The sequence below is a fragment of the Vibrio sp. KUL70 genome, assembly GCF_059725515.1.
Genome location: NZ_AP045835.1, coordinates 1,268,094 through 1,325,764, shown reverse-complemented (window position 1 = coordinate 1,325,764; position 57,671 = coordinate 1,268,094). Strand labels below are relative to the sequence as shown.

The 57,671-nt window shown below is 44.2% G+C and carries 47 protein-coding genes and 2 tRNA genes (2 of these 49 cut by a window edge); 26 read left to right on the top strand and 23 right to left on the bottom strand.

The window, feature by feature from the left end; all coding sequences use genetic code 11:
- Positions 1 to 1,384, bottom strand: the 5' portion of a protein-coding gene (locus AC6I7V_RS19850; protein ID WP_498011995.1) for a bifunctional metallophosphatase/5'-nucleotidase. 362 nt of this gene lie to the left of the window's left edge; the window shows 1,384 of its 1,746 coding nt (coding positions 1-1,384); the start codon lies at positions 1,382 to 1,384; its stop codon lies beyond the left edge, outside the window.
- 236 nt (positions 1,385 to 1,620) lie between these two features.
- Between AC6I7V_RS19850 and AC6I7V_RS19845 the strand changes: the two genes are divergently transcribed.
- On the top strand, positions 1,621 to 3,261 hold the full coding sequence (locus tag AC6I7V_RS19845; RefSeq protein WP_498011994.1) for a DUF2813 domain-containing protein: 1,641 nt from the start codon (positions 1,621 to 1,623) through the stop codon (positions 3,259 to 3,261).
- A gap of 212 nt (positions 3,262 to 3,473) precedes the next feature.
- Here the strand turns inward: AC6I7V_RS19845 and AC6I7V_RS19840 are convergent, their stop codons facing one another.
- Together AC6I7V_RS19840 and AC6I7V_RS19835 are read right to left on the bottom strand one after the other, a co-directional pair.
- Positions 3,474 to 3,968 carry a DUF1097 domain-containing protein gene (locus tag AC6I7V_RS19840; RefSeq protein WP_255231866.1) on the bottom strand — a complete coding sequence of 165 codons (495 nt, stop codon included), beginning with the start codon at positions 3,966 to 3,968 and terminating at the stop codon, positions 3,474 to 3,476.
- Between the two features lie 204 nt (positions 3,969 to 4,172).
- Positions 4,173 to 5,078: a LysR substrate-binding domain-containing protein gene (locus AC6I7V_RS19835; protein ID WP_255231867.1), complete on the bottom strand. Its 906-nt coding sequence runs from the start codon at positions 5,076 to 5,078 to the stop codon at positions 4,173 to 4,175.
- Between the two features lie 259 nt (positions 5,079 to 5,337).
- On the opposite strand from AC6I7V_RS19835, the gene focA reads away from it, so the two are divergent.
- Complete coding sequence (gene focA / locus AC6I7V_RS19830) at positions 5,338 to 6,789, top strand: formate transporter FocA (protein WP_498011993.1); 1,452 nt, start codon at positions 5,338 to 5,340, stop codon at positions 6,787 to 6,789.
- Between the two features lie 195 nt (positions 6,790 to 6,984).
- On the opposite strand, the gene AC6I7V_RS19825 is transcribed toward focA, so the two are convergent.
- The 3 genes from AC6I7V_RS19825 to AC6I7V_RS19815 all read right to left on the bottom strand — a co-directional run bounded on the left by AC6I7V_RS19825 (position 6,985) and on the right by AC6I7V_RS19815 (position 8,484).
- Positions 6,985 to 7,554: a YceI family protein gene (locus tag AC6I7V_RS19825; protein ID WP_372067050.1), complete on the bottom strand. Its 570-nt coding sequence runs from the start codon at positions 7,552 to 7,554 to the stop codon at positions 6,985 to 6,987.
- Complete coding sequence (locus AC6I7V_RS19820; RefSeq protein WP_372067048.1) at positions 7,551 to 8,090, bottom strand: cytochrome b; 540 nt, start codon at positions 8,088 to 8,090, stop codon at positions 7,551 to 7,553. The genes AC6I7V_RS19825 and AC6I7V_RS19820 overlap by 4 nt, the downstream gene beginning before the upstream one ends.
- A gap of 148 nt (positions 8,091 to 8,238) precedes the next feature.
- A complete protein-coding gene (locus tag AC6I7V_RS19815) occupies positions 8,239 to 8,484 on the bottom strand; it encodes a DUF2164 domain-containing protein (protein ID WP_255231871.1) in 246 nt (81 codons plus the stop codon).
- 196 nt (positions 8,485 to 8,680) lie between these two features.
- Between AC6I7V_RS19815 and AC6I7V_RS19810 the strand changes: the two genes are divergently transcribed.
- Together AC6I7V_RS19810 and AC6I7V_RS19805 are read left to right on the top strand one after the other, a co-directional pair.
- Positions 8,681 to 9,316, top strand: a complete 636-nt coding sequence (locus AC6I7V_RS19810; RefSeq protein ID WP_498011992.1) for a hypothetical protein — start codon at positions 8,681 to 8,683, stop codon at positions 9,314 to 9,316.
- 532 nt (positions 9,317 to 9,848) lie between these two features.
- Positions 9,849 to 10,586, top strand: coding sequence for an EAL domain-containing protein (locus tag AC6I7V_RS19805; RefSeq protein WP_261883672.1), 738 nt, complete (start codon positions 9,849 to 9,851; stop codon positions 10,584 to 10,586).
- A gap of 121 nt (positions 10,587 to 10,707) precedes the next feature.
- Here the strand turns inward: AC6I7V_RS19805 and AC6I7V_RS19800 are convergent, their stop codons facing one another.
- The 3 genes from AC6I7V_RS19800 to AC6I7V_RS19790 are packed head-to-tail and all read right to left on the bottom strand — an operon-like array spanning position 10,708 to position 15,907.
- The gene (locus AC6I7V_RS19800) at positions 10,708 to 13,767 is read right to left on the bottom strand and encodes an efflux RND transporter permease subunit (RefSeq protein WP_498011991.1); all 3,060 of its coding nucleotides are present in this window, start codon (positions 13,765 to 13,767) and stop codon (positions 10,708 to 10,710) included.
- On the bottom strand, positions 13,764 to 14,819 hold the full coding sequence (locus AC6I7V_RS19795) for an efflux RND transporter periplasmic adaptor subunit (protein WP_498011990.1): 1,056 nt from the start codon (positions 14,817 to 14,819) through the stop codon (positions 13,764 to 13,766). Before AC6I7V_RS19795 ends, AC6I7V_RS19800 begins: the two co-directional genes overlap by 4 nt.
- Positions 14,819 to 15,907 carry an efflux RND transporter periplasmic adaptor subunit gene (locus AC6I7V_RS19790; RefSeq protein WP_498011989.1) on the bottom strand — a complete coding sequence of 363 codons (1,089 nt, stop codon included), beginning with the start codon at positions 15,905 to 15,907 and terminating at the stop codon, positions 14,819 to 14,821. Before AC6I7V_RS19790 ends, AC6I7V_RS19795 begins: the two co-directional genes overlap by 1 nt.
- A gap of 174 nt (positions 15,908 to 16,081) precedes the next feature.
- On the opposite strand from AC6I7V_RS19790, the gene AC6I7V_RS19785 reads away from it, so the two are divergent.
- A complete protein-coding gene (locus tag AC6I7V_RS19785; RefSeq protein WP_498012382.1) occupies positions 16,082 to 16,828 on the top strand; it encodes a TetR/AcrR family transcriptional regulator in 747 nt (248 codons plus the stop codon).
- A 233-nt stretch (positions 16,829 to 17,061) separates the two neighbouring features.
- Here AC6I7V_RS19785 and AC6I7V_RS19780 read toward each other — a convergent pair whose 3' ends face one another.
- The 3 genes from AC6I7V_RS19780 to AC6I7V_RS19770 form a co-directional block, all read right to left on the bottom strand.
- Positions 17,062 to 18,336 carry a DEAD/DEAH box helicase gene (locus tag AC6I7V_RS19780; protein ID WP_498011988.1) on the bottom strand — a complete coding sequence of 425 codons (1,275 nt, stop codon included), beginning with the start codon at positions 18,334 to 18,336 and terminating at the stop codon, positions 17,062 to 17,064.
- A gap of 66 nt (positions 18,337 to 18,402) precedes the next feature.
- A complete protein-coding gene (locus AC6I7V_RS19775) occupies positions 18,403 to 19,017 on the bottom strand; it encodes an acyl carrier protein phosphodiesterase (protein WP_255231878.1) in 615 nt (204 codons plus the stop codon).
- A gap of 80 nt (positions 19,018 to 19,097) precedes the next feature.
- Positions 19,098 to 19,226, bottom strand: coding sequence for a hypothetical protein (locus tag AC6I7V_RS19770; RefSeq protein WP_255231879.1), 129 nt, complete (start codon positions 19,224 to 19,226; stop codon positions 19,098 to 19,100).
- Positions 19,227 to 19,700: 474 nt separating this feature from the next.
- On the opposite strand from AC6I7V_RS19770, the gene AC6I7V_RS19765 reads away from it, so the two are divergent.
- Positions 19,701 to 20,939: an aromatic amino acid transporter gene (locus AC6I7V_RS19765; protein WP_498011987.1), complete on the top strand. Its 1,239-nt coding sequence runs from the start codon at positions 19,701 to 19,703 to the stop codon at positions 20,937 to 20,939.
- A 147-nt stretch (positions 20,940 to 21,086) separates the two neighbouring features.
- Positions 21,087 to 22,514 (top strand): methyl-accepting chemotaxis protein, encoded by a 1,428-nt coding sequence (locus AC6I7V_RS19760; RefSeq protein ID WP_498011986.1) that lies wholly within the window; start codon positions 21,087 to 21,089, stop codon positions 22,512 to 22,514.
- Between the two features lie 419 nt (positions 22,515 to 22,933).
- Here AC6I7V_RS19760 and AC6I7V_RS19755 read toward each other — a convergent pair whose 3' ends face one another.
- Entirely contained in the window at positions 22,934 to 23,659 is a 726-nt protein-coding gene (locus AC6I7V_RS19755; RefSeq protein WP_255231882.1) for an HAD-IA family hydrolase, read from the bottom strand.
- 313 nt (positions 23,660 to 23,972) lie between these two features.
- Complete coding sequence (locus AC6I7V_RS19750; protein WP_498011985.1) at positions 23,973 to 24,467, bottom strand: hypothetical protein; 495 nt, start codon at positions 24,465 to 24,467, stop codon at positions 23,973 to 23,975.
- Positions 24,468 to 24,717: 250 nt separating this feature from the next.
- On the opposite strand from AC6I7V_RS19750, the gene AC6I7V_RS19745 reads away from it, so the two are divergent.
- The 4 genes from AC6I7V_RS19745 to AC6I7V_RS19730 all read left to right on the top strand — a co-directional run bounded on the left by AC6I7V_RS19745 (position 24,718) and on the right by AC6I7V_RS19730 (position 30,733).
- Complete coding sequence (locus AC6I7V_RS19745; protein ID WP_255231884.1) at positions 24,718 to 25,191, top strand: CreA family protein; 474 nt, start codon at positions 24,718 to 24,720, stop codon at positions 25,189 to 25,191.
- Between the two features lie 135 nt (positions 25,192 to 25,326).
- Positions 25,327 to 26,631 (top strand): inosine/guanosine kinase, encoded by a 1,305-nt coding sequence (locus tag AC6I7V_RS19740; RefSeq protein ID WP_498011984.1) that lies wholly within the window; start codon positions 25,327 to 25,329, stop codon positions 26,629 to 26,631.
- A gap of 252 nt (positions 26,632 to 26,883) precedes the next feature.
- Positions 26,884 to 28,632, top strand: coding sequence for a formate--tetrahydrofolate ligase (locus AC6I7V_RS19735; RefSeq protein WP_498011983.1), 1,749 nt, complete (start codon positions 26,884 to 26,886; stop codon positions 28,630 to 28,632).
- 196 nt (positions 28,633 to 28,828) lie between these two features.
- Positions 28,829 to 30,733 carry a sensor domain-containing diguanylate cyclase gene (locus tag AC6I7V_RS19730; protein WP_255231887.1) on the top strand — a complete coding sequence of 635 codons (1,905 nt, stop codon included), beginning with the start codon at positions 28,829 to 28,831 and terminating at the stop codon, positions 30,731 to 30,733.
- A gap of 128 nt (positions 30,734 to 30,861) precedes the next feature.
- Here AC6I7V_RS19730 and AC6I7V_RS19725 read toward each other — a convergent pair whose 3' ends face one another.
- On the bottom strand, positions 30,862 to 31,467 hold the full coding sequence (locus tag AC6I7V_RS19725; RefSeq protein WP_498011982.1) for a beta-phosphoglucomutase family hydrolase: 606 nt from the start codon (positions 31,465 to 31,467) through the stop codon (positions 30,862 to 30,864).
- 102 nt (positions 31,468 to 31,569) lie between these two features.
- On the opposite strand from AC6I7V_RS19725, the gene arfB reads away from it, so the two are divergent.
- Positions 31,570 to 31,980 carry an alternative ribosome rescue aminoacyl-tRNA hydrolase ArfB gene (gene arfB / locus AC6I7V_RS19720; protein ID WP_255231889.1) on the top strand — a complete coding sequence of 137 codons (411 nt, stop codon included), beginning with the start codon at positions 31,570 to 31,572 and terminating at the stop codon, positions 31,978 to 31,980.
- 38 nt (positions 31,981 to 32,018) lie between these two features.
- On the opposite strand, the gene AC6I7V_RS19715 is transcribed toward arfB, so the two are convergent.
- Positions 32,019 to 32,336 (bottom strand): helix-turn-helix domain-containing protein, encoded by a 318-nt coding sequence (locus AC6I7V_RS19715; protein WP_255231890.1) that lies wholly within the window; start codon positions 32,334 to 32,336, stop codon positions 32,019 to 32,021.
- A gap of 199 nt (positions 32,337 to 32,535) precedes the next feature.
- Here AC6I7V_RS19715 and AC6I7V_RS19710 point away from each other — a divergent pair, with 199 nt between their 5' ends.
- Entirely contained in the window at positions 32,536 to 32,847 is a 312-nt protein-coding gene (locus AC6I7V_RS19710; protein WP_498011981.1) for a hypothetical protein, read from the top strand.
- On the opposite strand, the gene AC6I7V_RS19705 is transcribed toward AC6I7V_RS19710, so the two are convergent.
- From AC6I7V_RS19705 to AC6I7V_RS19695, 3 genes are all read right to left on the bottom strand, one after another.
- Positions 32,827 to 33,936 (bottom strand): S1 family peptidase, encoded by a 1,110-nt coding sequence (locus tag AC6I7V_RS19705; RefSeq protein WP_498011980.1) that lies wholly within the window; start codon positions 33,934 to 33,936, stop codon positions 32,827 to 32,829. The genes AC6I7V_RS19710 and AC6I7V_RS19705 overlap by 21 nt on opposite strands.
- Before the next feature lie 211 nt (positions 33,937 to 34,147).
- Positions 34,148 to 35,281 carry a glycine cleavage system aminomethyltransferase GcvT gene (gene gcvT / locus AC6I7V_RS19700; RefSeq protein WP_255231893.1) on the bottom strand — a complete coding sequence of 378 codons (1,134 nt, stop codon included), beginning with the start codon at positions 35,279 to 35,281 and terminating at the stop codon, positions 34,148 to 34,150.
- 465 nt (positions 35,282 to 35,746) lie between these two features.
- Positions 35,747 to 36,370 carry a helix-turn-helix domain-containing protein gene (locus AC6I7V_RS19695; protein WP_255231894.1) on the bottom strand — a complete coding sequence of 208 codons (624 nt, stop codon included), beginning with the start codon at positions 36,368 to 36,370 and terminating at the stop codon, positions 35,747 to 35,749.
- Between the two features lie 420 nt (positions 36,371 to 36,790).
- Here AC6I7V_RS19695 and AC6I7V_RS19690 point away from each other — a divergent pair, with 420 nt between their 5' ends.
- The 3 genes from AC6I7V_RS19690 to gcvP all read left to right on the top strand — a co-directional run bounded on the left by AC6I7V_RS19690 (position 36,791) and on the right by gcvP (position 41,494).
- The gene (locus tag AC6I7V_RS19690; RefSeq protein ID WP_255231895.1) at positions 36,791 to 38,086 is read left to right on the top strand and encodes a serine hydroxymethyltransferase; all 1,296 of its coding nucleotides are present in this window, start codon (positions 36,791 to 36,793) and stop codon (positions 38,084 to 38,086) included.
- 55 nt (positions 38,087 to 38,141) lie between these two features.
- Positions 38,142 to 38,522, top strand: coding sequence for a glycine cleavage system protein GcvH (gene gcvH, locus AC6I7V_RS19685; protein WP_498011979.1), 381 nt, complete (start codon positions 38,142 to 38,144; stop codon positions 38,520 to 38,522).
- A 92-nt stretch (positions 38,523 to 38,614) separates the two neighbouring features.
- Positions 38,615 to 41,494, top strand: coding sequence for an aminomethyl-transferring glycine dehydrogenase (gcvP, locus tag AC6I7V_RS19680; protein ID WP_255231896.1), 2,880 nt, complete (start codon positions 38,615 to 38,617; stop codon positions 41,492 to 41,494).
- A 152-nt stretch (positions 41,495 to 41,646) separates the two neighbouring features.
- On the opposite strand, the gene AC6I7V_RS19675 is transcribed toward gcvP, so the two are convergent.
- Both AC6I7V_RS19675 and AC6I7V_RS19670 read right to left on the bottom strand, forming a co-directional pair.
- A tRNA-Cys gene (locus AC6I7V_RS19675) sits at positions 41,647 to 41,720 on the bottom strand.
- A gap of 52 nt (positions 41,721 to 41,772) precedes the next feature.
- Positions 41,773 to 41,859, bottom strand: a tRNA-Leu gene (locus AC6I7V_RS19670).
- Positions 41,860 to 42,207: 348 nt separating this feature from the next.
- Between AC6I7V_RS19670 and AC6I7V_RS19665 the strand changes: the two genes are divergently transcribed.
- The 10 genes from AC6I7V_RS19665 (at position 42,208) to AC6I7V_RS19620 (ending at position 54,702) form a co-directional block, all read left to right on the top strand.
- Positions 42,208 to 42,723, top strand: a complete 516-nt coding sequence (locus tag AC6I7V_RS19665) for a sigma-70 family RNA polymerase sigma factor (RefSeq protein ID WP_498011978.1) — start codon at positions 42,208 to 42,210, stop codon at positions 42,721 to 42,723.
- Position 42,724: 1 nt separating this feature from the next.
- Positions 42,725 to 43,660 (top strand): FecR domain-containing protein, encoded by a 936-nt coding sequence (locus AC6I7V_RS19660; RefSeq protein WP_498011977.1) that lies wholly within the window; start codon positions 42,725 to 42,727, stop codon positions 43,658 to 43,660.
- Positions 43,661 to 43,734: 74 nt separating this feature from the next.
- Positions 43,735 to 46,857, top strand: coding sequence for a TonB-dependent receptor (locus AC6I7V_RS19655; RefSeq protein WP_498011976.1), 3,123 nt, complete (start codon positions 43,735 to 43,737; stop codon positions 46,855 to 46,857).
- A 188-nt stretch (positions 46,858 to 47,045) separates the two neighbouring features.
- A complete protein-coding gene (locus AC6I7V_RS19650) occupies positions 47,046 to 48,368 on the top strand; it encodes a PKD domain-containing protein (protein ID WP_498011975.1) in 1,323 nt (440 codons plus the stop codon).
- A gap of 191 nt (positions 48,369 to 48,559) precedes the next feature.
- Entirely contained in the window at positions 48,560 to 49,939 is a 1,380-nt protein-coding gene (locus AC6I7V_RS19645) for a PKD domain-containing protein (protein WP_498011974.1), read from the top strand.
- A 144-nt stretch (positions 49,940 to 50,083) separates the two neighbouring features.
- A complete protein-coding gene (locus tag AC6I7V_RS19640; RefSeq protein WP_498011973.1) occupies positions 50,084 to 50,812 on the top strand; it encodes a Slam-dependent surface lipoprotein in 729 nt (242 codons plus the stop codon).
- 54 nt (positions 50,813 to 50,866) lie between these two features.
- Positions 50,867 to 52,348, top strand: coding sequence for a surface lipoprotein assembly modifier (locus AC6I7V_RS19635; protein ID WP_498011972.1), 1,482 nt, complete (start codon positions 50,867 to 50,869; stop codon positions 52,346 to 52,348).
- Positions 52,349 to 52,455: 107 nt separating this feature from the next.
- Positions 52,456 to 53,301 carry a tonB-system energizer ExbB gene (gene exbB / locus AC6I7V_RS19630; protein ID WP_498011971.1) on the top strand — a complete coding sequence of 282 codons (846 nt, stop codon included), beginning with the start codon at positions 52,456 to 52,458 and terminating at the stop codon, positions 53,299 to 53,301.
- Between the two features lies 1 nt (position 53,302).
- Positions 53,303 to 53,725, top strand: a complete 423-nt coding sequence (locus tag AC6I7V_RS19625) for a biopolymer transporter ExbD (protein WP_498011970.1) — start codon at positions 53,303 to 53,305, stop codon at positions 53,723 to 53,725.
- Positions 53,726 to 53,730: 5 nt separating this feature from the next.
- Positions 53,731 to 54,702, top strand: coding sequence for an energy transducer TonB family protein (locus AC6I7V_RS19620; RefSeq protein ID WP_498011969.1), 972 nt, complete (start codon positions 53,731 to 53,733; stop codon positions 54,700 to 54,702).
- Between the two features lie 151 nt (positions 54,703 to 54,853).
- Here AC6I7V_RS19620 and dld read toward each other — a convergent pair whose 3' ends face one another.
- Positions 54,854 to 56,560: a D-lactate dehydrogenase gene (gene dld / locus AC6I7V_RS19615; RefSeq protein WP_498011968.1), complete on the bottom strand. Its 1,707-nt coding sequence runs from the start codon at positions 56,558 to 56,560 to the stop codon at positions 54,854 to 54,856.
- A 458-nt stretch (positions 56,561 to 57,018) separates the two neighbouring features.
- A protein-coding gene (locus AC6I7V_RS19610; RefSeq protein WP_261883642.1) for a LysR family transcriptional regulator crosses the window boundary here: on the bottom strand, positions 57,019 to 57,671 show its 3' portion. The gene runs 250 nt beyond the window's last position; only the last 653 of its 903 coding nucleotides appear in the window; its start codon lies beyond the right edge, outside the window — the gene reads right to left on this strand; it ends in the stop codon at positions 57,019 to 57,021.

Here is a 57,671-nt window from a genome sequence, read left to right as displayed (position 1 = left end):
TTGCGCCCTCTAATGTAGCGGCAATCGTCTCGCCATTAATTTGATATGTGCCGATCGGTACGGCAAATGGCAGTAGCTTTCCGGCAATATCCGCCACCGATACATCACCAGCATTTAAAGAGTTACGAACACCACCAGCATTATGAATCGCAAAATCCACATTCAAACCTCGTTGATTCATCGCATAATGGAACGACTGAGCCACAAGTGGTGCTAGCTCACTTGGCCCTTCTTCATCGGGCACTCGAACATGTCGTAGTTTATCCGTTGCTGTAGCGATAATTTGTTGCTGCAACTGACGCACTCGCGGCAGGTACTTGTCTGTTAAAATGTACTGAATATCTTGGTCTTTTTTACATACGGATATAAGTGGATGATTATTGAGGTATTCACAAGCAACGTCATGAGCATCATCCTGACCGACTTCACTGAGTTTTGCATCGATGAACAGACGACGACCAAGAAGCAGTTCATTTCGACCATTAAAATTGACCACTTTGCCAGTTTCGTCAAACTCAATCTCACAGTGCCCCAAAGACATGGAATGGAATCCAGCTTGAACGACATAAGTATCGTTGACTTTCACCCCATATTCATCATCTTTAACCAGCCCGACATCGGAGAAGTCACCCTGTAACCTATGACTATGGCCGCCTACAATCAGCCCAATACCCTCAACCTGACGTGCCAAGTCTAAATCACCTTCATAACCTAAATGGCTGAGTAAAATGATTTTATTGATACCCTCTTTTTGAATTTGAGCGATGGTTGCTCTTGCAGTCGAAACGGCGTTCTCAAACGGAGTGTCAACATCGGGATTTGCGATCAGATCCATCTGATCGATACTAAGGCCAAAGATTGCGACAGGCTCGCCATCAAATTCTTTGGTGATGTAGCTAGCACTCTGAGTTTCAGGAAGGAAAGCTTTAACTTGGCTATTGTCCGCTAAGGTATGAGTTTTATTGATATCCTCATTCGACAAATTCCAGTTCCCCGCCAGTAGTGGAAACTCGATGCGCTTGGCAAACTCTGCAACAGGTTCATTGCCCATATCGAGTTCGTGATTACCGAGCGTCATCGCATCGATGTTTAAGGCATTCAATAAGTCAGCATTGGCTTTCCCCTTAAACAGAGAAAAGTACAACGTCCCTTGGAAGCAGTCGCCGGCGTGCAAAAACAGCGTATCTTTACCTTGTCGAGTGGCATCTTCTTTGAGCTGCTTGAATCGAGTTGCTATTCGAGCAAAACCACCAGCACTGACATAAGGCTCTATGATTTGCTCATTCACTTTTAATGATAGTTGTAATGACGTTGGTTCAAAGTATGAGTGGGTGTCATTAATATGCGCCAGTACCAGTTTCGCTGGCTTATTCTTTTTAGTCATATGTTCTCTCTCTTCTTCCCTTCATACTAAGTTGGGAATCATGACAGAATCGTGAATTTTATGAAACAGCACTGCAAAAAAATAGACGTGATTGGTCAAGCAATCACATTCGGTTGGTTAAACTTTAGATTCTGTTTTGTGACCGTAAAACACACCTAACACAAAAATATCGATTATGATTATAGATATCTGTTTGCTTTCAAAGTATTAGCAGATCTTTTGTTAGGAGTGAGCCTATGCAGTTAGAACGAATCGAGATTTCTGGATTCAGGGGTATCAAACGAATGTCATTGGCATTCGATGAACTCACAACGTTAATCGGTGAGAATACTTGGGGTAAGTCCTCACTGCTTGATGCTTTGTCCGTTGTCCTTCCCGCCGATGGTGTGCCTTATCAATTCGAGATGACGGACTTTCACGTAGACTATTCCGTCTCACACCCACAGTCGCAACATCTTCAGATTGTGCTTTCGCTCAAGGCGAACGACAGGTCAGAACTGAATGCAGGGCGTTATCGAAAACTCAAACCAGTATGGGTTCAAGATGAGTATGGTCATCATCGAATCTATTACAGAATCAGTGCAACACTTGAACAGTACGAAACGACAACCCACTACGCGTTTCTCGATACAGATGGTAATCCACTTAAACTGCACCATTCTGAGAAACTTGCTCAAGAATTAATGACTCTCCACCCCGTTATCCGCCTTCGAGATGCACGTCATTTTGATCGTCCATTTAATGGCAATGGGAATGGCAACGGCCATCAAACTCGGATTGAAAAGCGTATCGATAACACCTGCCGTCGACTTATGGCAATACCGGGGCATGTTAACAAAGGCGAGATGCGTAGTAGTTTAGACTCGATGCAGAGCCTAATTGAGCACTATTTCTCATTTAAGAGCGTGTCACGTAAAAACCCGCGTAAACCACGCGATGGATTGATGTATTCAACGAGCATTCAAGAGAAGAGCATTCATGAACTCGTTGAACAGACCAGTAATAATCAGACACGTCTACTATTTATGGGCCTACTCAATGCTTATCTGCATGCCAAAGGGCCGAATGATCTAAGGCGTTGTGCTCGGCCACTTTTGATCCTAGAAGATCCTGAAGGTCGCTTACACCCGACACATCTTGCGAGAGCCTGGAGCTTGTTGCAAAAACTGCCGATGCAAAAAATCTTAACCACCAATAGTGGTGAGTTGTTGGCGTTCGTGCCGTTGCACTCTATTCGTCGTTTGGTTCGTCAGTCAGACAAAACCATCGCTAACCAGCTAAACATCTCCCACTTTAGTAAAGATGAATTACGTCGTATCGGTTTTCATATTCGTTTTCACCGCTCAGGGGCCTTATTCGCTCGGTGCTGGCTATTAGTAGAAGGAGAAACGGAGGTATGGCTGTTCAATGAGCTGGCGAACCAATGCGGTTACAATTTGGCTGCAGAAGGTGTACAGATCATAGAGTTCGCCCAATCTGGACTGAAGGCACTGATTAAAGTGGCCAAAGAGTTTGGTATCGACTGGCATGTTGTGACTGATGGCGATGCAGCCGGCAAAAAGTACGCTGCAACTGTGCTCGCTAAACTCGATAACGACCAACCACGGCATCGTCTCACAGAGCTACCAGAAAAAGATATCGAACATTACCTTTATATGAATGGTTTTGAGGATTTCTTTAGAGATATGGTGAAGATCCCATCTGATCACCCTATTCCACCCAAAAAGGTCGTTGCACGTGTATTGAAGAAGCACGCAAAACCCGATTTGGCGCTCGCGATTGTCTCACACTGTGAGAAGCGTGGTCTTGAATGCATCCCTTTACTGCTTCGTTGGACTCTTAAACGTGTGATAACGATGGCAAACGGCAATACCTAGTTGCTTGGTTATGATGCTCTGCTTTTGACTCATCATTGCCAGACAGAATGGATAGTAGAAACTGCGCATCCTACGCCTTTGAAAGAAAAAAGGCACACCGAAGATGGTGTGCCTGTATAAAGAATCTATACAAATTAATTGGGGGTTATCTTTCACAGGGACATATCCAATCTGCCACACTATTGAAATTTAAAATTATCTATTTCAATAACTTATGCTTCAACACGGTTGGCATGTTGTTCTGTCTTTTGAGAAGATTGAGATGATTTTTCGTGAAGCCATACGCCACTGGTTTTCATCAAGTAACCAAACACACCACCTAGCAGTAGTGAAGGCACCACAAGTTGCCAATCACCAGCAGCGGCAAACGTTGCACAAGAACCAATGAAGGTCCCTGGAATGTAAGCTAACCAGGTTTGCTTTGCTTGAATACACATAAAGAAAGCAACAATAGCAGTGATTACGTAGCCTAGGATCTCTAATCCAGCAAAGGTAGAGCCATGAATGATTACCATTGCCCAAAAGACACCTGTCATGTTAGTGAGTAAGCTGCTAAGCAGCCCTTTCACACCATCGGTAGGTGATGCGAAATAACTGGTGCACCCCAAAAAGCCCGCCCATGAGAGCAAACCAAAAGAGATAGCAATCCAGCCCCAAAGACCTGACAAAATACCGGTTGTTAACGAAATCGCGACTAATGTACTCATACTATTTCTGAACGCATAGTGCCCATGTAGCACCACGATGTTCAGCCTCACTTGAAATCAAGTAGGCATAGTATGGTAAGTCGCAGCGGAATCTGGAGATCTAGATCACAATAATAATGTATGAGGGTTATGAATTATCACAATATAGAGACCGATATCGCTTATTCAACAGATATCGGTATCAAGGAAATGGTGGATTAACGATTATAGAATGGAAGGACGACTCTTCATCATCCGCTTTCCTTCACGCTTAATACACTCAGCTAACGGGTTTTCGGCCATATCTGCACGCCAAATAAATGAGAGTGTTCTCTCCATCTCCAATTCAGGTACATTTAAAGTAACTAACTGACCCGATTCGATAAAGCGTTCAACATCCAGGTAAGGCAAACAAGTAAGATAAGGGCCATTTGCCACCAGACTTCTCAGTACAGGTACGTGTTCGTACTCTCGCCAAACGTCCAGATCGGCAATTAAATGATGAATAGAGCTATCAAAAACTTTGCGAGTACCTGAACCATGCTCACGAAGCACCCATTTCGCTTGCTCAAGTTGAGCCAAACTCACTCTTTCACGCTTAGCAAATGGGTGATGTGCCGAGGCAACAACGGTGAGATGGTCTGTACACCACACTTCTTGGTGAATCCGATTGTCATCACAGCGACCTTCAATAACTCCTAAGTCATATTGATAATCGAGAACGCCTTCAATAACCGACTGTGTACTTTGCACACCAAGTGAAATGCGCATTTCCGGAAAGTCGTTATCAATAATACTGATGAGATCAGGAACCAGGTGTTCCGCTGGAGTTTGACTCGCACCAAGACGCAGCTCGCCACTGAGAAGATGCTGCTCGTAGAAACCCATTTCTATCTGTTGCGCATCTTGGAGAAGGCGTTTCGCTTTCGGTCTCAACCACATACCCCAATGGGTTAACGCCATCTGCTTCCCCTGCCTTTCAAACAAGGGTCTGCCTAGCATTTTTTCAAGTTGCGCGAGTGACATACTGGTAGCCGACTGAGTCAGTGCAAGCTTATCCGCCGCTTGGCTTACACTTCCGGAATCTGCAACGGCGTCAAAGACGGCGAGTTGCTTTAATGAATAACGCAAATTTCTTCCTTAATTTCTTGTAATTATCTCTATTCCGACGCTCTTTTTTTATAAAGTCTGTGAGCAATCGGTTTCATTGTACCCTGTCATTTTCCTATATCAATATTTCTGATGTGGTTTTTAAATATTATCAATTTTACCTCTACCCCCAGCACTCGTAATCTGAATGGGCAGCAATGATTTAATGGCTGCAACATTCACCATTCACTTAGGTATTAACACTAGGAATCACATATGACGGATTGTTCAAGGAGGGGGTATGGCGACCAGCACTTCTGATAATCACCAACTGTTTTCGCCGACAGAAATGATGGCCGAAGCAGAAAAATTTGCACTCAGTAAAGCGAGTAAAACCAGCAGTATGACTCTGAGTCTTGCGATTATGGCTGGTGCATTTATCGGGCTCGCTTTCCTGTTTTACATCACAGTCACGACCGGCAGTGCCGACGCTGGATGGGGTTTGAGCCGCTTAGCTGGTGGACTCGCCTTCAGTATGGGGCTTATCTTAATCGTCATCTGTGGCGGTGAGTTGTTTACTAGTTCGGTGCTATCTAGCATCTCTTGGGCAAACAAACAGATCACCTTTGGCAAGATGCTGTCGATTTGGGGAAAAGTATATGTGGGCAACTTTATTGGCGCGATGTTTCTACTCGCTCTTGTGAGTGCGGCTGGCCTCTACCAGTTAGACAGTGGTCAATGGGGACTCAACGCATTAAACATTGCACAACACAAACTCCATCACAGTCCGATTCAAGCATTTGCTTTAGGTGTGCTTTGTAACCTGCTAGTTTGTTTAGCAATTTGGTTGACCTTCAGCTCTGCCAATGCAATGACAAAAGCAATGATGACTGTGCTACCCGTTGCCATGTTCGTCAGCACAGGCTTTGAGCACTGCGTGGCAAACATGTTCATGGTGCCACTGGGTATTGTGATTCAAAACTTTGCACCACAGAGTTTTTGGACACAAATCGGAATGACACCTACCGCGTACGCCGATCTCAACGTCATGCAGTTCGTCACGGCAAACCTACTGCCAGTGACACTTGGAAATATCGTAGGTGGCTCTGTACTCGTTGGCTTAGCGAATTGGAGTATCTACCGCAGACCGCAACTAAAAGCGGCAAAAATAACAGCAATAACGCAAACAACTCAAATTACGTCAGTTAAGGAACAAACTATGAACACCAATACAATCATCAAAACCATTATGAACACGAACCCAACCACTCTATCTGTTGAAATGCCGACTGCGGTTGCTATCGACACTCTGTTAGATGCACAACAAGTCAGTGCACCAGTGTGTGATTTAGAAAGTCGCTTAGTAGGTGTGTTCTCAATTCACGACGTGATGGTCGACCTTTGGTGCCAAGATTACATTCCAACAGCGGGTCAGAAGGTTGTCGATTTGATGAGCCGTGATGTTGTCGCGATTGATGCAAACGACAAACTTGTTGATGTGGCTGAGTTCCTATGCATCGACAAAGAGCAGTTGTATCCAACATCTAGCATGGGCATTGCAACTCGCTTTACAACACTTTCATTAGAAGAGCGCGCGAAAGCGATGAAAGTGAGTCAACCACACATGCTTCCAGTTCTTGAAAATGGCGCAATGGTAGGTGTTCTAACTCGTACTGAAGTGATGCAAGCACTTCGCCCTATCTATGGCGACCGCTTAAACGTGGTAAAAGAAGCAGGACTTGAGACAGCGTAATTCTAAGAGTAACCCGAACACGTGATAACAACGTGTGGCTAAATAAGATGTCTTGGTAATAGTGATACAATTTGGATAACGTCATTCAAGACACAATCACAACCAATCTAAAAGACTCATGGCTTAATAAAAAAGGCGCGAAGCATCTGCTTTGCGCCTTTCTGTATTTGTGAGACAGAGGTTAGTCTATTCGACTTACTTCTTGATGCCTTCTACGTGAAGTTCCATGTCAACGTAGCTAGAAGCGCCCATGACTTTAATATCAAAATCAGCCAGCTCTAGACGAGTAGTACCGATGAAACCTGCTCGCTCACCACCCCACGGGTCTTGACCAGCACCGACAAATTCAGCATCGATAGTAATAGGTTTAGTTACACCGTGTAGCGTTAAGTCACCCATTACAGCCAGTTTACCGTCACCGTTATCAACCACTTTTGTGCTGTTGAATGTCGCTTCAGAGAATTTTCCCGCATCGATAAAATCGCTGCTACGGATGTGCTTGTCACGTTCCGCATGGTTTGAGTCAAGGCTAGTAGTGTCAACCACAACGTTCACTTTAGACGCTTCTACGTTGCTTTCATCAAATGAGAAATCACCAGAAAATGTGTTGAAACGTCCTTTAATAAAGCTGTAACCAAGGTGGCTCACTTTGAAGTTAACAGACGCGTGTGCGCCTTTTGTATCAATCACGTAATCAGCAGCGTTCGCAGCGAAAGGCATTGCCATAGCAAAGGCTAGTCCTGTAGCGATAATTGATTTTTTCATTTTGATGCTCCTATCATTTTTCGTAGCGTATCGTCTTTGTCGATAATGTGGTGTTTAATCGCAGCCAATGCGTGAACTGATGCTAGTACAATCAGTACCCAAGCTGCATAGTAGTGTACAGTTCCTGCCAAGTCGGATTGATTTGCAAATAGCTCTCCCATACTTGGAACCGTGAACCAGTTGAAAACATCTATGCCACGACCGTCTGATGTCGAAATCAAATAGCCAGACACGAATAAAGCCAACAGATTTAGATACATAAAGCCGTGAGCCGCCTTCGCTGCAATCACTTCGTAGCTCTTACCCTCAACGCTTGGTGACGCAGTCACTGTTTTCCAGAAGAGTCGGAAAAGAGTCACGGCAGCCAAAATAATACCGATAGATCGGTGCCAGTCAGGGGCCGTCTTGTACCACTCACTGTAGTAAGAGAGGTCAACCATCCATAGGCCAACCCCGAATAAACCAACAATGGTCAAGGCTGATGCCCAGTGCAACAGTCTAGCTATTGGATTATAGTTCTTTACATTATTGCTCATGTGTCATTCCAAATGGTTGCAGTTGGTATAGTTTGAAGAGCGTACATTACTCTGTATTGTTGCAACATATTATTTACTTAGCTTTACATAAATGACATCACTAAAACTCAAACAAGTTGTTCGAATAATTTGAATAAGATGAATTTACCTATAACTCAACGACCTGCTCGATCTCGTACAGTTCATCGCCGATGTCAAGCATCTTACGTTCCATCACCTTTTGCGCATCCTCAATTCCCTTGTTGTAGTAGACCGCACCGAACTTTTTACTGATAAAATCAACAAGAAAATCCGCATCAAATTGGCCTATCTCGACATCAAGCTCATCTTGCAAATAGCGTTGCAATGATTCTGTCATTCTCGCCTTTTGTTTACTGTCTAACTCTATGGTCATCGCTCCCTCATAAGTCTGTCTAACTATTACTAATTCATAAATGGTAAACGCCATTGGCGCGCTTACAACATAAAAATCGACAGATACCTTAATTTTGATAATGCGATCAAGAACTGAACCATTGTTGTTGGCAAATTACACAGTCATTACCTTACTATTCAAATACCAACATTGTAGCCATGTATAAGGACAGTCATTGTTATTAGATCTCGTGATACAGAGCATCAACCTTTTTCAAGAAGATTGCTTGAAGTTGTGCGAACATCACTACCCTACCGTTCATAATCAAGGAATCAGTGAGCATCACCTCGGCAAAGCATTTTCACGACGTATGCAACACACACTGATTAGTTTTGATCACGAGAGTATGATTCATCCGCTTGATATGCTGCCACTTAATGAAACGGCGCGACATTTCCGCGTCTCGTCTGAAATTGGTACGGTATGGGTTATCAGTCATCATATGGTGAGCGCAGGCAAAACCTGTCGAAAGAAACTTCTGGTCGATGTTTATCACTGGCTTGGCGAATATGGCTACGCCATCCAGCCAAATGACTTACTTATTATTGTTTCGGATCATTGGATAAGTCGTAGCAAACACAGTCGCGAACTGCTGCATTGGTGGATGGGTGATCTACCCGATGAAATTACCGAATACAGTCAACAAGGTATTACCTTACAAGAAAGTGATTCGCAATTTGCCTCAGACTTGAACACAAACTTCGGCATATCCCCTTGCTTCATCAAATTTGGACACCCGCTAAAACGCTCAAATAGTCAACAACTGGTGCGCAAGTACATCCAACTTTACGCAGTTATACAGTGGGTTTAATTTAAGCTTCAGGATTAAATTCTCACCTCTATTCGTTAAGCAATGAAATACGCCGCTCAAAAGAAAAACACTGGTTGTTTAGTTTTTATTTATTAAATATATCGTTGATTTATTTCACATTTAATTTCTATGGTAACTCACCTTTAGATATGAGCTACTTCATTCAATTTCTATAAATTTGATGTTGAGCCAAAATCAAACCTATATTTTGATTATTATCACGATATACGGTTGAAATACGCGAAACGTAACTCTAGCACTGCGATACACAACACATTAGTTAGATAGCGATTACACCATAAATCACACAATCCAAACCCCCAACGAAAAAAATATACTTTTCAACAATTTATAAAGTAATAATTTATATTTATAACGTGTTAATAGTTCTTTTATTAATTGACAATCTACCTACTCATGTCCAGTATTGTGAAACAAGGAATTTATCATCCCTTAAATGGACTATCTTTAATTAAGTATGATTTTATCTGACCGTAGTCAATTCGTTAAGTGCATCTCTGTTGATGATCGGATGCAATTTATTGCTAAGTACAAAAACCTAACTTTAAGAAGCGTTTATCAATCCATCTTTAACGCAGAAATGGAACCCATTGGTGTTGAAGCCTTAGTTCGAATCACCGACGAAAACGAGCAAGCTATTAGGCCTGATCATTACTTACACTCTGACGAAACATCCATCGATGACAAAATCAATGTCGAGCGTTTGAGCCGCGTAATCCACGTCCGAAACTTTGCTCAGTCAACCTCTCGCCACCTTCAACTCTTCCTTAATGTTCTGCCTAATGTTGGCGAACTGTTTGCCAACTCTAATGTCAGTGATAGCTTGCTGGTTAAACGCTTGGTCGAACTTAACCTATCGCCAGAACAGATTGTTATGGAATTGGTCGAACTGACCGCAGATAGCGAAGAGAGACTAAAAGATGCGGCCGCTTCACTGGCAGAAAATGGTTTTAAAGTCGCTGTTGATGACTACGGTACTCAAGCTTCAAATGAGGGAAGAGTTCGTCATATCACCCCTCACATAATAAAAGTTGATCGTTCATTAATGCTGGAATTTGAGCAAGGAAACGCAAAACCGATACATGATGTTCTTGCACTGGCTAAATCGATCAATGCTCAGACTGTAATCGAAGGTATCGAAACCCATAAACAGCTAGAACTAATGAAAACAATGGGGTTCGATATGTATCAGGGTTACTTTCTTGCAATGCCAGCTCCCATTGAATTAGATGTTCAAGTCGCAATCTGAGTTCAAAAACGTATCTAATTAACCTTCATCACATCTGTTGCTCATCAAGTTTATTAAGATCAAAAAAAGCCCAACCTATTTGAGGCTGGGCTTGGCTAAAACGAATCGTTTATATCAATCCTTAATATCCCGCAGTGGACGGTTTGATTCGAAATAAGATGGCAAACATCACAGGTACAACAATAAGAGTCAGTACCGTAGCAAAGCCTAAGCCCGCCATGATGGTAATGGCCATCGAGCCAAAGAAAGCATCAAAGACTAATGGAATCATGCCTAAGATCGTGGTCAATGCCGCCATTGATACAGGTCGTACACGACTGATTGCACTGTCCACAACCGCTAGGTATGGATCTTTTCCTGTCTCTAGTTCACTGTTAATTTGATCTAGGAGTACAATCCCATTTTTCAAGATCATGCCACTCAAACTGAGTAGGCCCAAAAACGCCGTGAAGCTAAATGGCATGTTGGTACTCAGCAGACCAATTGATACACCGATGATAGACAGTGGCACCGTGAACCAAATAACCAAAGGCTTACGCACCGAGTTAAACAGAAGCATTGTAATGATGAACATCAGCAGATAGCCCATTGGCAATGAGCCAAATAGCGACTCTTGTGCATCCTTAGAAGATTCATATTCACCACCCCACTCTATGCTGTAACCAGAAGGAAGTGGTAGTGCTTCGATTTTCGGTTGTACTCGAGCAAATAGACTTGCTGGTGTTTCATCGCCTAATACATCATGATCAGCCAATACGGTTAACGTGCGTTTACGGTTCTTACGCTGAATCAGAGGCTCCGACCATTGTAACTCTACACCATCAATCACTTGCTCAACTGGGATGTATGTCTGTAGTGATGGGCTCCAGATCTTGACGTTATTTAATGATTCAAAATCAAAACGCTCTTCTTCAGGCAAACGGGCAACGATAGGCAGCATGTGTGTACCATCACGCAGCAGTCCGATGTTGTATCCACCAAACGCCATTTGCAGAGTATGAGACAGATCCGCCTTCGAGATACCTAAACGACGCGCCTTAGACTCATTAAATAGAGGCACCAACTCTTTAGTACGTTCGCGCCAGTCGTGACGTACGTTGCGAGCACCAGGATCGGCAAGCAAGATGTTTTCTACGTCAGTCGCAATAGTGCGCAGTACATCTGGATCTGGACCGATAACACGCGCCTCGATTTTAGACGCAGGTGATGGACCAAATTCAATCAACTTAAACTGGAACGTTGGCTGTTCAAACTCAATCGCCAGTTTTTCATCAAGCTTTTCAAGTGTCGCGAACATGGTGTCACGATCAGTCGTTCTTACTTGCAGTTGAGCGTAGGCTTCATAGCTCTTTTCTGGTTGGTAAGTCAGGGCAAAACGTTGCATACCTTGACCCGCTGTTGTGGTCACAAACTCAACATTGTCCAGCTTACGAATGTAGCTCTCTACTTTCTCTGTTTGTTTAATGGTCTCACGGATATCCGTGCCTTCTGGCATCCACATATCAACGTAGAACATTGGTGTGTTCGACGCTGGGAAGAACTGCTGCTTCACCATACTGAAGCCAACAACCGATACAGCCAATAGACCGACCATGCTCGCAACGGTTAACCAACGGAATCTCAGTGCAAACTTAAGCATCGCGCCAAATACGACAAACAAAATACCTTTGTATGGATCTTCATCCGCGCCTGTTTTGTCTTCTTCCTTGAGCATCAAGTCGGCTAGGAACGGTGTCAGTGTTAGAGCGGTGATCCAGCTTAGGAAAAGTGAGAAACACAATACCCAGAACAGCGAACCCATGAATTCACCGGTTGCATCTTTTGATAGACCAATAGGAGCAAACGCTGTAATCGCGATAATGGTGGCGCCTAGTAACGGCCATTGCGTTTGAGTCACAATGTCTTTCGCGGCTTGTAGCTTAGTTTTACCCTTCTTAAGTCCAACCAAGATACCTTCAACCACAACAATGGCATTATCCACCAGCATACCCAGTGCAATGATCAATGCACCCAAAGATATCCTGTGAAGCTCTACTTCGTTGTAGTCCATCAAAATGAAGGTACCAAACACCGTAAGCAGCAGAACTAAGCCGATGATCACACCGCTACGCAATCCCATTGCAAACAAGAGAACGACAATAACAATCGCGACCGCTTCGACCAAACTAATGATGAAATCTGATACGGATTTATCAACCTCTTGTGCTTGGTTATAGAAATAGTTCAGCTCAATACCTGCAGGCTTGATCGATTCAAGACGTTCGAGCTCTGCATCGAGTGCTTGACCAATCTCCACCACGTTAACGCCAGAAGAGAACGCAATCCCGATGTTGATAGCTGGCTTACCGTTGTACGTCAGTACATTACCCGGTTTTTCCGCGATGCCTCGTGTTACCGTCGATACATCTTTTAGACGGATAAGATTGCCCGTATCTCGACCGTGGATGATCAGGTTTTCTAGCTCTTCAACTGTGCTTAGTGTTCCATTTGGTTTAATCGCAAGGCTTTGTCCATTGAGCATCACTTCACCAGAAGAAACCACACTGTTCTGTTGAGCAAGCAGAGAAGTGACGGTCGACATGTCCAAGTTTAGAGCGGCTAAACGCTCCAGAGACATCTCAACAAAAAGTTGTTCCTGCTGATCACCAGCAATGCTGACTTTACCGACACCGTCGACAAGCTCTAACTCACGAGTCAGATAATCGGCATACTGTTTTAGCTCAACATAGTCGTAGCCATCACCCGTTAGCATTAGCATTACACCAAATACATCACCGAAGTCATCAATGATCTGAACAGACTGCACGCCACTTGGAAGTGTTGGCTGTAGATCGTTGATCTTACGACGCATTTCATCCCAGATCTGAGGGAGCTCATCAGGACCGTAATCCATCTTCATGCTCACCATGATCTGCGACATGCCGTCTGACGAGGTAGACGTAATCTTATCGATATAAGGAAGTTGTCGAATCTCTTTCTCTAGCGGGTAAGTCAGCTCCTCTTCTACCTCCATAGAACTTGCGCCCGGATAGGTAGAGATGATCATCGCATCTTTGATCGTAAATGCTGGGTCTTCTAAACGTGAAAGATTGCTAAAAGAGCTCACACCACCAATCGCCAAAATAACCAGAAACAGCCAGCTAATAACTTTATTTTTTATTGAATATTCTGCGATGTTCATTCTTCTTTTCCTGACAATTTCATTCCATCACGTAGTTTGCGTAAGTTGGAGTTGATCAGTTGATCACCCTGCTCTACACCATGTGCGATAAGCGCACCTTGACCGCTGATTTTTTCTATCTCAACTAGGTTTTTATAGGCTTGGCCATCTTCGAGTTTCCATACATAAAACTCATTTTCTGCCGAGCCTGCTTGTAGAGTGGTCATAGGCAGTTGATAACCTTGCACGTCGCTCAACCCCGCTTTTGCCATATCAACGTTTACGGTAACGCTAGTACCTGGCATAACTGGAGTGTCTAGCTGTGGCATCGACATCCAAAACTCGTAAGTTCTCGATTGAGGGTGTAATTCACTCGTGTGCTCTAAATAAGTCAGAGGGTAAGCGCCATCAATACCGCCAAAAGTCGCATTCGGGCGGTAACTGTTAGAGCGCATATCTGGGCTAATCGCAGCCAAAATGGAGTCTGATACTTGGATTCGCACATACACCTTATCGTTTTGGTATAGGCTCAAAAGTGTTTCACCCGGTTTGGTATTTTCAAATTGCTTTTTATCGACGGTAGAAACAGTTCCGGTGAACGGTGCGTGCAACTCGGTATATCCCAGCGCTTGTTTAGCCGACGCTAAATTGGCAGACGCAAGCCTAAAGTTCGCTGTCAGTTGGTCAAATTCAGACTTTGAAAGCATCTTGCTTGCAAACATCTCTTTACCACGTGCTAACTGCTTTTTTGCAAGATCATATTGAGACTGAGCGTCTACTACATCTTGGCGGTAAGTGTCGCCATCAATTGTTGCTAAAAGCTGTCCTTTCTTGACCACGTCGCCCGCTTCTACGAGCACTTGGTCAATCTCACCGGCGATGCGAAATGCCAATGGAGTCAATTCTGCAGCCATCACTTGGCCGTTGAAATTGCGGAACTGCTCTTTAAGAGGTGCTTTCACTTCAAAAGTCGATACCGTTAGCGTTGGCTGCTCTCTGTGTGCGGTTTCGTTGTTACACGCGGCGAGCACTAGCGTTGAAGCAACAACGACCGCCAATTTATTGAATTTCATTAAATTCCGCCCTCTCGCGTCCAAGCTTTCACTTGCTGTCCATCAACCAATGCATCTACGCCCGCTTCGACAATAAAGTCGCCGCCCAACAAACCGCCAACAACGCGACCATGTTCATTCAATGCAACCGTCACTTTCGAAATCATTTGAGATACAGGGTTGTAACGCCACAGTTCGCCTTGGGTTTCATCTTTGCTTACCCAAGCAGAGTCGACGATACCGATACCCTTTTCATCGCTGGATTTTTGAACTTCGACCTGAGCAGTCATACCAGAAAGTAAATTCAACTCAGCTGGCTTTTGAATTGAAACAACCGCTTGGTAGCTGTTGGTATCTTCATCCGGTTGAGTCGAGATCTCTTTGAAACGTGTCGGAATGCGAATACCGCGATGACTGTCCATCACGACCCACATGTTGGATTGAACAAAATCGCTAATGCTACGATCTTCTAGTTTGGCGACAGGGACCGAGAAGGTAACGTCCATAGCACCTTGGTTCAAAATGTTGAGAACAGGCTGTTTCTCGGCGATAACTTGATGTTGCTTGCCAAAAACTATCGACACGACCCCATCAAAAGGCGCCACTAATTTTGTATAACCTAGGTTGGTTTTCGCTTGCTCAAGTTCTACACCAGCAGCGGTATAGTTATTCATTGCTTGGTCGTAGTAATCGGTACTCACCAACTTCTTAGCATAAAGTTCTGAAGCTTGTTGGTACTGACTATTTGCAAGATCATACTTTGCCTGCGCTGCATCGAGTGCGATTCGGAAATCTGTCGAGTCTAAAACAACCAGTGTCTCGCCCTTTTTGACATTTTGCCCCATACGAACCGCAAATTTTTCGATCTGGCCACCCACTTGAAAAGAGAGTGCTGCACGGTCGGTTGCATCCACTTTTGCGATATAGCTATCCAACTCGATATTGGTCTGCTTCGGGATCTCCAATAACTTCACTGGCTTGATAACCAGTTCATTTTCTTCTGATTGTACTTTGTTACATCCAGTCAAGACGCTAGAGAGAAGCATGGCTGTGACAATAGCTCCTAGCGCTTGTACCGAATTGGCTCTTAAAGGTGACTTGGACTGCATTAAGCGGCTCCATTTAATTATTATGATTTACTACACAGGTGTGCAGTATATTTAAATAGAAGGATTTCACAAGCTTTACTTTCCACCTGTGCAGTATTTTTTATTTCAACAAAAACAGTGTAGAATTAGAACATCATCCTAATTTGCGATATGACAATGACAGAAAAAATGACGATGACGGAAAAAAAGCAAGGTCGTAGAAGTGCCAAAGATGCTGAAGAAACACGTTTTCAGATCATGAGCATCGCGGCGGAGTTGTTCTGTGACCAAGGCTACGATCGTGTTTCATTGCGTAACATCAGTGAAAAAGCCGGTGTTTCTCACAGCTTGATCCGTCATCACTTTGGTAGCAAAGAGAAAATTTGGCACGCGATTAGTGACTGCTTGCATGTGTATTTCCAAGCTTATATAGCCAAAATCATGCAAGAGCTGCCAAAAGATGTCGCACCAAAGATCACCCTGTATCTGTTTTCTATGCGGCTGTTTACCAATATGATTCACTCTCGCAGACCAATACAGCTAATTTCAGACTCGGTGCGACAAGAAGACAACCTAGTTGACTACTTCATCGATAATGTCGGTAACGTCGAGCAAGAGATCAACATGCTTGCTGATGAATATAATGCTGCACACCCAGAACACCCAATCAAGATTTATGAAATTAAATGGCAAATGATCATCTATGCTAACGCTGCCGTGTGCCTAACTCCGCTTATGGAAAGTACATGGAATGAACGTGGTATGGTTGCGACACCAAATGAAGCGCTTATGAACCATTGGCAGATGTTTAACAAACAGATGATCAACACCTACAACGTTGACGAAGAGTGGATTCTTAATCCGACCAGCCTTGAAGAGCTGATCTATGATGTGCCTTGTGTATGGAAGTGCAGCAATGGCGAAATAAGAAGCGCAAAATAAATCGAATAATAATACCAATCGTAGTAAATAATTGCTCACCCTAGCTTGTTAAAAGGCTCGATAACTGCGTTAGAATTTTTGATTGTAGAATAACTACTTATCGAAAAATGCTGCCTTGTTCTCAAGCCTTTTTCCTGCGCTATTTTTGATCACTTACTTACTGTGATTGGTATAAAAAGGCGCCAAGGGAAACAACCCAAGGCGCCTGTTTTTTAACTTATTTTAGTTAACGATTAACGGCGAGCTTTACCACGATTTTGGTGGATCTTAAGCTTCGCCTTCATCTTACGTTTTTCAGATGAACGGCTTTTACCACGACGACCTGTGCGCTCTGGCTCAACCTCTTCAATCAAGCTAGGCTCAAAGCCCTGTAACCACTCTTGTGGTAGACGCTTATCAAGCAAACGCTCAATCGCTTCAAGCAAGTACTCTTCATCTCTGCTCATTAAAGAAACAGCCAGGCCGGTATTGCCAGCACGACCAGTTCGGCCAATGCGGTGAACATAGTCTTCAGCTTTGTAAGGCATATCGTAGTTAACAACCTGTTCCAATTGTTGGATGTCGATACCACGCGCCGCAACATCGGTTGCAATCAAAGCTCGTACTTTACCTAACTTAAAGTCATCCAGCGCCTTTTGGCGAGCACCTTGGCTTTTATCACCATTGATTGAAGCTGCTTTGATGCCATCTAACTTCAACTCTTTAACTAACTCATCAGTACCTTGCTTAGTCTTAGTGAAGACTAGGACCTGCTGCCAGTTTTTAGAGCCGATCAAGTAAGCCAATAGTTCACTTTTGCGCTTCTTATCTACTGGGTAAACCATCTGTTTTACGGTTTCAGCCGTGCTATTGGTTGGCGTTACTTGAATCTCACTTGGAGACTCCATCATACGATGCGCAATAGATTTGATTTTGTTGTCAAAAGTCGCAGAGAAGAACAGTGTTTGACGAACATCATTCATGCGTTTCAATATGCGTTTGATGTCTGGCATAAAGCCCATATCAAGCATGCGATCTGCTTCATCAAGCACAAGAACTTCTGTTTGGCTAAGCATGATGTTCTTAGTGAACATATGGTCAATCAAACGCCCTGGTGTCGCGATCAGAATATCCGCGCCCGCTTTTAGATTGTCGGTTTGAACTTTCATACTAGTGCCGCCATAAGCAACCACAATTTTAAGCCCCGTGCCTTCAGCATAACTGGTAATGTTGTCGAAGACTTGCTGTGCGAGTTCGCGCGTTGGTACTAATACCAAAGCTCTCACCAGTTTTGGATTTGGAATCACATTGTCTTGGCTAGCCAACAAACGTTGAATGATTGGTAAACCAAATGCCGCGGTTTTACCCGTACCCGTTTGAGCACCAGCCAGTACGTCTTTACCTTCTAACACGAGTGGGATCGCCTGCTCTTGCACCCTTGTCGGGGTTGTGAAATTTAGCGTCTGTAATGTAGACAGCAACTGTTCCGAAAGACCCAATTGTTCAAAAGTTTGGTTTGTATCAGACATAAAATGGTGCTCAAAGTAGAAATAGGCGCGGATTGTAGCAAACCCCAATGGAACTGTTTACCTTTGTCATTGATTTTTCTTTGCTAACATTTCAATTTGCTGCTGCCGATGCTGCCAAGCGCGCTCAAGTACATCCGGGTAAAGCTGAATAAAGTGACACTGCAACTTATCATAATTAACAGAGAGGTCATCAAAACACTCTTTCAGTACGCCAAGTCTTGGCCTTCGTAAAGACATTCTCTCTAATACCGTAGCGATTGAACCCATCGATTCGTAACTTTCTAACCAGCGTTGCTGGGACATTTTCTGGTGGACCAAAAGAAAATTCTCTGGCCAATGCGTCTCGGAATCTTGGCTTATCTTACTATGTGAATTCTTACAGAATTGTTTCAGTGAAGAGTTAGAATACTTTGACCAGTTTGTGGCTAAGCAGTGATCCCAAAAGACATCAAGCGCAATTGGGGCAAAACGCCGAGTCTCTTTTCTGAAGAGTGTCTTCGCTTGTTTAGAGATAACATGAGAATCAGTGTAACTATCAACAAATCGATGCAGTCGAATACCATCGACTAAGGGCTGAGAATAACGCTTTGAAGGGTCGCCTTTGACAAAATCGCCAAGCAGATTGCCTGCTAAGTCACTACGACAATGGTTTGCGATATGTAGATGGGCAAGAAAGTTCATTGAACCTCATTAAAGTAGAGCCAATTGGAGATATAGTAAACATACTCCCTAATCTTAGCCAACTTTAATGAGGACGTAGGTTAGTTTGACGAGCTAAACATCTCTTCAGCTAACTGCTGAACAGCCTGTTCGTAATCGGATAGGTCGATACCTATTTCCATTGCATCTAACAGTTCGAGACTTTCGTCATTAAAATATTGGTCACTCATATTGTGCCCTTCTATTCCTTATCATGGGCTTTCGCCCCTACAACTAAGTGTCTCCATATTGTGTGTTAAATATGACAGATTTATGAAGAAACTCCGTGTTTCCCAACAAATTTAATGCGCACTTTTTTTGAGCAGCACACCTCTGCTCTAAATCGGCATTCGCGCTATGGGATCCTTATCTCCTAAGTTGGGTCGCGCGTCCACACTATTACTGGTCACATGCAAACTACTCAATCTTTTCTTCATCAAACTATGAATCAGATCATAGATAAACGATTGCATTGCGCATCACACGGATTACACCACCCAGTCTGTATAATTTAGTTTACAGTGGATATTTAAAGTTACGTTTAGTCTTGCATTCATCATAAAAGTCCCACAAAATGGCACCAATCCAATATTATTATTGGCTATAGACAACGAAACTAGTGTATCAGCCAATAAAAAACCACATAACGTAAAGAATTATATACAATGAATAAATCAAAGGTTTTCGGTAGTACTTTGATCATCGCAGGTACCACGATTGGTGCCGGCATGCTCGCACTTCCTCTTGCTTCTGCTGGTATCGGTTTTTCAACTTCACTTCTTCTAATGATCGGCCTGTGGGCACTGATGGCATTCACGGCTCTTCTTATGGTCGAGCTACACCAATTTGCAGAGTCTGACGCAACACTTCACACTTTGGCGCACAACATTCTCGGTAATAAAGGTAAGTGGATAGCGAGCTTTGCTGTAATGTTCCTGTTTTACGCATTGTGTGCTGCCTACATCGCTGGTGGCGGCGCGCAGTTTAATCAACGCGTTATGCAGTTAACTGGGCTAGAGATAAGTAACCAACTTACGACACTGCTCTTCACTGTCATCGTTGCGACTGTTGTAACGATTGGTACACACAGTGTCGACAAAGTTAATCGCGTTCTATTTGGCTTAAAGCTAATTGCAATGATATTAGTGCTGAGTTTTCTTGCTCCAAACGTAACCTCTCAATACCTGCTGAGTATGCCATTGCAACAAGGTCTAATTGTCGCTGCGATTCCCGTTGTATTCACATCTTTTGGCTTTCACGGTAGCATCCCCTCTATCGTTCGTTACCTAGATGGCGACGTGCGCTCTCTACGCAAGGTGATGGTTGTGGGTTCAGCATTACCTCTTATCATTTACGTGTTTTGGCAAAGCGTAACGCTAGGTGTAGTTAGCCAAGAGCAGCTTTTGAATGACTCTAGCTTAGGTGCGTTATTGGTATCACTTTCTGAAACCGTACAGCAATCCAACCTTAGTATGATCGTGGGTGTCTTTGCCGACTTAGCACTGTTGACATCTTTTATTGGCGTAAGCTTAGGTCTGTTTGAATTTATGGGTGACTCTCTAAATGACAAATTGGGCGAAGGCAAGCGCATAAAAACAGCGCTAGTGACCTTCGTTCCACCACTGATTTTCGCACTGTTTTACCCTCAAGGATTCATCATGGCACTTGGATACGCAGCAATTGCCCTCGCAGTACTAGCCATTCTGTTGCCTACCGTGATGGTCTACAAAGTCCGTTTTACTCAGCAGCAACCTCAGGACTCAAACGCTACCACTTACTCCAACGCTAGCACTTACCAAGTTGCGGGCGGAAAATTAGCACTATTTATGGCTGGTACTGTTGGTATGATCATCATTGCGATTCAAATTATGATTTCTGGTGGTATTTTGCCTTCACTCGGCTAAATTGATAAATTCATCAAAAATGATTGATCTGGGTTCCAATTATTGAAATTGGTTATCATTTAATTTCAAAAACAATCGACCCAGATCACATTTATATTACGTGCGGTTATTTAAAGTCCTCGATAAAGGAATTATCGTGGAGTTATCATGAAAGAAGTACAGTTTCGAACGATCGACAAACTGTTCATTAAGATGTCGATTAACGACAAGATGTGGGTTATTTTTCTCATGTTTTTAGTCGCCCTTGGCAGCGTATCAACGAATACTTACCTCAATCAGCTCAGTCACATTGAACAGAATGCAAAGACCATAGCTGAACAACGACTCAAAGGTATGCTAGCTGTTTCTGGAGCTCCAGAGTCAACACTGTTAACCCGTTCTTCGCAGGCGACCTCGACAGACACATCAATCAACAATAACGGCTCTGTAACGGCTACTCAACAGGGTCAAGATGGCCAATACTATTCACTTACTCTTGCTGTAACCGATGTCGCCGAACAGAAGCAAAGCGCACTGAATACTTTCTTACTCAGCTTTTTGTGGTGTGTTCCTTTCGGCATTTTCTGCTACTGGGTTGCAACTTTCATTGGTGGCGCGCTTTGGGTACTTTACTCAACCACAGAAAAGATTGGTGATGGCGACCTAAGCTCTCGCCTTGGTTTCCACCCAGGTCGTGATGAGTTCGGTACAATTGGTTGTGCACTAGACCGATCTATGGACACTTTGAGCGAGCTTGTAAAAAGCGTCAATGAAAGTGCAGCGACACTCAGTGAGACGTCCTCTTCATTCGAAGCAGAAGCAAAGCGCAGTGAAACTCAAATTAGCAGCCAACACGCGTCTCTTGACTCGGTTGCAACCGCTATGGATGAGATGACAGCATCTGCTAACGAAGTATCAAACATCGCAGCACGCTCAACCGAACAGACAGAAAACGGCGCTCAAGCGATTAACCAAAGTCACGGTAAAGTGCAACAAGCAATCGCAGAGATTACCACGCTCTCATCTCTGATTGAGCAGGCGTCATCGTCTGTAACGAGCCTTAACGTTAACACAAGCCAAATCAACGAGGTGATCACCACCATTAATGCCATTTCAGAACAGACTAACCTACTCGCTCTGAACGCGGCTATTGAGGCTGCTCGTGCTGGTGAACAAGGCAGAGGTTTTGCAGTTGTTGCCGATGAAGTTCGTACACTTGCAAGCCGCACTCAATCAGCAACGGTAGAAATCCAAGCAATGATTGAACGCTTACAACAAGAGAGTCAGAATATCGCCAAGATCACAGAGCAGACAGTAGATCAGGCACAGGCAAGCAGTCAGTTGATATCTGATATTGGTGACGACGTAAACGCGATCTCTGATTCAGCTCAAGCCTTAATGGATATGAGTGCACAAATCGCCTCTTCTGCCGACGAGCAAAGCAACGTAGCAAATAATATTGCAGCCGAGTTGAACGACATCCGCAACCAATCAGATGTCATTAAGGAAGTCGCTCAAAACACCTCTAATGGCGTTTCGAATCTAACTCGGGCTTCTATCTCACTGTCAAAGACCTTAGCGAAATACCGAACTTAAGGCTTTGCTTTGATTAGAAACGGAAAAACCAAAGAAGGACTCCTCGGAGTCCTTCTTTTTTACCACACGTTAGGGACAAGCTCGGCTGTTCGTCCCTACAATTCCCAAAACAACAAACTGTATAATGATTTGCTAATGTAATATCAATAGCATGAACTCAGTCGCAATTGAGCAAAACTTAAGTAAGAAGTCTGTTTAAAAATTGAGCTTAGAGGTAATCTAATAGAGCGAAGTTATCGCTTTTTGACTTGCTGCAGGTGACATAATGAATAAAACAGACGCACCAACTAATGACATTACATGCCCGCTTTGCCAACATGACGAGTATCTACTTTCAAGCTGTGGAGAGAAATTTACTTGTGCTGTTTGTGGGTTTCACACCAAACAATTTACTAAAATCGTCCGCATCCAACCTAATACTACCCCACCAAAGCACCAGAGTATGGTGTATCAATTGAGCAATGCTTGCCACTGAGCCACGCAGAGATCTCTTCAAGGCTATAGATATCAATAGCAGCTGACTCTTCGGAGTCAGTTTTAGGGCCTCTCACCAAAGTGCTCGGCAAGTTGGGTCTTAAACGGAAAGATTGAATACCGGCTCGAACTCCCGCTTCAATCCCCTTTATTGTATCGTCGACATAAATACATTCGTTCGGCAGAAATCCCATGTTCATCGCTGTATACATGATCAAATCAGGCTCTGGTTTCCAACTGTTGGCATCGAACGCCGAAAAGATTTTGCCTTTGAAATCATCGAGCATCCCCGTCATCGCCAAAGAGGATTCAACTCGCTCTTTTGGCGCGTTCGACGCAATACAGAATTCAACACCTTGACTTTTGAGAAACTGTATCAGTTCATTAGCACCATTCATTGGCTTTAAAAATCGCTGAAAAAGAGCCTCAAGTTCTGCGCGGTAAAGTGGTTCTAACATATCGATAGAGATTGAAAGCCCTAAGCGTTGCTGTGTGTCCATTAAAATGTCCGCCAGCTTTCCGCCTTGAAAATGCGCATAACAATCTTCAAGTGACAGAGTAGCATTGAACTGCTCAAAAACGTTAACCAACGCTTGGCAACACAGCTTCTCGCTGTCAATCAATGTTCCATCGCAATCAAATATCACACACTTTACTTGCTCTAATCTCATCGTTACACCACTTACCTAAAGTTCGACTTTCATCCTATAGACATATGGATTTATCAGGCATGACTGAGGTAGCATTTTACTCAAAACCACTTAATTAACTTCGCGAAATATGCGACAGATCACCTTAATAACCCTATTTATAAAATACTTATAGGCATTATCATCCTAAGCTTGCGACAAAAGCAGTCTATTGGGAGGATTTGTTGATAATTTAAACACAAAGACGTGACATTAATGTGAAGTAAAGACAGTTGCTTATCAGTGAACGGGTGGTAACAGCCAGTTATAGCGGGAGCGCACCCCCACTCTTGTATTAACTTTCCACCCACACCTTGGTATTGGGAGTTATCGAAATTTCTAATAATGAGACGAGTTGATGAGCAAAACCTATTGTATCCTGCCCCGCTTGGTTAACGATATCCGAAATCAGAACTTCGTCTTCTTCGACAGTAACAATTGCACTAGCTACGACATCAGAACCAAGGGTTCCTATATAAAGTTGATATTCGTCAGACAAGATAATTTGGCTCAAGAACTCAAGGATATGAGTTTTATCGAACTCACTTTCATAAACGCTGGCTTGATTAAGCGAGAATAATACGGTGAGCTTATGAAAGTCGACTTTGTGAATTTCTTCAATATGGGAAGGGGTTTGATTTGAAGGAAGCAGTTGATAGCTTTTCTTGGCAAGGTTGGCTTGATAAACATCTCGACCAAGCAAACTCTCTTTCGCCGGATAAGCAACATCCACTTGACTTGCTAACCACGCGTTCTTTTTCAGCGCGATTTCAGGTATTTCATTATTCATTCTTTTACTACCTACTTTTAGTATCCCCAAATATCACAATTATTTGGAAGGCATACGGTCGCCTTAGGCGCCGAGCTACAAGCAGAGAGCATACAGAGCATCGTGACTACCAACAAGTACTTTAAATGCTTCATAAATTAAGGTTCTCCCAATACTACCTTTTCGAATAGAGCGAAAAGCTCTACACTCGTATTCAAGCTTTCAATACTCCTTATAGTAATTAGAACTCTATAAATTAAAAGGACTTCTTATGAAAAAAGCCCTAATCGCATTAGGTATTATAACCATGTTGGCTGGTTGTTCAGATAACGAAGTTGGTGACGTATCACTTGGTTTCTTCACTTTGAAAGATATTAAGATCTCTCACCTCGACGATGAAAAAATCCCAGGAGTCACCTGTCACATCGCTTCTATCAAGGCGGATTTCTCACTGGCAGACCCAAGTGACAGCTCGATCTCATGTCGTCAAACGGGTGATATCACTCCTGAGATGATTGCGAAAATAGATAAGAGCGCGTCTGGTGAAGTGGTCTTCAAGCAGTCAAAAAGCATTTTCTTTAAGACAATGAAGGTAAGACGCATTTACGATGCAGACAACCAAACCTTGCTGTATCTGTCTTACACAACCAAGGAGACAGAAGGTAGCTTCAAGCACAGTCTTTCAACTGTTCCACTTTGGGGCACCGATGCTTACATAGAGCCGGCAACATCATCTGAAAAGTAAAAATAAGCCACTCGTTTTCTGCTACCCGCTCACCTGTACACACAATGTACAGGTGAGTCTGAATGTAATAAAAATGAAAGATATTACAAAAAACTGTGATATCATACGGCAAAATTTTCTCACTGTAATTTTCTTATGAAATTTCCTGGACAGCGCAAATCTAAGCACTACTTCCCTACACACGCCCGTGATCCACTCATCAACCAGATGAAGGAAACGCCAAAACTGTTTCGCCCGATTATTGTTGGTGTTGGTCAAACAATTGTAGATATCGAAGCGCGTGTTTCTGATGAGTTCCTTGCTAAATACGAGCTGAGTAAAGGTCACTCTCTCGTTTTAGAAGAGAGCAAAGCTGATGCCCTATACGAAGAACTTGTAGAGAGCGGTCTAATCACGCATCAATATCCAGGTGATACCATTGGTAATACTCTGCACAATTACTCTGTGCTAGCAGACAGCAAATCGGTACTTCTAGGTGTTATGTCACGTAATATCGAAGTTGGTTCATTTGCATACCGTTACCTATGCCGCACTTCTTCACGTATGAACTTAAACCATCTACAGACAGTCGAAGGCTCTATCGGTCGTTGTTACACCCTTATTTCTGATGATGGTGAGCGTACGTTTGCGATCAACGAAGGTGAAATGAATAACCTGCGTCCAGATAGCATCCCTGAAGATGTATTTGAAAAGGCTTCTGCATTGGTGGTTTCTTCATACCTAATGCGTGGTAAACCAGAAGATCCAATGCCAAAAGCGGTCGCTCGTGCTATCGAGATTGCTAAAGAAAACAACGTGCCAGTGGTACTGACGTTAGGCACTAAGTGGGTAATCGAAGGTAACGCTGAGTGGTGGCAAGACTACATCAAAGAGAATATCTCTATCATTGCGATGAACGAAGAGGAAGGCCAAGCACTAACCGGCGAGAAAGATCCTCTACTTGCAGCTGATAAAGCGCTGGAGTGGGTAGATTTAGTTCTGTGTACGGCAGGTCCTGTTGGCCTATACATGGCAGGTTACACAGACGAAACAGCGAAACGTGAAACTGAGCTGCCTCTTCTTCCAGGAAACATCCCAGAATTTAATAAATATGAATTTAGCCGCGCGATGCGTAAGGCAGACTGTAGCAATCCCGTTAAAGTGTACTCTCACATTGGACCTTACCTTGGTGGTCCGCTAGAGATTAAGAACACCAATGGCGCGGGTGATGCTGCATTGTCTGCCCTGCTTCATGATATGGCTGCAAATAGCCACCACTACATGAACGTGCCAAACTCGTCTAAACACGATCAGCCTTATATGACTTACTCGTCGCTGTCACAGATCTGTAAGTACGCTAACCGTGTAAGTTACGAAGTTCTAACACAACACTCTCCGCGCCTTGGTCGCGCGCTTCCAGAGCGTGAAGACAGCTTAGAAGAAGCATACTGGGATCGTTAATCACAGGATCTACGTTTTTCTATTAAGGGTTGCACTATGCAACCCTTTTTATTTTCGACTGACTCAATAGGAGACCTCAGTAACCATGATGAGTTGTCATCACTAGATTTGATCTCGCGCAATGACTCACTAAATCTGGTATCTTCCAGCACATACTTCGCGTGTTTAGCCTTTACATAGTCGATTTATACAGTATTATCGCCACGCAAACGTTTTCGTACCACCTTATCGGTTTCAACATAAGGATTTAATATGCTGTCTGATATTGAAATTTGCCGCTCCTCTTCACTTAAGAACATCCGTGATATTGCTCTCGGTGCGGGCTTAACCACTGAAGAATTCCAACCTCTCGGATTACACAAAGCGAAAGTCTCTTTAGAAAGCCTAAAGCGTCTCGAAGAGAAACCAAAAGGTAAGCTGATCCTTGTTACCGCAATTACACCAACGCCACTTGGTGAAGGGAAAACCGTCACAACAATCGGTTTGAGCCAAGGTTTAGCAGCGATTAATCAGTCAGTTATGGCTTGTATTCGTCAACCTTCAATGGGGCCAGTATTTGGGGTCAAAGGCGGTGCTGCGGGCGGTGGTTATTCTCAAGTCGCCCCTATGGAACAATTGAACCTCCATCTGACTGGAGATATTCATTCTGTTACCGCGGCCCATAACCTTGCATCGGCAGCTATCGACGCTCGTTTGTATCATGAGCAGCGAGAAGGAACGAAAGCCTTTGAACAACGCTCTGGCTTAAAAGCGCTCAATATTGACCCTAAACGTGTCGTTTGGCGACGGGTTCTCGATCATAACGATCGTGCTCTACGTATGGTTACCATCGGTCAAAACGAAGACGGTAAAACCATTAATGGCTTTGAGCGTGAAGACGGCTTTGATATTTCAGCTGCCTCAGAGCTTATGGCCATTCTCGCGCTCGCAGAGAACTTACAAGACCTGCGTAAACGCATCGGACGCATTGTATTGGCTTACAATCGAAACGGTGAGCCACTAACAGCTGAAGACTTCCAAGTTGCTGGCGCAATGACAGTGACAATGAAGGATGCTATCGAGCCAACATTAATGCAGACATTAGAAGGCGTCCCTACCCTGATTCACGCAGGCCCCTTTGCCAATATTGCTCATGGTAACTCGTCGATCATTGCTGACAATATCGCCCTCAAGTTGGCAGATTACGTCGTAACTGAAGGTGGTTTCGGTTCTGATATGGGCTTTGAGAAGGCGTGCAATATCAAAGCTACTGCCGCCAAACAGTCACCAGACTGCGCAGTGATTGTAGCAACGCTTAGAGGCCTAAAAGCAAATTCGGGGTTGTACGATTTAAGGCCAGGTACACCACTACCTGATTCGATCTTCCACGACGACCCTGATGCTCTTGTTGCGGGTTTTGAAAACCTTAAATGGCATATTGATAACGTTAAGAAATATGGCGTTCCTATTGTGGTTGCTATCAACCGATTCCCACAAGACTCAGACCAAGAACTCGAACAACTAGCCACAGTGATCCGTGAGTACGACGACACCATATCAGTGGCGGTGAGCGAGGCGTTCGGTAGAGGCGGAAAAGGCGCAACGGATTTAGCCAAAGCGGTCGTCGCAGCTTGCGAAAAACCTGCACAATTTAAGCCCCTGTATACAACAGAACAGTCACTCGAAGAGAAATTGATGGCTGTCGCGGAAGTGGGTTACGGCGCAGCCAGTTTGACGTTGTCTGACAAAGCCAAATCGCAACTGACAGAGTTCAAAAAGCATGGCTTTGACCACCTTTCGGTATGTCTAGCTAAAACACCATTGTCGATTTCAACGGAAGCACATATTAAAGGCGCCCCAACTCAGTTTGATGTTCCTGTGCGAGAACTCAAGCTCTGTGCAGGAGCAGGATTTGTTTATGCGTTATGTGGGAACGTAATGACCATGCCAGGGCTTCCTGATAGACCAGCGTTTATGTCTTTAGATATTAACGAGCATGGCGAAATTACAGGCTTAAGTTAGCGTTTATAGGCGCTTGAAACAGCAAATTGCAGGTTATCGTCACGGTGAGTGTAAGATAACCTGAAATTTGCACACAAAAGCAACAAATTGCACACATACCTCTCACCTAGGAGATCGAGCTCTTAAGTTCTGGGTGAAGATCACATTAATACCCCCACTAAATCTATAGTATTGCGCTGATTCTTTGGGGAATGTAATGAAAGTAAGCATAAAAAAACTCTTAGGCCAATTTCTCTGTACTCTCCTAGCCCTCGGAATAGTTCCCGCTTTATACATCAACTCCGAATTTGATCGTATAAAAGCGCAATACGACACGAACATTAAACAGGCTAGCCAAAATCAAATTGAATACAGTTTTCACGAACTGGGTTTAGTCATGCGTGAAGTTTCTAACACCATTCCAGCCATTGCTGAATCATCCACGCTCAAACGTGCTGTACAATCAGCTTCAACCGATAGCATCCACGCTCTACAAGATCTCTGGCTGATGTTGGCCAATGGGCAAAAATACTACTCTCAACTTCGCTACCTCGACCTTGAAGGCAACGAAACAATACGCATCAACTATCATGACGGAAAAGCCCGTGTTGTTCCTGAGAGTGAGCTGCAAAACAAAGCGTCCCGCGACTATTTCACTGCAGTGCAGCAGCTAAAAGTCGGCGAGATAGCGTCTTTTGGTATCGACTTAGAGTATCAAAACGGTGAACCAGTGACGCCCCTGCTTCCTACACTACGAGTCATGACTCCAGTTGCAATAGAAGGTCGTATTGTTGGCTACTTTATTGTCAACTTGAACATGGTAGAAATATACGAACGACTTCAATACACCTTTGGCTCTTCGCTGGCACAACCCATCTTGATTAACGGCTCAGGCCATATATTGATGTCTCCAGTTCCAGACCAAGCCTTTGGTCACCTTATTGATGCCCGTGCAGATAAAACCTACGCTGTGACTCATCCAAAGCTTTGGGACGAGATTCGACAGCAACGTAGTGACAGTTATTTTGATGGTACAGATTGGTATTTCTACGAGGATATCAGCCCTAGTATTGAACAGCTAGAAGGACCTGTATATATGGTGTTGCACGTTGATAATCAACAACTTCGTGAGCAATACCAAAATGAATATACAGCAATCATCATTCAGCTAGCCACTCTTTCGATACTCATCTCAATCGTCTCTGGTGCTTTTGTCGCTTGGAACATCAACCACAAGAAGAACAGTATTGAGAGCCAACTGGCTAAAGCGGCCATGAACGGCATGTCTGCGTTGGTTATTACAGACAGAAACAATCGCATCATTAAGGTTAATCGCGAATTTACTCGTATGAGCGGTTACACCTTAGAAGAGGTCAAAGGCAAACAGCCTTCAATGTTCGCTTCTGGGAAGAATAATCAAGAGTTCTACATGCGTATGTGGGCGATCATTAATGAGCGCGGTATGTGGGAGGGCGAAGTGATCAACCGTCGCAAAGACGGCTCTCTGATTACGGAAATCTTAAGAATTCAGACGATCAAAGATTCAAACAATGTCATTCAGTTCTACGTTGCGTCATTTGTTGATATCAGCAAACGCAAAGAGCTAGAAAACAAACTGCGCAATCTAAGTGAAAAAGACGGTCTGGCTGGTTGTTGGAATCGCCGAAAATTTGATGAAGAACTGCGTGATGAGTGTAACCGCGTCGCCCGTTACCCTGAGTTTGAACAATCTTGTCTAGCCATTATCGACATTGACCACTTCAAACGTATCAATGATACTTTTGGGCACGACTATGGCGATAAGGTGATTCAAGTCGTCGCTGGAGTGCTACAAAGAGAGTGTCGTGAAACCGATTTTGTAGCGCGTATTGGCGGTGAAGAGTTTGGTATTGTACTTCCTCATACTAAGCCAAACGAAGCTTACAGTGTGCTTAATCGTCTGAGGGTTGCAATATCGCTGGAGTTTGATGACCAAGTCACGGTCAGTGGTGGCGTAACCAATCTAACTCATGACTCTAAACTCAGCTACAAATGCGCAGACTTGGCGCTGTATGAAGCGAAAGCGAATGGAAGAAATACCATCTGCCTGTTCCTTGACAGTGAAATGGAGCAAATCGCTTAGCATATCAATAGCTAGACATAAATATGGCTCTTACTGATCGTCTCCAATTTCAGGAGATAGAAGTAACAGCCATTTTTAGCTAGCCATAATGGTATTAATACTGCTTACTTCATTCCAAAGTAATCGTATCAATCAGGCCTTGGATAGAACATCAACTGCTCACCTTTGACGACCATAATGCAGTCCATATTCGCCGCGTGAGCCGCTTGTTTCCCCAGATCCGTGTCTTCAAATACAACACATTGATCGGGTGATAAGCCCATTCCTCTGCATGCATATAAAAAAGTATCAGGGTTAGGTTTGTGACGCTCAACATCGGTTGCGGTAACCAAGGTGTCTAACTTAGGCAAAATATCAGTCTTAGTAAGCAAGCTCTCTGCGCTTTTACGCTGACTGCCCGTTCCTACCGCCAGTCGTTTTTCTCCATAATGCTCTAACAATAAATCATGGGTACACGAGATCACATTGCCTTTATTTTCAATACTAGAAAACGCTTCCATCTTAAATGCCGACACCGCTTTCGGATCCAAACTCAAACCGTATTTTGCGTTTACTTCGCCCGCTATCTTGTAGCTCGGCATACCACCTAGGCTATGTAACCAAGACGCTTCAAATTCAAATCCAAAATGATTAGCCGTCTGCTGCCACGCTTGAATATGTGCCGGCATGGTATCAATCAGGGTACCATCCATATCGAAAATTAAGCCTTCGTACTTCGTTAGATCAATCGTCATCGCTTTGTCACTCTAAAATAAAACTACTGATACCATACCCAATTACGAGTATCATGAGCCAACATTTTTTACGTTTATCAATTTTAATATTTATCAATAGTTATGCTGCAAATATCAAATAACGTCTCAATACAAGCTTGGGAGATTCAACTTACCGCAATTCGCGCCCAAGGTGCTGGCGGGCAAAATGTGAACAAAGTATCTAGTGCCATCCATCTGCGCTTTGATATCCATCGTTCTACCCTACCCGATTTTTACAAAGAGAGACTATTAGCGTTAAAAGACAGCCGTGTCACTACAGAAGGTGTGATCATCATTAAAGCACAGCAGTTTAGAACACAAGAACAGAACAGAGAGGATGCGCTCAATAGGCTAAAGGCCTTGATCCTAGAAGCGACAAAAGTGACCAAGACTAGACGTGCAACCAAACCGACTAAATCTTCTCAGAAGAAGCGCTTAGAAAAGAAAAAACAGCGTAGTAACACCAAGCAGCTGCGTGGTCGAGTAAATTAAGCGATATTTGTATCGCACCTTTAGTGTAGCCGTAAAGATTACTGCTCTTTCGTTAACGATAAGATCAGCTTTATCAACAGTTTTCTTTGCTTGTCCGTTAGCAGCCTAGACACGGCCGCCACATCGTTAACCGTCGTTTGACTTGCTTCTAAAGTATCCATCACAACATCTAAATCTGATATCGCTAGCGACCGCGTTAACGATCGATACTGCGACATTTTGATATCGGCTTCGCCCCTTTCAATCCTCTGATATGTTTTCAAACTCATCCCAGCCATCGACGAGAGTTTTTCTTGCGAAAGGTTGGCTCGTTTTCTTCGTTCAACAATTGCCATCACTATGGGTTCATTCGACATACTCTTACCCCTGAAAAGACACGCATGTCCTATTTCCAGCAAAAAGCAGACCAAATTGGGTATAAACTATTTACATAAACGTACAGTGGCATATGATGCAGCACCTAAAATATATTATTTTTCAATCAACTTGCGTTAGTTTATAAATTTGGCGCAATAAACAAACAAACTTAAATGACTCTTGGGAAGACCAAATAAATTGCAAAATGCAAAAACTAGCGATGCAAAAAACGACATTGCAGATCGCTTCAGAATAATATTTCCCTGTATTAAACAGTTGCTAGACACTCGTAACCCAACCGCAGAAATCACCGCAGTTCAATTTCGCCTGCTCACATACAAGGAGTTACTACTTCACAGCCACAGCCTAACTAAAGCAGAAGTGGACAAAGGCTTTAATTCACTGACACCGGAAGAGAAAAAGATCGCTCGATTAGGTGTTTTACACATAGACAAAGCGATCTTAGAAATTGATGAGTTATTGGAAAGGTTATCGTCCAGAACTTCGTAAGATTCGAATAGAGTGAGTTCTTCTTAACCCTAATACAAGAAGAACTCCAAGCCATAGCGTAGACAACACTCCGCCCGCTTCACTTGAGCCACTCTCCGACTGAATAGTTCCATGCTGATTTAAATAAGTCGTGCGTTGTAAATCGCTTGATGTTGCTCGTGGTGTTTCAAAGCCACTAAGCACGCTGTTAATCCACAAACGATAGTCATAAATTTCAGTAAACACAGAAGTCGCTCCAGCATTTGGATCCCCACATTGACTTGGACCGAAACTAGTAATACCTACCTGAACGTAGCTTGAACCATCTTTCCAATATACCGGACCACCCGAATCCCCTTGGCACGTTCCTCCACGTAACTGCGTAAAAGAGCTAAAATCGCCATCAAAACATATCTGTCTATCAGTGATTGCTGAACCATTGGTAAAGACAGTTCGACACACCGAGTTGCTAACTAAGTTAAGATCAACTTGCTGAAGTCGCGTTGTTGCATCAAAGCCTGAAGACGTATCACCATGACCTATCGCCACGAATTCGGGTGCACCAAACGTGCTTCGGTAGGCCTCACTGCTTGGACGCTTAACAATATCGTTCACTGTATCAATGTTCATCGCTTCCGATAACTTTAGAATTGCGATATCGTTTGCCAGCAGTTGGCTCAGCCTGTTGTCGTAATCGTTTCGATAATAGATTTCAGTGACACGGTAACGTTGAATGTTGCCGAAAGGGTAGTCATTTACGTTTTCGAGTTGAGGTACAACGGTAGTAAACAACTGTGCCGCTTCGTTACCATAGATACAGTGAGCAGCAGTAAGTACATGGTATTGGTCGAGAATCGTCGCACCGCAATATGGATTACTTGAATAGAAGTTATCGTATTCGAGGCTATCGATAAAAAGAGCAGCTATAGAGGGAAAATCCGACACCGAAGCATTACTGCCGTTAACAATATAAGGGGTAATCTCAATATTGGATTCTAAATTGGCATTGGATGGAGTGATTGTGTCTGTGGTATCCGCACACACAGCAAAACTTCCGATCAGAGGAAGTGCGCCTGCCATTATCCATTTCTTCGATAGTGCGCTTTTCATTTCCACTCTCCTACACCTTCAGGATACACTTATTGAATACCCTTCAGTATAGCGGCTTAAATTGTAAAACATTAACTAATCTAACGATCAGATGTCGATCATCCTCATGATGTTCAATAAGTTAGACAAAAACAAAACCCCTTATTATCGGCCAGATAAACATTGGGATAATAAGGGGTCAAAGAAAACAATCAGTTAATAATATTGATGATTAGCCACGGTAGTAGCGCTGAGGTACGAATGGCATTTTTTCTACTGTCATTGGTAGTTTCTTACCACGAACTTCAGCAAAGACTTCTGTACCAATAGCAGCAAGATCAGTGCGAACGTACGCCATTGAAACCGGCTTACCCGCGTTAGGACCAGCAGTACCACTCGTTACCACACCGACTTTATTGCCTTCAGCATCAAACAGCTCAGCACCTTCACGTACTGGCGCTTTAGTTTGACCAACTAAACCAACACGTTTGCGTTGCACGTCTTTGGTCGCGATTTGCTCAAGAATGATATCAGCACCAGGGAAACCGCCAGCACGCTCACCGTCAGTACGACGAACTTTTTGAATGCCCCATAGGAGACTTGCTTCTACTGGTGTCGTTGTTGTATCTAAATCGTGACCGTATAGACACAGGCCACACTCTAGACGTAGTGAATCGCGAGCACCAAGGCCAATCCATTCTACTTCAGCTTCTGCCGTCAGCTTGCGAGCAAGCGCTTCAGCGTGCTCATTTGGAACTGAGATTTCGTAACCATCTTCACCCGTGTAACCACTGCGACTTACTATGCACTCAACACCATCGATGTCGACTTTTTGCACGTCCATGAAAAGCATATCCGCGACGCTTGGTTGGAAACGAGCCAGTACTTCAGACGCCTTAGGGCCTTGTAGTGCAAGTAGAGCACGATCGTCGATCACTTCAAGCTCTACATCACTTGGAAGGTGCGCGGTTAGGTGGTCGATGTCTTGTGTTTTGCAAGCCGCGTTGACCACAACGAACAAATGGTCACCTAGATTAGCTACCATAAGATCGTCCATGATACCGCCTTGCTCATTGGTAAAGAACGCGTAACGCTGCTTACCAGAAGGCAGGTCGATGATGTCTACTGGAACTAGCGTCTCTAGAGCCGCTGCTGCATTCTCACCGTGAAGACGCAACTGGCCCATGTGAGAAACATCAAACAGACCTGCTGCGTCACGCGTGTGTAAGTGCTCTTTCTTAACCCCTAGTGGGTATTGAACTGGCATATCGTAGCCAGCGAAAGGAACCATCTTTGCACCAACTTCTACGTGCAGGGCATGTAGAGGTGTTTTTAACAGGTCTTGAGTTGCTTGTTCTTGAGTCATTTTATTCTCCATGAAGCGTTGCAGGTATCCAACATCGACGCTGCCGCTTATATCTCTATGTAGAGTTGCTCTCTATCTTTCACCTAAGATAAGAACCGTTAGAAAGTAGGAAGTGGCGATATGGCCTCAATCTATGGCTTTTCTATATGAGAAGAGTGCTCTATATAGAAAACCCAAAAATAGCGAAATAGACACATTCGGTCGCCTTCCAAGAATTCACTTCAGTAAACATCAATCAACATGAGTAAACCGTGTTCACTATAGTAAACAAGCCTGAATCAGTTTTACACCCTTAACAAGATCAAAACAGTCCAAAATGTGACATTTAACAATTTGAAAACAAATATTGCAGATACAAAAAAGCGTGATATTGATGTTTTTACCATCGATATCACGCCAATTGAAAGACGTTCACCACAAAAGCAAACGTTTGCCTTCACTATAGGAAATTTAAAAACTATCCAGTTATTTTGCAGTCACCCACAGAATCAGAGCATCTTCAGCGCTAGTTGAGATAAGCATATGCCCCATATTGGCATCATAATACATGCTATCCCCTTCACTCATTGGGATAGGCTCATAGAACTCTGAGTAGAACATGATGTCACCCGAAATGACCATAAGAAACTCTTCACCATCATGGCGTACCCAATCGTTATACTCTTCAAACGCGCGCGCTCTTACTCGGCTCTTAAATGGCATCATCTTTTTGTTAGATAATTCAGTAGCTAGAAGCTCATGTTCGTAAGTGGGAGTTGGGTGGGGTTTTCCTTCTCCAGCTTTGGTTAGATCACGACGACCAGTGGCGACTTTTTTTCTTGGTGGTTCAAAGAGTTGAGGCATATCTATCTGCAAACCCATCGCTAGCTTTTGCATTGCTTGGAAGGTAGGAGATATCTGCTCATTTTCAATCTTGCTGAGCGTGGAACGCGCAAGGCCAGTTCTTTGACTCGCTTCTTCTAATGTAATACCCAATTTGCTACGGATATCTTTAATGCGCTGTCCTAATCTTAACGGCTCAATATTTTGGTCTGGCGTCTCTTTTGCCAGTGTCAAAGATGGGTACTCATCATAGATGTCTTCTGACATAGGTCCCTCGTTTTATTTCTGCATCCTGTCTATAGAATTCATTGTTGCATGAAGCGCTTTGTTGATTAAAGACCACACAACAAAATAAAGCGTGCTCCGAGTAGCAAAACAAGAAAATCTGTTTCCTATTGGAAATTTTTATTGAAAATTGGATTTAACGACGCTATGTTATCGACTTGTTAGATGAAGAGATGCTACTTCAGCTTGCATTAAATGACAGATTTAACATTTAAGGCGGCTGTTTTTACCCCACTTTTGGGGAACCAATTTCGCACTGCATTGACCCTACGTTTGGTCGTTAGCGCACAATATTTAAGACTTAACACCATATTGACGCAAACGATTACGATGCAGAAACCAACGCAAGACCTAATGGACACATAAAAACAATATCCATTAGTTAATTGAAAGGTCTCGACAATGAACAACGCATACCAAAACCATAGCTTAGACAGTTTTTTCTCTACTAACCTATCGGCAACTGACGACGCAGTATTCGCAGGAATCCAGGCTGAAAACGCACGTCAAAACGAACAAATCGAGCTAATTGCTTCTGAGAACATCGTGTCTAAAGCAGTTATGCAAGCTCAAGGTACTTGCCTAACCAACAAATATGCTGAAGGTTATCCTGGTCGTCGTTACTACGGCGGTTGTGAACACGTAGATACAGTAGAAGCGATCGCGATTGAGCGCGCTAAGAAACTGTTTAACTGTGAATACGCTAACGTTCAACCTCACTCTGGCGCACAAGCAAATGGCGCTGTAAAACTGGCTCTTTTACAGCCAGGCGACACTATTTTAGGCATGTCTCTTGACGCAGGCGGTCACTTAACTCACGGCGCACGCCCTGCTCTATCTGGTAAATGGTTCAATGCAGTTCAGTACGGTGTAAACCGTGACACGCTAGAAATCGATTACGATGCAGTACGCGAACTGGCCGTTGAACATAAACCAAAAATGATCATTGCCGGTGGTAGCGCAATCCCACGTACTATCGATTTCGCTAAATTCCGTGAAATCGCGGATGAAGTTGGCGCACTACTGATGGTCGATATGGCACACATTGCGGGTCTTATCGCGACAGGTGCGCACCCTAGCCCACTTCCTCACGCTCACGTTGTAACAACAACGACGCACAAAACACTACGTGGTCCACGTGGCGGTATGATTCTGACTAACCACGAAGAGATCAACAAGAAGATCAACTCTGCGGTATTCCCAGGTCTTCAAGGTGGCCCTCTAATGCACGTTATTGCGGCTAAAGCTGTCGCTTTCGGTGAGGCTCTAGGTCCAGAATTCAATACTTATATCGATTCAGTGATCAACAACGCAAAAGTTCTTGCTGAAGTATTGCAAACTCGCGGTTGTGACATTGTGACAGGCGGAACAGATACACATCTGATGCTGGTTGACCTTCGCCCTAAAGGTTTGAAAGGTAATGTAACTGAAGAAGCATTGGAGCGTGCCGGGATCACATGTAACAAAAACGGCATCCCATTCGATACAGAAAAACCTATGATTACATCTGGTATTCGTTTAGGAACACCTGCTGGGACTAGCCGTGGTTTTGGCGCTGAAGAATTCAAACTCATCGGTGAGTGGATCGGCGATGTACTTGATGGTCTTGTTGAAAGCCCAGAAGGTAACGCTGAAGTTGAGCAACGCGTTCGCAAGCAAGTTAAAGAGCTGTGCAAGCGCTTCCCGCTTTACCGTTAATAGAACACTTTTTATTTTATAAATTAACACCTCATAAATTTTTGGAGAACAAGCAATGGACAATACACTTAAGTTTGCAGACAGCCACGAGTGGGTTAAAGACAACGGTGACGGTACTGTAACTATCGGTATTTCTGAGCACGCTCAAGAGATGCTAGGTGACGTTGTATTCGTTGACCTGCCAGAAACAGAAGACGAAATCGAAGCAGGTGAAAGCTTCTCTCTAGTAGAGTCTGTAAAAGCAGCATCTGACATCTACGCTCCTATCACTGGTGAAATCGTTGAAATCAACGAAGAGCTAGAAGATAGCCCAGAGCTAATCAACGAAGAACCTTATGAAGGTGGTTGGATTGTTAAAGTGAAGATGACTGACGCGTCTGAACTAGACAACCTAAAAGATGCAGAAGAATACCTAAATTCAATCGACGAAGATTAATTAGGTAACCCGTATACGATAAAGCTGCTCTTTGGAGCAGCTTAATTTTAGGGGCTTGCTCACAGCCCTTACAGAGAAAGTAGAACGATATCATGACTGAATTACTTCAAAGCCAATTACTTAAAGATTTGGGTACTCAAAACGAGTTCGTTGCACGCCACAACGGTCCAAACAAGGCAGACCAGCAAAAGATGCTTGAAGCGATTAACGCGACAAGCCTAGAAACATTGATCGATGAAACGGTCCCTGCGCAAATTCGCCTAGAGAAGCCAATGACGCTTGCTGCGCCACTGAGCGAAATGGATATGCTGAGCTCGCTTAAAGAGATCGCTAACCTAAACCAAGTGAAACGCACGTTCATCGGCCAAGGCTACTACAACACATTCACTCCAAACGTTATCCTGCGTAACGTTTTGGAAAACCCAGGCTGGTACACAGCTTACACGCCTTACCAACCAGAGATCTCTCAAGGTCGTCTTGAAGCACTGCTTAATTACCAGCAGATGGTCATGGATCTAACTGGCATGGAAATCGCAAACGCATCACTGCTTGATGAAGCGACTGCGGCAGGCGAAGCGATGACTCTGTGTAAGCGTGCAGGTAAGAGCAAGAGCAAAGTGTTCTTCGTGGCTGACGATGTTCACCCACAAACACTAGAAGTTGTAAAAACTCGTGCTGAGTACATTGGCTTCGAAGTGATGGTTGGTGCTCTTGAAACACTTCCTGAGCAAGACGTATTCGGCGCTCTTGTACAGTACCCAGGCACAACCGGTGAAGTACGCGATCTAACCGACATCATCGCAAAAGCGCAAGCAAACAAAACACTGGTAACGGTTGCTACAGACCTACTTGCTTCTGCTCTACTCAAGCCAGCTGGCGAAATGGGCGCAGACGTAGTGATCGGTAGCGCACAACGCTTCGGTGTTCCTATGGGTTACGGCGGTCCACACGCTGCATTTATGGCAACACGTGACAAGCACAAGCGTACTATGCCAGGTCGTGTAATCGGTGTTTCTATCGATACAAACGGCAACCAAGCGCTACGTATGGCGATGCAAACTCGTGAACAACACATCCGCCGCGAAAAAGCGACATCAAACATCTGTACAGCTCAAGCGCTTCTGGCAAACATGGCGTCATTCTACGCGGTTTACCACGGTGCAGAAGGTCTGCGTACTATTGCTCGTCGTACACACCACATGACTGCGATTCTAGCGGCTGGCCTAACTAAATCAGGTTACGAGCTAACAAACAACAGCTTCTTTGATACCATCACGATCAACTCTGAAGAGAAGACAGAAGCACTGTACGCACGCGCTCAAGCTGCAGACATTAACTTGCGCCTAATTCCTGGCAAGATCGGTATCAGCTTAGATGAAACAACTACGATCGAAGATATCAGCGCTCTATTTGCAATCTTCGATGTGAAAGAAGACATCAACGCACTGTCTACTGACATTGCTGCTAATGAATTTGCTGCAATTCCAGAAAACTGCCGTCGTGAATCTGAGTTCTTAACGCACCCAGTATTCAACACGCACCACAGCGAAACGCAGATGATGCGTTACCTAAAACAGCTTGAGAACAAAGATTTCTCACTAACGCACGGCATGATCCCGCTGGGTAGCTGTACGATGAAGCTGAACGCTGCAGCAGAGATGATCCCAGTGACATGGCCTGAGTTTGGTTCTATCCACCCATTCGCTCCTCTAGAACAAGCGGCTGGTTACACAGCTCTAGCAAAAGATCTTAAAGAGAAGCTATGTGAGATCACTGGTTACGACGATTTCTCTCTACAGCCTAACTCTGGTGCATCTGGCGAATATGCAGGTCTAATCGCGATTCAACGTTACCACGCAAGCCGCGGTGAAGGTCACCGTAATGTTTGTCTGATCCCTAGCTCTGCACACGGTACTAACCCTGCAACAGCATCTATGGTTTCTATGAAGGTAGTGGTTGTTAAGTGTGATGAAGATGGCAACATCGACATGGCCGACCTAGCCGCTAAGATCGAGAAGCACAAAGAGAACCTATCAAGCATCATGATCACTTACCCTTCTACACACGGTGTATACGAAGAGCAAGTGAAGGAAGTGTGTGAGCAAGTACACGCTGCGGGTGGTCAGGTTTACCTAGACGGCGCGAACATGAACGCTCAAGTAGGTCTAACGTCTCCAGGCTTCATCGGTTCAGACGTATCTCACTTGAACCTACACAAAACATTCTGTATCCCACACGGTGGTGGTGGTCCAGGTATGGGTCCTATCGGTGTTAAATCTCACCTAGCACCTTTCCTACCAGGCCACATCGAAAATGGTGTACAAGGTTCTGACTACGCGGTATCTGCTGCGGATCTAGGTAGTGCTTCTATCCTGCCTATCTCTTGGGCTTACATCGCAATGATGGGTGAACCAGGCCTGACTGAAGCGACTAAAGTTGCAATCTTGAACGCCAACTACGTGATGGAAAAACTACGTCCGCACTACCCTGTTCTTTATCGTGGCACTAACGGGCGCGTAGCGCACGAATGTATTATCGATATTCGTCCGCTTAAGGAAGAGACAGGCATCAGCGAAGAAGATATCGCTAAGCGTTTAATGGACTACGGTTTCCACGCGCCGACGATGTCATTCCCAGTTGCTGGCACACTAATGGTTGAGCCAACTGAATCAGAAGATTTAGAAGAGCTAGATCGTTTCTGCGAAGCGATGATCGCAATCCGTCATGAAATGGCTGCAGTTAAGAACGGCGAGTGGCCGCTAGATAACAACCCACTAGTCAATGCACCACATACACAAGTAGATCTATCGAGCGACACATGGGACCGTCCATATTCTCGTGAACTGGGTTGTTTCCCATCGAAAGCAACGAAGAACTCGAAGTACTGGCCTACTGTGAATCGTGTAGACAACGTATACGGTGACCGTAACTTAATCTGTTCTTGCCCAAGCATTGAGAACTACGAAGACTAATTTTGTATACTCTAGATAACAAAAAAGCGAGCCGTTTGGTTCGCTTTTTTTATCTCTCACAGTTCTGCTTTGCTTTATCCAAGCTATAAATGGCTTGTACTTACCTAACTCCAGATACAAAAAAACCAGCACTAGGCTGGTCTTAAGTAATTTGGAGGCGCCTCCCGGAGTCGAACCGAGGTCCACGGATTTGCAATCCGCTGCATAGCCACTCTGCCAAGGCGCCAAATTGTGCGTGTTTTAAGAGTACGACTCTGTTCCCTCTTCGAGTAAGTAGATGGTGCCCCGGGCCGGACTTGAACCGGCACAGCGCGAACGCCGAGGGATTTTAAATCCCTTGTGTCTACCAATTCCACCACCAGGGCAACGCAATCATGCGATGGCAACACCATCTCTCATCGGCTTATGCCGCGAGAACGAGACGTACTTTAACGGATTGAATTTTTAGGTCAACAATTATTTTAGTTAATTGATTCAAATGGTTATAAAGCGAGCTTGATTGAATGTTCTATAACCGTATCCGTCAATTAACATTTCATTTAAACATCCTTCTTTGGTTCTTATTGAAATACTATCCATACAAATCAAAGGTTTGAATGAACTCTCAAATTCAAATGATTTATAAAAAACATGTAGCACATTAGAGAATTTCTGATATATTCATCGCCCCAATGATAATAATTATCATTAAGGTTAGTAAGGAGTATCAGGGAATGACCGTAGCGAGCAACAACACCTCACACAGCGTGGATCAAATGTACCAAGAGCATCACAGCTGGTTATCGGTGTTTATTAAACGACGCTTAGGATGCCCTGACACTACGGCTGATCTGGTTCAAGATACTTATCTTCGCTTGTTAACCAAAGGTAAGCTGCCTGAATACAAAGATTCAAGAAAGTACCTGACTCATATCGCTAAAGGGTTGGTGATTGATCTTTATCGAAAACGTCGTGTGGAAAGTGCCTATTTAGAGCTCATTGAACAAGAACCCTCTCTGGTCGCCAGTTCTCCGGAAGACCACACCATAGTGGTTGAAGCGCTTGTTGAGATCGATGCCCTACTCCACAAACTCCCAATCAAAGCTCGCCAGGCACTGCTCATGAGACAGCTCGAAGGCAAAAGCTACAAAGAGATCGCCTTCGAACTTGAAGTTTCAGTATCATCTGTGGAAAAGTACGTTGCTAAGGGACTCCAAGGTTGCATGCTAGCCATGCTTAGCGAGGGGTAAAATGCAACAATTACCACCTGAGACCATAGAGCAAGCATCGGTTTGGATGGCACGTCTTTGGGCTGATGATGCCACGCAACAAGATCACGACTCGTTCGAATGTTGGAGGCTTGCCCACCCTAATAACGCCTTGGCATGGCAAAAGCTGGAACTGCTACAAAGTAAGTTTTGCTCCATTCCTAAAGGAACAATTAGCAAGCAGGTCTTAACACGTAAACCGCCGAGAGTCAGCCGTCGCGAATTCTTATCCATAAGCGCGCTTTCGTTCGTCGCATTAGGCTCAGGTATGGCGATTTACAGGCCAACACCAACAGGTAGCGAATACTCAACAGCGACTGGCGAAATTCGTTCGATGACGCTGCTCGATGGCACACAATTGGCGCTCAATACTGATTCCAAATTATTTGTCGATTTTGATAATCATCAGCGAGATATTCACATCGAACGCGGTGAAGTCATGATCACCAATACACACCATCGTAGCCCATTGAAAGTCTCGACTTCGCGGGGTTTGGTGCTGCCTATCGGAACCCAATTCAGTATCCGAGAGCATGCCGACACCACTCAAGTCTCTGTTTACGAAGGTGAAGTCGAAATTCAACCTATGCTTGGGATGGGGAAACCGCATCTTTTCGCAGGGCAAACTGCCCACTTCGATCGCCGCACAGTATCGCAGCCAAACCAGACCCAAGATTCCGACATGCTTTGGTTGGAACATAAAATCATGGCAGAAGCGACACAGCTCAAAACCTTCATCAACGAATTAGGGCGTTATCGACGCGGCATCATCAACGTCGATGCCAGTGCCGCAGCACTCAAACTTACTGGTGTGTTCTCGACCAAAGATATTGATAAAACCTTGCACAATATCAGCCAGATACTACCGGTAAGAATCCATTACCGAACCCCTCTTTGGGTCACCATCACAGCAAAATAAAATTTTATTACGGATTTCTGATTCTTGTTCGGTGTATCTGACAGTCAGTTAGAAATCCCGATAAGGAAATTACGGTGCCAAATGCCAAGCAGCGCTCGCTACTCTCCAAACTTACTACGATAAAACTCGGTGTCGTTATATTGAGTTTTCCTTTTGCTTCCCACGCTGCAGAAGACCATCAATATAATATTCCAGCAGGCACCCTAGACAGTGCTCTCAACCACTTTGCCGTTGAATCGGGTATCGAATTTTATCTAGATTCGTCACTCTCTTCAGAGCTCTACAGCCAAGGTTTAGTCGGTCAATACAACAGCGAACAAGCGCTTTCTATGCTGTTGACCAATACCGGTCTGCAAGCACAAAAACAGTCTGATGGTGTTTACTACCTCGTACCGACTACAGACTCGATGACACTCGATGCTATACAAGTTCGAACCCATTTTGATGATGCTTATCAAAGAGACACAGACGGTGAAATGGATGTGTACGACAAAGACGTCGCAACCGCTTATCTTGGGAAAGAAGAAATCGAGCGTTTCAAAGGGACCAGTGCGGCGGATCTATTCACCGGTGTCGCCAACACACACAGTGGCGAAGCACGAAATGGCGGTGGCAGTATCGACCCGAACGTACGCGGTGTACAAGGCTTTGGTCGTGTACCTGTTGTTATCGATGGTACTGAACAAGGCATTTCAGTGTATAACGGCTATCGTGGGTCATCGAACAGAAACTACATTGACCCCAACCTTATCGGCAGTATGACCGTCTACCAAGGTGCTCAGTTAAACTCAGAGATCAATACCTCAACAGGTGGTGCCGTAAAAGTGACCACCTTGCAACCGCAAGATATCGTTGAAGAAGGAGAACAATTTGGTATTGAGTTAGTTGCCGAAAGCAGCAGTAACTCCATCGAGCCAAACAAAGCGCGACTGCATACCGGAAAACGTTGGCAAGATGTCCCTGCTTATACCGAGCTAGGTGGTGTTCCACTGTACGACGATCCAGAACTTCGTTTCCAAACCAGAGACAACAAAACAGATAATCCCTTCAATGGAGAAGACGTCGCCTACCGCCTCGCACTCGCAGGAATCGAACCAAAGTTTGACTGGTTAGCCGCATACGCATACCGAAATCGAGGCAACTACTACTCAGGTACCAGTAAAGCTGACTTCTACTCGAAACCATTTGATAATAACTCGAGTGACCAAGTCGCCGGGCGAAATCCACTTTTAAGACCTGAACACATGGCATTGGTACACTACCCTGGCCACGAAGTACCCAACACATCGGCTGAAATGGAATCAGCACTATTAAAAGGCACGATCAATTTCAGTGATTACTACAAACTGCACGCCAGTATCCGATACACGGAAAGTACTCATGGTGAAATATTGGCGAGTCGTTCAGACTACCGAAATTCCGACGGACTCGCTCAGTGGCCGCTTGCAAACGCAAAAATGCAAGCCTACACACTGAAATTTCGAGCAAACCCCGAACACGATCTGCTAAACCTAAGCACCAACTTATGGCTGACAAAAACAGATTCGCGCAGCAATACTGGTTATGGCTTCCCCAACTTCGTGAACTACAAAAGCGATACGCCTGACATCATCATAAACACATCCGTCGTTAACCGTGATGAGCAAAGGTACGGGTTCGATTTTAATAACAAGATGCTACTGACAGACTCGATTGATATGACATTGTCGGGCAGTTACATGATGCACGAACTGAACCCTAAAGAGGGACTAGCTAACCTTGTCGATTTCTATGGTGGTGCAGTCCGTGCCGGTGAAAGAGAAGAATACAACGGCGCAATAAAGATTGAATGGCGTCCACATGAATCCATCGTGTTAGATTCAGGTGTCCGTTACATCTCTTACAACGCGACAGATTACTATATCGAACATCAAGTAAACTCTGGCGACATCAGTCCTCTTAAAGAGTACAAGAAAGACGGTTACCAATTAACGTATCAAACACTAGAGACCTATGCGCCGGAAGAGATCGCACAAAATGTAGCAAATGCAGAGCATGAGGTAAGAATCACTTTCACGCAACAAAACCTCAACACAGAGATAGATAGATTACAAAACTTGATCGTTATGTTCCCCGATCAAGCCAGTGAATACCAAAGTCAGCTAGACGAACGACAAACAGAACTTGCTAATTTCGATGCCATATTGCAACAAAAGTTACAAACACAAACCGAAGCGGCGCAAAATCAAACCACTTTCATCGAGCACCATGCATCCAATTGGTTAACCAATAGCCACAACGAGCTCGATCTGGCGAACAATGCTTGTCGTATTGCCATGCAACAAGAAAACTACATCGAAGGCAGTTGTAAAGCTAAGTCACTTGAGACTTCTGAAGAATACAACACCCAGTACAAAACTAGCGGTAGCGGTTGGATGCCGTCTGTCACCGCCACATGGCTAATTAGCGATAACAGCCGAATTTACACCCGTTATGCTGAGACTTTACGTTTCCCAAGCTTATTTGAAAGTACCAGTGGATTCAGTAGCAACCCCGTCGCAAGTGCTCCACTACAACCTGAGCGTGCCAAACTGTACGAGACGGCCTACATTCACTACTTCGATAACGCGAGCTTTAAGCTGACCTATTTTGATCAAACCATTGACGATGTAATGGACAGAGACCGTGACAGTTATAACTTCACTAACCTAGATAGCCAACGAACCAGCGGTATTGAGATCAATGGGCAGTTTGATAACAGCGATTATTTTGCTGATGCCTCAATTGCTTACAACTTCCGAAACGAAGTTTGTGACAGAAACTCAGCCGCTCAAGGTTATATAAAGGATGTAATTTTAGGCAATACCCCATCTGAAGAAACCTGTGTTCGTGGTGGATTTTCAGAAGGAAGCTTCCTAGCTGCCCATGCAGCACCTGAATATACAGGCAGTATTTTACTAGGTACTCGTTTCTTTGATACCGACTTAGAAACAGGCGTACGTACGAACTACGTTTCAGCGAGTCATGATGACGAAATCATAAAAAGAACTGAGGTGATTACTTATGATGCCTACATCAAATATGCCCTCACAAAAAAACTGAGTGCTGAACTGATTGGTAACAATTTATCTGATGTTTATTACTTAGATACAGGTTCGGTATCAGGTATGCCCGCTCCAGGACGAACATTAACCTTCAAACTAAGTGGTAAGTTTTAATAAAAAAACCACTGATATTGCCTTTCAGACTCATTTGGAATCAAACGTATCAATCAAAACCATAATAAAACGCCTTTCGGGGCGTTTTTCTTTACGGGTTTCTCATCTTGATTCGGTATACCCAATGAAATTGACATTTGCATGGCTGATTTCAAACAGCTTTGCCACTCATGATTAGGAAAAAACCGATGACTTCAAAACTAAAATGGACCTTACTTGCTGCCGCTATGCCAGCGCTTATCGCATGCGGTAGTGGGAGCAGCGACAGCAGTTCAAACTCTTCAAATAACGCAACTGTAGAAAAATCTTATGCCAAATTAGGCAAGCGTGTACGTTTAGATGCAACCCAAGGTTTAGATACCTACAACGAAAACATGACTTTCGAATGGAAGCTCACAAGCAAACCTGATGGCAGTAACGTTGCACTTAACGCAAGCAAGGCCATTTCACCTTATTTCACTCCAGATGTTGTTGGTGATTACACATTTGAACTAGAAAGTGCCGTATCTGGCACTTCAAGTACCACAAAACAAACTATTGAAGTCACTGACGCATCACAAAACGTGGCGCCAATCATCGATATTGCAACACCACCAAATGTTGCTATAACCAAATCTATCGAAATTCCGTCTAACGCCGTCGACCTTGATGGCGATGTTTTAACTTATCAATGGGCGCTTTTATCAACGCCGGATAATGCGACAATGAAACTCACGGGCAGCGCAACATCAACAGCAGTACTACTTTCTAATACAGCCGGTGACTACAAACTGAAATTAACAGTAAGCGACGGTTACGAAAGCGTTAGCCAAGAAGTGACTGTGTCTTATTCAGCAGAAAACGTTGCTCCAGTCGCTAATGCGGGTGGCGTAAAGTCTTTAGAGATGAGAGAAACAGCAACCTTAGATGGCAGCGGCAGCTACGACGGCAATGAAGATGCGATTACGTACACGTGGAAACTACTTTCTAAACCGGAAAACAGTACAGCTGAGCTGTCAGACTCTACAGTCGCGAAACCTGATTTCACACCCGACCAAGTGGGTGATTACCTCTTCTCGCTGACTGTAAATGACGGTGAATTCACCAGCGAAGCCGATATGGTTCGTTTGAGCGCGAGTGCCGCAGGCAGCAGCGAAATCATCTTTACCTTTGGAGATGAAAAAACAGTACATGCCCTACCTTACACACCGACGCCGATTATCCTAGATAAAGCCATCACAGGTGATGCACCCGAATACGTTCTAGTGGGTACTTATACTTTAGAGGCGGTTGGTAAGGACTACACCATTAGTGAAATTACTGAGATGGACTTCAGAGGTGAAGATTATGCACCGAAAATGACAGGGATAGAACTAAACCAAGTCCTACATGCAGGGGATGTGGCTTACGTGAAAATGTGGGCAAAACCGACGACTGGCACGCGAACCAACGTTGTATATTCGTTCATCCTTGATAGTGATTTCTCAAACTACATGGGCGTTGCTTACGACTTAAGTGCTGAGGCGAACTAAGTTCACTATTTTCCAAACCAAGAGCACAACCTTTCCAAGCTAAAAACCGTATCTTCCAAACTAAAACTACGAAAAGCGCGAACATTCGCGCTTTTTTTATTTTTTGATTACGGTTTTCTCTTTCTTAAACGGTATAGCAAGGAAAGGCAAAAAACGATGACTTAACATTCTAATCTCGACGGTGTATTGCAATGCATGGCTATACTTACAAGTTTCCAATAATTCTCTCTTTCGCTTTCATTACGGCGTGTAATGGAAGCGCTTCTGATTCATCGCCGACAAGCGATCCGAATAATCAAACTCCGATCGCTATCGCTGGTATCAATCAACAAGTTAAAGTTAATCAAGTCGTCCACTTAGACGGCACGCGTAGTGTTGATTATGACAACGACCTCATCTCTTATTCGTGGTCATTCTCAGAAAAACCCGCAGGAAGCGAAGCACAACTTTCCAGTTTAGAGGCCATCAAACCGACTTTCGTTGCGGATCAAATCGGTACGTATTATCTCTCGTTGGTGGTCAACGATGGCCAAGTCAACAGTCGCCCAAATCAAGTAAAAATAGTAGCTAAACCCGACCAAGACAACTCGCCACCGGTGGTCTCTCTTACCCCAACATACAGCGCTTCCCTGTCTCAATCCGTTAAGCTGTTTGACACATCCACGGATGCTGACGGCGATGAACTGTACCGTCAATGGAAAATTATCAACCAGCCAGACGGGAGTCAGCCTAACCTCAGCAAATATGAGGGCAAATACCCCGACTTAACCGCTGATGTGGCGGGTGACTATGTGGTGGAATTAACCGTCACCGATGGCCTATTATCGACCAAGGCAACCACGACTGTCACCTTTACTGAAAACCATCAAAACCGACCTCCAACTGCTAATAATACCCAAGCCATGTTGGCCATTGAAGGTATGACGGTTTCTTTCACTGCCAGTGAAAGTTATGACCCGGACGGCGACCCCCTCACCTTTAATTGGTATTTTGTGTCAAAACCGCAAGGGAGCAACGCTACTATCGCTGACCCTAGTGCTGAAACCACAAGCTTTGTGGCCGATGTGAGCGGGCAATTTGCTGTCAGTGTCGAAGTAAGTGACGGGGAGTTCACTGATTTACCTGGCAGACCTACATACGTGCGCGTTGCTTCGTTAAATGGCCCACACGCAAAAGTCTTTCTGAGAGACGAAACCGACCCGCTACTTCTACCATTCAAAGAAGATAAGAGCATAGATCTAACCAATGATACTGGACAAGTGCCTGAGTATTACACTTTAGGGTCCTATACGTTTGAGGCCGTCGAAAAAGACATCACTCTTACCGTGACGTCTGCATCCGAGCTCAAAGGCATCGTACAACCCATCATAAGAACCCCTTTCGGTGAGATCGCCGAATCTGATGTTTATGTGATTCCTGCAGGTACCCGTGAAACCCTGACTTTGCTATCTCCTCCAACACATGGCCAAACCACTCGAGTTCTGTTCGGTTTTGCTTGGAGTTTAAATGGGCCAAATGACTTTACGCTGATAGAGCGTGTTGGCGGTTACTACGATTTCACTAGCCGATAAAATTTTATAAAAAATTCGATTCGCTATTACGGTTTTCTCTTTCTTAAACGGTGTAATAGTTGAAAGCAAGCACGACATCTGTCGCGCGCACCGGGTGTTGGGTTTGCTTTTTTACTTATCATACTCAATTTAAAAGGAATCAAAATGAAACCAGTTCAACTCTCATGGATCGCGGCTGCAATGATTGGCCTTAGCCCACTTGTTCAAGCAGGTTTTGACGGTGCGATTAGCGACGACTCTCTACGCCAGGTTGGTGAATCTGAAGTTTACGTCCCACTGTTTCACTCGAAAGGTAAAGCTGGCATTGGCAGCTCAACAGGCAAGCGCGTCGATTTCGATGGACTAGCAGGTAATATCTTCAGTAGTAAAGAGCGAAATAATGTACATACTTCTGGCAGTAAGCACTTTAGTTCATCATTTTACAACTTTGCGCAAGCGGCTAACCAAGACGTATGGTTTGGTGAGTGGTATGAGGGAGACCAAGATGAAACGTATAACAACCGTACTGTTTACTATGTAGGCGACAATACTGGTACCACTGTGCCTACTTCAGGTAGCGCGACGTATAACATTACTGGTATTAACCACTTTAGCGGTAGCAACAAACTTTCAGGTACGTTTACTGCTGATTTCGCTCAACAAACACTAACAGGCGACATTGCTAATGCGTCTCTATCTATCAATGTGGATAGCACGATTGATGCAGCAAGCGCTTCGTTCAATGGTACGGCAACAGCTAACCAAGCAGGTGTGACAACTCAAGGTATTTCTCAAGGTCACTTCTTTGGCGCAGATGCAGCAACACTTGCTGGTATTGCGACTTTTGCTGGCAACTCTGATCTTGATACTGCATTCGGCGGTGCAAAAGAGTAATCACCTTCAATGGCTAAGAAGCAGCTTCGGCTGCTTCTTTTTAATGAGCACCACATGAACTCCAACACCACTCCACTTATACGTTGCCTACTATTGTCTTGCGTTTTTTCTTCACCTCTTTCTTGGTCTCAAGACACGGATACGCAGTTTCGTATTGAACAACGAGACGCCCTGTCGGCTCAAAACAAAGAACAAGCAATACTTGAAGAAGAGAACCAGCGCGAAGCTAACTCCCAAAAACCAGCCCAAACTGGAAACCAGATCGACACAAACGATGTGAATCAAGTCGCGAAAGCTCTTCATCTTGCTGTTCGTTATCGTCAATGGGTGCAAGCTAGCCAGTTACTGGAAATCTATCGACAGTTTGAACAGCCTGACCCACTGTTACTGAAATACGCTGACGGCGCAATCTCTCGAGCTAAAGGTGATCTGGAACACGCCCAACTCGCATTCGAAGACGCATTAGCCTTACAACCCAATTTTATGCCCGCGCAGTTAGAGCTAGCACGAGTCTTGTTTGAAAGTAACCAAAACCGAGATGCGCTCAATCTGTTCAATCAAATCAAATCAAAAATACCCTCACAAAATCCGAGAGCTGCTGGTGTGATTCGAACCATCGACAGCTTTACCCAAGCGCTTATTGCTCGCGACAGCTGGAACGGGTCTGTGGCGATTGGCGGTTCTTTTAATGATAACTTAAACAGCTCTTCTGAATCCTATACCTGCCTAGTGACATCCAACACAGGTCAGTGTCTCTTTGATCGTGTCACGCCTAAAAAAGAAAAAGCACATGGGATCGATTTTGAGGCGAGTATCAATAAACGTTTCTCTTTGTCTCGACACCACGGTATTCATTTACAAGGCCTAACTTATGGCACCAACTACGGGAACAACAGTGATTACAATGAACATACTTCTCGAATCGGCTTCGGATACAGTTTTCATGATCGCCTCAACAAAGTATCAATCGGCCCCTCTTTTGAACTAAGTCGTTACGCGAATAGCTCTGTTTATTTCAGCTCAGGAGCCAAGTTAGACTGGCTTAGAACAACCAGCCAAAACAGTGCCCTTAAATTCGAGTTCAAAGCCGACTATCAAGACTACATCCCAAATGTGCTCAGCTATCAAACAGACTGGCAACTGGCTTCATATCTTACTTATTGGTACCAATTTAATCATGACTTATTGTTATTCGGTGGCATAGACTGGACAGGTAAACAGAATAAAGAACAAGTCCATGCTTACGAGCTTTATGGCGGTAAAATTGGCTTGAATTCAGATGTGATTCCTTGGGTTGATCTGACACTTTTTGGATCGTTTAGACATCGTGACTACCAAGGCTTCAATAGCATTCTGAGCGAAACACGTAGAGATAAAGAGCAAAATTACGCGCTCTCTGCTTCGCTAAAAGATATCAAGTTATTCGGTGTTACCCCTTCATTGGTTTGGAATCATAAAAGAATAAAAAGCAATGTTGATTGGCTCTACACCTACCAGCAAAATGAGATCACTATCAAGTTCACTAGGCGTTTTTAAAATAATTAAAATTTCTTTACGGTTTTTTTAATTTCATTCGGTATAGGTAGCGACAACGTGGAAATTTATTCCACCAGCCTAATTCAATCCCTAGTGAGTGATACCTAATGACAACGCTTTTTTTTCGTATCGCGTCAGTGTTTTTAATGCTGACGTTTTCCCATTATTCTTTGAGTGATACGTCGATTCAACCTATCTCCGATACTGTGGTCTCAAACCAACAGATTGCCCCACCTTCAAATCCATTGATCACCCACGATCTTTCGCCAATGGGAATGTACCATGCTGCAGATTGGGTAGTTAAGTCGGTTATGATCGCTTTATTAGTCGCTTCCATTTTGAGCTGGGCAGTCTTCATTACTAAGCAGATACAGCTCGTTCTTGCTACGAAAAGAACTAAGCAACTATTAGCAACCTTAGTGACCGCAGACACTCTTCAGCATGCGGAGTCCGCTCTTACGCTACAAACAGGGCAAGAAGTCTCCGTGGTGACCGCTGCACAGCACGAAATCTATATGTCTGGTCAAGGCCCTGCGACTCATAACGGCATTAAAGAACGCGTTCAATTAAGACTTGAGCGAGTTCAAGCGGAGTTAACCCAAGACATGACGTCACTGACGGGCATTTTGGCAACCATAGGTTCAGTTAGCCCATTCGTCGGCCTATTTGGTACAGTTTGGGGAATTATGAATGCGTTTATCGGCATCGCGAAAGCCAAAAGTACGACGCTTGTCGTTGTGGCCCCTGGTATAGCTGAAGCACTACTCGCAACAGCGATCGGTTTGGTTGCCGCTATTCCTGCGGTGATGATGTATAACTATTTTTCTCGACGTATTGGACACTACAAAGCACTCCTAACAGACGTGTCTGTTGCGACCATGGTACTTGTTAGCCGAGATTGTGACCGCGATACCAATGAAGAGACGCCATCACAATTACAGCAGGTGGTGTGATATGGGATTTCAAACATCTTCAGACAGCGATGAACTGGTGGAAAACCACGATATCAACGTGACACCCTTGGTTGATGTAATGCTCGTTCTACTCATCATTGTGATGGTAGCTGCACCATTAGCTACCGTTAATGTGCCCGTCGATCTACCTTCATCTTCTGCTGAAGCCACACCTTTACCTGATGAACCTTTGTTCCTTACCGTTGGTAAGGGGCTAGATCTGACATTAGGTGAGGATAAGACTTCAACGTTAGAACAGCTACCATTTGATCTTCCGCTACTTATCGAGGACCAAAATCAGAGAATTTATCTAAGAGCTGACAAAAGCATTACCTATGACGAACTCATGAAAGTCATGAACACACTTGTACGCGCCGGATACAGCCAGATTGCGCTCGTTGGTTTAGAAACGCCGCAGGGGTAATAAGCATGAGTATTTTTGCCACCTTAAGGGTCAGATCACGTAAGCCTCGTAGACCTTGGTTTGTCGTCGGTTTTGCATTGAGTGTTGCCCTTCACTTATCTGCACTTGTTTATTACCTTTGGACACCTGAGTACGATTTTGCTCCGCCTCCGCAAGCGGCACCCATTAAGGTTACGATTGTTGCCCCTCTTGCGATGGCAAAAATGCAAGTAGAAGATACGGAGGTAGGCGAAAATCAACCTGAGATAGTTCAAGAGCAGATGATCCAAGCTGCAACGGTTGAGGAGATACAACCAATCGTCAAACCAAAACCTGTGAAAGAGCAGCCAAAATTCGTTGAGGTTGAGAAAGCAAACGCACTTTCATCAGCAATAAACCAAGAGGCCAAGCCGGAAAAAGAGACGAAAACTAAACCCGATGAGCCAAAACAGATTGCGAAAACGCCTGTACCACCTAAAAGTCGTCCAGAGCCTCCCGTTGTCAAAAAGATGAAACCTAAAGTCACCCCCGATCCCCAAAAGGCGATTGTGAAGCCCGTTCCGATTGAGAAACCGCGTCCAATCAGTGATGCTCTCAAAGACCAACAACAAATCGTGCAAACAGCAAAATCTCAACCTAATTTAATGGCTGAAAATAGCCAGCAGCAAGCGAGTGCGCTTCGGGTTGGACAACTTTCTGAAGCGGGAAAAGCGGCTAAAATTAATTGGCAGCAAGCACTTCATGCACATCTTGAGCGAGAAAAGCGTTACCCCAGAAAAGCGAAACGCATGAAGAAGAAAGGCATGCCGGTTATCAAATTTACAATGGATCGCCAAGGTAATGTGATTGACGTCGTGTTGGTTAAAAGTTCGGGTACCCTTTCGTTAGATAACGAAGCTGTCGACCTTGTTTACCGCGCTCAACCATTAATTAAACCTCCGACGAGCATAACTGGTACACGCTTAAGCCTTACTCTTCCAATCAACTTTAGCTTTTGAGTCATTTGTATTTGAAGTATTAGCATCGCAAGTTCGATCTTCAAACCCTTACTCAAACTCTCAAACGCCCAAATGCTCGAACTCAGGCGCTATAAAAAAACAAAGCCACTCGTTGAAGTGGCTTTGTTTATTATGTTTCGGTTAGAGCTCGTTAGGCACAGCAGTTACAATTGCGGCGATACTTGTCCATTTTACCGATACCTGGGTTAAAGGTATTGGTTGGATCAAGCTGATGATAGAACTTCTGTAGTGAGTTTTCCGCTTCGTACAAGTGTCCTACGTTGTGTTCCGCTGGGTATTTTGCGCCACGACTATTCAAGTGTTCTAACATCAATCGCTTCATGCGTTTTGTGTCTGTTCCCTTTTTGAAGATGTAATCTTGGTGGAAGACAAAACACATAAAGTGACCGTAATAGAGAGGCATCACAAGGTTATCTGTCACCTCTTGTGGCAGTGTTTCTAACCACTCCTTGTCGTTACGTCGTAACGCAATATCGAGTGCGACAATGTCCTCTACTTCATTTCGATGGATGGTTTCGTAACGAATCGCCGCTCCTGCTGCTGCAAAACGATTCAGGTACGCTTTCTTACCTTCTTCCGCGGTACACTCAAAGTAATCTTGGTCTGGTTCTGCTGCCCACACCTCTTTAAGGTATTTCTTAGTCTCATCAATACCGCCATCACTCATTTTGAGGATCAAGTGGTGCTCGTATTTATCACGATAATCTAGCAACCTTTGTGGTAAATGTTGCGGGAACAACTTACTCGCATAGTACAAGATCGTATCTGGCAGATGTTTACTAACAAACGGGATTCGCTCTAACGTATTTTCAACCTTGGCTTTTAAAGCAAACATTTTTGGTAAGTTGTCCGTACCAAGATGGTCGATGGACAGGAATACATCTTTGCCGTACTTCTCCGCCATATTAAAAATATCACGGTGCATGTACTCGCCCATTTCAGGCAGATTCTCAAACTGAGTCAAAAAGTCTTTGCGTAGCTGAGTGAGTTTCGCCGGATCATTTGTGCCAAGATAAAAGACCTGCTCTTTGTCAGGTACTGGGTAGCTATCAACACGTACTGCAAACACACCAAGCTTACCGGCACAACCACTGGCTTCAAACAGTCGGCGATCATCCGCATTGAATCGTGATGGAATATCAGAGGTCACGTCTCTTACGCGCTCGTCATACTCTTTGTCAGACGCCATGCGATCATCATGAACCACTTTACTTGGGTCGAAGTTACCGTCTTGAATGTTTTGCAAGATTTCTTCTGGTGTCTCGCCAAGACCATCAATGCCTAAATGGTTAACTAAATGAAGTTTGCCGTCTTTATCGACTTGAGCGAATATCGCAAGCTCAGTGTAGGCAGGGCCACGCTTCACTAACGCGCCACCTGAGTTGTTCGCGATACCCCCAACCACTGTCGCACCTAAAGAAGAAGAACCGATAACAGAGTGTGGTGCACGGTTAACCGTTTTTAGTGTTTTTTCGAGGGAGTGTAAGCTCGCACCCGGCAGACAAACCGCTTGCTTGCCACCATCAAGAAGGTGGATCTGTTTCATTTTAGTGATATTGATAACGACAACATCGCGGTCATAATCGTTACCGCTTGGTGCAGAACCTTCTGTTAAACCGGTTTTAGCAGCCTGCATAATGATGATGCAGTTAGCTTCGACACATTGCTTAATAACTTTCCACTGTTCTACCAAGGTATTTGGAAAGACAACGGCCAGTGCAGAGCCACCACCAGAGCGAAAGCCCGAACGGTAATACTTGGTTTTGATATCGTCGGTTAACACATTGTCGTCACCCACGATTACCTTGAATTGATCAATCAGCTGCTTTTGTTCCATATCCATATCTCTAATTATTATGCCCAGCCACTATAAGCAGCCTGTTATACAGCGTCTACGCTGCTGATCTCGCCAACACTATCCAACATTAGGCTTACTTACAATAAAGCTAATATTTTCAGCAATTTAACAAAAACAAATTTCAAAATTTGAGTAAGAAACAGATTGTTTCTTTATGGAAACAATATCAAAACCAAACATTAACAGCTGCGTCACACATCCAGTTATTGCAAATGCATATCTTGAAACTGCATATAATCCAGTCGCTAAGTGAGTGACTAAGCATGATATACAGAGTCGAAGATAATCAATGGGAGGAACAATTACTCAGCGACAATGTAACATCAAAGGAAATATGCAGTTGACCGTGCAATTTAGCAAAGTGAAATATCGCAAAGTAAAGTTTCGCCAAGTGAAGTGCAAAAACGTTGGGGTATTGCTAGAGACTTAAACAGTGCCTAGAACTGATGGCTGCGCTTTTGGAACCCTTGGTATAGGTGTTCAATAAAACGCTTCACCTTTTCAGGTTGCTGACGCGTATAAGGGTAAACCGCATAAATGCCTAAGCACTTGGCCGTTTGTCCTTGAAACAGTTGGATTAAACGCCCCTGCTCTAAATCCTCATGAATCAAGACTCTAGGTACGTAAATGATCCCTTGCCCTAACAAAGCCACGTTTCTTAATGCCGATGAATTATTGGTACACAGATTACCATCAACTTTGACTTGGTAGACTTCATCGCCCGCTTTAAAGGCCCACTCTTTTGCTCCAGTCTCTTGGTAGGAGTACGCCAAGCAGTTGTGTTTGACTAACTCTTGAGGGGAATCTGGCTTGCCATTTACGGCCAGATACTTAGGAGAAGCACACACGACCCAGTGTGCATCCACCAGTTTACGAGCAATCAGACTCGAGTCTGGCAGCACACCAGTTCGAATAGCAAGGTCGAAGCGATCGTTAACGATATCGACAAAGCGATTGTCGAGATCCATGTCTATGTTGATGTCTGGGTAACGTTCGTTAAATTCAGCAATCACCCCTGGTAAAATGAGCTCACCAGAGATGGTCGGTACGGTAATCTTGATGCTACCGGACAAGCTCTGACCTAAGCCAA

Excerpts from the sequence above, each read along its gene's own strand:
- AC6I7V_RS19845 (WP_498011994.1), top strand. The coding sequence starts at position 1,621 with ATGCAGTTAGAACGAATCGAGATTTCTGGATTCAGGGGTATCAAACGA.
- AC6I7V_RS19840 (WP_255231866.1), bottom strand. The coding sequence starts at position 3,968 with ATGAGTACATTAGTCGCGATTTCGTTAACAACCGGTATTTTGTCAGGT.
- focA (WP_498011993.1), top strand. The coding sequence starts at position 5,338 with ATGGCGACCAGCACTTCTGATAATCACCAACTGTTTTCGCCGACAGAA.
- AC6I7V_RS19825 (WP_372067050.1), bottom strand. The coding sequence starts at position 7,554 with ATGAAAAAATCAATTATCGCTACAGGACTAGCCTTTGCTATGGCAATG.
- AC6I7V_RS19820 (WP_372067048.1), bottom strand. The coding sequence starts at position 8,090 with ATGAGCAATAATGTAAAGAACTATAATCCAATAGCTAGACTGTTGCAC.
- AC6I7V_RS19815 (WP_255231871.1), bottom strand. The coding sequence starts at position 8,484 with ATGACCATAGAGTTAGACAGTAAACAAAAGGCGAGAATGACAGAATCA.
- AC6I7V_RS19805 (WP_261883672.1), top strand. The coding sequence starts at position 9,849 with ATGCAATTTATTGCTAAGTACAAAAACCTAACTTTAAGAAGCGTTTAT.
- AC6I7V_RS19800 (WP_498011991.1), bottom strand. The coding sequence starts at position 13,767 with ATGAACATCGCAGAATATTCAATAAAAAATAAAGTTATTAGCTGGCTG.
- AC6I7V_RS19795 (WP_498011990.1), bottom strand. The coding sequence starts at position 14,819 with ATGAAATTCAATAAATTGGCGGTCGTTGTTGCTTCAACGCTAGTGCTC.
- AC6I7V_RS19790 (WP_498011989.1), bottom strand. The coding sequence starts at position 15,907 with ATGCAGTCCAAGTCACCTTTAAGAGCCAATTCGGTACAAGCGCTAGGA.
- AC6I7V_RS19785 (WP_498012382.1), top strand. The coding sequence starts at position 16,082 with ATGACGGAAAAAAAGCAAGGTCGTAGAAGTGCCAAAGATGCTGAAGAA.
- AC6I7V_RS19780 (WP_498011988.1), bottom strand. The coding sequence starts at position 18,336 with ATGTCTGATACAAACCAAACTTTTGAACAATTGGGTCTTTCGGAACAG.
- AC6I7V_RS19775 (WP_255231878.1), bottom strand. The coding sequence starts at position 19,017 with ATGAACTTTCTTGCCCATCTACATATCGCAAACCATTGTCGTAGTGAC.
- AC6I7V_RS19770 (WP_255231879.1), bottom strand. The coding sequence starts at position 19,226 with ATGAGTGACCAATATTTTAATGACGAAAGTCTCGAACTGTTAGATGCA.
- AC6I7V_RS19765 (WP_498011987.1), top strand. The coding sequence starts at position 19,701 with ATGAATAAATCAAAGGTTTTCGGTAGTACTTTGATCATCGCAGGTACC.
- AC6I7V_RS19760 (WP_498011986.1), top strand. The coding sequence starts at position 21,087 with ATGAAAGAAGTACAGTTTCGAACGATCGACAAACTGTTCATTAAGATG.
- AC6I7V_RS19755 (WP_255231882.1), bottom strand. The coding sequence starts at position 23,659 with ATGAGATTAGAGCAAGTAAAGTGTGTGATATTTGATTGCGATGGAACA.
- AC6I7V_RS19750 (WP_498011985.1), bottom strand. The coding sequence starts at position 24,467 with ATGAATAATGAAATACCTGAAATCGCGCTGAAAAAGAACGCGTGGTTA.
- AC6I7V_RS19745 (WP_255231884.1), top strand. The coding sequence starts at position 24,718 with ATGAAAAAAGCCCTAATCGCATTAGGTATTATAACCATGTTGGCTGGT.
- AC6I7V_RS19740 (WP_498011984.1), top strand. The coding sequence starts at position 25,327 with ATGAAATTTCCTGGACAGCGCAAATCTAAGCACTACTTCCCTACACAC.
- AC6I7V_RS19735 (WP_498011983.1), top strand. The coding sequence starts at position 26,884 with ATGCTGTCTGATATTGAAATTTGCCGCTCCTCTTCACTTAAGAACATC.
- AC6I7V_RS19730 (WP_255231887.1), top strand. The coding sequence starts at position 28,829 with ATGAAAGTAAGCATAAAAAAACTCTTAGGCCAATTTCTCTGTACTCTC.
- AC6I7V_RS19725 (WP_498011982.1), bottom strand. The coding sequence starts at position 31,467 with ATGACGATTGATCTAACGAAGTACGAAGGCTTAATTTTCGATATGGAT.
- arfB (WP_255231889.1), top strand. The coding sequence starts at position 31,570 with ATGCTGCAAATATCAAATAACGTCTCAATACAAGCTTGGGAGATTCAA.
- AC6I7V_RS19715 (WP_255231890.1), bottom strand. The coding sequence starts at position 32,336 with ATGTCGAATGAACCCATAGTGATGGCAATTGTTGAACGAAGAAAACGA.
- AC6I7V_RS19705 (WP_498011980.1), bottom strand. The coding sequence starts at position 33,936 with ATGAAAAGCGCACTATCGAAGAAATGGATAATGGCAGGCGCACTTCCT.
- gcvT (WP_255231893.1), bottom strand. The coding sequence starts at position 35,281 with ATGACTCAAGAACAAGCAACTCAAGACCTGTTAAAAACACCTCTACAT.
- AC6I7V_RS19695 (WP_255231894.1), bottom strand. The coding sequence starts at position 36,370 with ATGTCAGAAGACATCTATGATGAGTACCCATCTTTGACACTGGCAAAA.
- AC6I7V_RS19690 (WP_255231895.1), top strand. The coding sequence starts at position 36,791 with ATGAACAACGCATACCAAAACCATAGCTTAGACAGTTTTTTCTCTACT.
- gcvH (WP_498011979.1), top strand. The coding sequence starts at position 38,142 with ATGGACAATACACTTAAGTTTGCAGACAGCCACGAGTGGGTTAAAGAC.
- gcvP (WP_255231896.1), top strand. The coding sequence starts at position 38,615 with ATGACTGAATTACTTCAAAGCCAATTACTTAAAGATTTGGGTACTCAA.
- AC6I7V_RS19665 (WP_498011978.1), top strand. The coding sequence starts at position 42,208 with ATGACCGTAGCGAGCAACAACACCTCACACAGCGTGGATCAAATGTAC.
- AC6I7V_RS19660 (WP_498011977.1), top strand. The coding sequence starts at position 42,725 with ATGCAACAATTACCACCTGAGACCATAGAGCAAGCATCGGTTTGGATG.
- AC6I7V_RS19650 (WP_498011975.1), top strand. The coding sequence starts at position 47,046 with ATGACTTCAAAACTAAAATGGACCTTACTTGCTGCCGCTATGCCAGCG.
- AC6I7V_RS19645 (WP_498011974.1), top strand. The coding sequence starts at position 48,560 with ATGCATGGCTATACTTACAAGTTTCCAATAATTCTCTCTTTCGCTTTC.
- AC6I7V_RS19640 (WP_498011973.1), top strand. The coding sequence starts at position 50,084 with ATGAAACCAGTTCAACTCTCATGGATCGCGGCTGCAATGATTGGCCTT.
- AC6I7V_RS19635 (WP_498011972.1), top strand. The coding sequence starts at position 50,867 with ATGAACTCCAACACCACTCCACTTATACGTTGCCTACTATTGTCTTGC.
- exbB (WP_498011971.1), top strand. The coding sequence starts at position 52,456 with ATGACAACGCTTTTTTTTCGTATCGCGTCAGTGTTTTTAATGCTGACG.
- AC6I7V_RS19625 (WP_498011970.1), top strand. The coding sequence starts at position 53,303 with ATGGGATTTCAAACATCTTCAGACAGCGATGAACTGGTGGAAAACCAC.
- AC6I7V_RS19620 (WP_498011969.1), top strand. The coding sequence starts at position 53,731 with ATGAGTATTTTTGCCACCTTAAGGGTCAGATCACGTAAGCCTCGTAGA.
- dld (WP_498011968.1), bottom strand. The coding sequence starts at position 56,560 with ATGGAACAAAAGCAGCTGATTGATCAATTCAAGGTAATCGTGGGTGAC.